Genomic DNA, 55,417 nt, shown 5'->3' with positions numbered 1-55,417 from the left:
CCCTCGACCGCCTCGAACAATTGCGAGCCCAGCCCCTCCAGCCGATAAGAGCCGACGCAGGCCAGCAAGGCCTCGCCTTCCGCCGCCAGATAGGCGTCGAGGAAGGCGTCGGAAAAATCGCGCACCTTCATCTCGACCGTGTCCACGCCGGACCAGACCACCTGGCCGTTGCGGGCCAGGGCGGCGCCGGAATGCAGTTGGTGCGAGCGGCCGCGCATGGCGCTTAAGCGTTCGCGCGCGGCCTGAAGCGTCGGCGCCTTGGACACCAGCCCCCCCTCGAACGACAGGGTCTGATCCGCGCCCAGCACCCAGGCGTCGGCGTCATGGCGCGACACCGCCAGCGCCTTGGCCCGCGCCAGTTCGACCGCCAGCTCGACCGGATCGACGCCCGGCGTCTTCAGGGCGTCCTCATCCACGTCGGCGACCTGGACGGCGAAAGGCACGCCGGCGTCGGTCAGCATGGCGCGGCGCGCGGCGCTCTTGGAGGCCAGGATCAGGCGTTCGCCGTCAGTCGTCGTCACATCGAAGCTCCCAGCTTGCGGCCGCGCCGCTCGCTCAACAGGTTGATGATGGCGGCCGCCGTCTCTTCGACCGAGCGACGGGTCACGTCGATGGTCGGCCAGCCGCGCCGTTCGAAGGCGCGACGCGCCTTGATGGTTTCCTCGCGCACGGCGTCATGGTCGACATAGGCGGAGGCATGGCCGGCGTTCAGCCCGTCCAGCCGGTTGCGGCGGATCTGCACCAGGCGATCAGGCGACACGGTCAGGCCGACGACCAGCGGCTTCTTCAGTCCCGTCAAGCGCTCGCCATCCTCCTGGCCGGGAACCAGAGGCACGTTCGCGGCGCGAATGCCCCGGTGCGCCAGATAGATGCAGGTCGGGGTCTTGGAGGTCCGGCTGACCCCGCACAACACCACGTCGGCCTGCTCCAGCTGCTCCAGCGTGCCCTGACCGTCGTCGTGGGCGATGGCGTAATCGAGCGCGCCCATGCGGTTGAAATAGCCCGTATCCAGGGCGTGCTGCGCCCCGACCCGCGCCGAGACGTCTGCGCCCAGATAGCGCGACAGGGCGCCGACCAGCGGGTCCAGCGCCCCGATCTGCGGCATCTGAAGCTGGCGACAGCCTTCCTCGAGCTGTTCACGCAATTCGCGGTCGACCAGGGTGTGCAACACCACGCCGGGCGCGGCCGCCACCTCTTCCAGCACCCGATCCATCTGCTTGGTCGAACGCACCAGGGCGTAGATGTGCTCGATGGGAATGACGCCGTCGAAACGGGCGACAACGGCCTTGGCCATGGCGTTCAGCGTCTCGCCGGTCGAGTCCGACACCAGATGGACGTGGAAATAGGTGGCCAGGCGCGAAGCGCCGATCGGTCGGGCGGGGCTCATGAGATCGGCGTCTCCTTCCAGGCGGCGGTCGGATCATCCCCGCGCCCTGTTGAAAAGCCGGGGCGCCGTTCGTGAAAGACCGGGCGCCGAATCCTCTAGCAAGCCTGGCCGCCGGTCGCGAGCGGGGATCGCGGGCGCCGTTGTGGTGATCGGCGCCGGAGTCGTCCGCCTGGGCGCCGAAGATTCATCCCGTGCTGGGGGCAGGACATTTTGTCCAACAACGGCGCCCGTGGATTCACCCACAACGGCGCCCAGAGGCAAGCCAGAGTCTGACGGGCGTTTCACGGCTTATCCCCATGACTCACACCCCGCCTTGTAAACGCCTGGGTTTCCACGCCGCGATCAGGGGACAAGCGGGAGTCGAACCGGGACTGCCCGCAGTTATCCCCGCGCTCCCCGGCCCTGCTTCCACCTACCAATTCTTTCAATTCTTAAATCTGAATAGGGATTGAGGCTTGGGGGTGTGCATCCTAAAGCCCGAAGTATGAGCACGCCCCTTCTGATCCAGGCTCTCCAGGGCCGAACCCTTTCCCGCCCGCCCGTGTGGTTCATGCGTCAAGCTGGGCGCTACCTGCCGGAATACCGCGCGCTGCGAGCCAAGGCGCCGGACTTCATCGCCTTCTGCCTAAATCCGGAAATGGCGGCGGAAGCGACCCTGCAGCCGATGCGCCGGTTCGGCTTTGACGCTGCCATCGTCTTCGCCGACATCCTGCTGATCCCGGGCGCCCTGGGCCAGAAGGTATGGTTCGAGGCGGGGGAAGGGCCGCGCCTGGGCGCTCTACCGTCGGTGCAGTCCATGGCCGACAGGGCTCAGCAGGCTGGAGAAGCCCTCAAGGCCGTGGGCCAGACCCTCAGCCTCGTGCGCGCGGAACTGGAGCCTGAACGCGCCCTGATCGGCTTTGCGGGGGCGCCGTGGACGGTCGCAACCTATATGCTGGACGGCGAAGCGCGCACCATCGGCAAGGGCGAGCGCGCCGCCGCCCGCACTTACGCCTATACCAATCCCGAGCTGGTGGCGGGTCTGCTGGACGTGCTGGTGGAATCCACCGCCCACTATCTGAAGATGCAGCAGGACGCCGGCGCCCAGGTGCTGAAGATTTTCGAGAGCTGGGCCGAGGGCCTGCCTGACGATCTGTTCGAGACCCTGGTGCTGAAGCCGCACCAGAAGCTGGTCGCCCGCGCCCGTGAACTGGGCGTCACCGTGCCCCTGATGGGCTTCCCGAGGGGCTCGGCGGCGTTGGCCGAACGCTACGCCCGCGAATGCGACGTGCAGGGCATGGCGCTGGACACCGCCTGTCCGCTGGACGTCGGTCGGCGCGTCCAGGCGATCAAGCCCATTCAGGGCGCGCTGGATCCCTTGCTGCTGCGGGCGGGCGGCGACGCCCTGGATCGCCGCGTCGATCAGCTGATGGAGGCCTGGGGGCAGGGCCCGTGGATATTCAACCTGGGCCACGGCATCCTGCCGGACGTGCCGATCGCCCATGTCGAGCAGGTGCTGAAGCGGATCGGCGCCCAATGACCCGGACCGCTGCAACCCTCGAGGGACGACCCAACCGGCGCGTGGCGGTCGTTCTGACCAATCTGGGCGGTCCTGATCGCCCCGAAGCGGTCAAACCCTTCCTGTTCAACCTGTTCAACGATCCGGCCATCATCGGCCTGCCGGGGGTGTTCCGCACGCCGCTGGCCAAGTTGATCTCCAGCCGTCGCGAGACCTCGGCCCAGGCCAACTACGCCCTGATGGGCGGCGGCTCGCCCCTGCTGCCCGAGACGCAGAAGCAGGCCGAGGCCCTGTCGCGCGCCCTGGCCGACGCCGCGCCGGGCGACGACAGCCGCGTCTTCATCGCCATGCGCTACTGGCATCCGCTGACGGAAGAGACGGCGGCGGCGGTTAAGGCTTTCCAGCCGGACAAGATCGTCCTTCTGCCCCTCTATCCGCAGTTCTCGACGACTACGACGGCCTCGTCGCTGAAGAAGTGGAGCGAGTGCTACGACGGGCCGGGCGAGACCCACGTCATTTGCTGCTATCCGGACGCCGAGGGCCTGATCGAGGCCCAGGCCCGTCTGATCCGGCAAACGCTGGACAAGGCTGAAGGCAGACCGGTGCGCGTGCTGTTTTCGGCGCACGGCATTCCGGAAAAGCTGGTCGCGGCCGGCGATCCCTATCAGGCCCAGGTCGAGGCGACCGTGGCCGCTGTGGTCGAGCACATGGGTCTGACCGACTGGGCCATCTGCTATCAGAGCCGGGTCGGACCGCTGAAATGGCTGGGGCCGGCCACGCCGGACGCCATCGAACAGGCGGCCAAGGACGGCGTGGGCGCCGTCGTCGTGCCCATCGCCTTCGTCTCCGAGCATATCGAGACCCTGGTCGAGCTGGACATGGAATACGGCGAGCTGGCGCATAAGGTCGGTTGCGCGCCCTATCTGCGGGCGCCGACAGTCAGCGCGGATCCGATCTTCATCACCGCCCTGGCCGATGCGGTCGGACGGGCGCTGGAGACGCCGGGGACCGCGCCCCAGGGCGCCTCGCAGGGGGGACCATGCGCCCACTTGAAAGCCTGCCCGTCTGGCTGTTCAAAGAGCTCAAGGGCGGCCTGAGGGGAGCGACATGGATTATTACAACCTGGCCCGAGGGCTTCACATTCTGGCGGTGATCGCCTGGATGGCCGGCATGCTCTTCCTGCCGCGTCTGTTCGCCTATGACGCCGAGCAGAACGCCAAGCCTGAACCCCTGCGCGGCGAGATGCAGGCCTTGCTGCGCGTCTGGCAGACGCGGCTGCTGCGCATCATCATCAACCCGGCCATGATCCTGGCCTTCGTCTTCGGCGGCTGGCTGCTGTGGCTGCGCAGCGGCGACGGCGCCGATTGGTCCTTCGCGCACCAGCCTTGGATGATGACCAAGCTGATCGGCGTCTTCCTGCTGGCGGCCTGGCACGGCTTCCTGGCGGGACAGCGCAAGAAGATCGCGGCGGGCACGTCGAAATATTCGGGTCGCTTCTGGCGCATGACCAATGAGATTCCCTTCGTCCTGGCCATCATCATGGTGCTGTCGGTGACGATGGAATGGAGTTTCTAGAGGCCCTAGCGCGAGCGACGCGGCCGCCCGCTGTTTGAGGGCCCTTGACCGGCACGGGTCTTTCGTGGTTCCGCTGCGATGAACCGTGCGGCCGATCCGTGCAGCGCGGTCCCTCTCTTTTCGCGACGCCTGCCGGTTCGAGCCTGCGGGAGATCGTCGCCCTCCCTCCCAGCCCTTGCGGCTGAAGCCATCGACGACCTTCTGCTCCTGGGCGCCCTGCGGTGTTCGGGTGCGCGAACGAGCACGCCATCATGACCGATACGCCTGAGACGCCGGAAACCGAAGTCACTGAAAACACGGTGGAAACGCCTGTTGAACGGCCGCGCCGCACCCTGAGCCTGGGCGGCAGCCGTGGGGCGGCGCCGGTCGAGGAAGCCGCGCCCGAAGAACCCGTCGCGCCTGTCGCTGAAGACGACGACCACGGCGTCGACACCACGGCCGAGGAGGATGACGAGGACGATGACGGCGAGCCCATCGTCCCTAACGGCCGCATCACCCTGCAGGAACTGAACGAGAAGACGCCGGAAGACCTGGTCGCCTTCGCCGAAGGCCTGGACATCGAGAACGCCGGCAACCTGCGCAAGCAGGATCTGCTGTTCGCCATCCTGAAGACCCTGGCGGACGAAGAGGTCGAAATCATCGCCTCGGGCGTGCTGGAGATCCTGCCGGACGGCTTCGGCTTCCTGCGCAGCCCCGACGCCAACTATCTGCCGGGGCCGGACGACGTCTATGTCTCGCCGTCGCAGATCCGCCGCTTCGGCCTGCGTTCGGGCGACACGGTGCACGGCGCCGTGCGTGGCCCGCGAGAGGGCGAGCGCTACTTCGCCCTGCTCAAGGTCGATACGATTAACTTCGAAGATCCGGAGATGGTCAAGACCAAGGTCCTGTTCGACAACCTGACGCCGCTCTACCCCGAAGAGCGTCTGCACATGGAGATCCAGGACCCGACGCTGAAGGATCGCTCGGGCCGGGTCATCGACATCGTCGCCCCGCTCGGCAAGGGCCAGCGCTGCCTGATCGTGGCTCCGCCGCGCGTCGGTAAGACGGTCATGCTGCAGAACATCGCCAAATCGATCGAGCGCAACCATCCGGAAGTCTTCCTGATCGTCCTGCTGATCGACGAGCGCCCGGAAGAAGTCACCGACATGCAGCGCACGGTGAAGGGCGAGGTCGTGGCCTCGACCTTCGACGAGCCCGCTTCGCGCCACGTCGCCGTGGCCGAAATGGTGATCGAAAAGGCCAAGCGCCTGGTCGAACACAAGAAGGACGTGGTGATCCTGCTGGACTCCATCACGCGTCTGGGCCGCGCCTATAACGCCACCGTCCCGTCGTCGGGCAAGGTGCTGACCGGCGGCGTCGACGCCAACGCCCTGCAACGTCCCAAGCGCTTCTTCGGCGCCGCGCGCAATGTGGAGCAGGGCGGTTCGCTGACCATCATCGCCACGGCCCTGATCGACACCGGCAGCCGCATGGACGAGGTGATCTTCGAAGAGTTCAAGGGCACCGGCAACTCGGAAATCGTGCTGGACCGCAAGGTCGCCGACAAGCGCATCTTCCCGGCGATCGACGTGCTCAAGTCCGGCACCCGCAAGGAAGACCTCATCACGCCGAAGGACCAGCTGGCCAAGACCTATGTCCTGCGCCGCATCCTCAACCCGATGGGTCCGCAGGACGCGATCGAGTTCCTGCTCGACAAGCTGCGCCAGTCGAAGAACAACGCGGACTTCTTCCAGTCGATGAACACCTGATACTGGCCCTAGCGCCGCCCGCGCGGCGAGCGGCTGCTTGAGGGCTGTTTCACGTGAAACACGCGCCGAGCTTGAAAGGCAGATGTCATGAAGCTGAACATCGAGATCGACTGCACCCCGGCCGAGGCCCGGGCCTTTCTGGGCCTGCCGGACGTGACGCCGCTCAACGATCATCTGGTCGCCGAGATGCAGAAACGCATGGACGCCAACATGGCCGCGATGCAGCCCGATGAACTGATGAAGACCTGGACCAGCTTCGGCGTTCAGGCCCAGGACCAGTTCCGCCGCCTGATGGAAGCCGCCGTCACGGGCGCGGCAAAACCTTGAGCCTGACGGCGTGAGCGACACCATCTTCGCCCTCGCCACTCCGCCGGGGCGGGGGGCCATCGCCGTGCTGCGCCTGTCGGGTCCAGCCACCGAAACGACGCTGACGGCGCTGGGGGCAGGGGGGCTGACGCCCCGCCTGGCCTCGGTGCGCAGTTTGCGCCAAGAGGGCCGTCTGATCGACGAGGCTCTGGTGCTGCGCTTCGTGGCTCCGCGCTCCTATACGGGCGAGGACTCGGCCGAACTGCATCTGCATGGCGGTCGCGCCGTGGTCGAAGCGGCCAGCGCCGCCCTCATCGCGCTGGGCCTGCGCCCGGCCGAGCCCGGCGAGTTCACCCGACGGGCTTTCCAGAACGGCCGCATGGATCTGGCCCAGGCCGAGGCCGTCGCCGACCTGATCGACGCGGAAACGGACGCCCAAAAGACCCAGGCTCTGGGCCAGCTCGACGGCGCCCTGTCGGCGGCCTACGCCGGTTTCCGCCGTGATCTGCTGAAGGCCCTGTCCCTGGTTGAGGCCGAGATCGACTTCCCCGACGAGGAAGTGCCCGACAATCTGGCGCGCACCGCCGGGCCGATTCTGGACGCCCTGGCCGCCGATCTGCGCGCGGCCCTGGCCGATTCCGATCGCGGCCGACGGGTGCGCGAGGGCTATCGCATCGTCCTGATCGGCGAGACGAATGCGGGCAAGTCTTCTCTGTTCAACGCGCTGGTGGCGCGCGAGGCGGCCATCGTCACCCCGATCGCCGGGACGACGCGCGACGTGTTGGACGCCGACATCATGATCGGGGGCTACGCCGTCACCCTGTCGGACACGGCGGGTCTGCGCGACAGCGACGATCCGGTCGAGGCGGAGGGCATCCGTCGCGCACGCTTGCGCGCCGAGGGCGCCGACCTGCGTCTATGGGTTCGTTCGCCCTCCACAGAAGGCGATACGGATCCGGCTTTCGGCTTCATCCGTTCCTCGGACCTTCAGGTGTTGAACAAGTCCGACCTGGGCGCAGTGGCGACGGCGCCCGATCTCGAAGCCTTGAGCGTCAGCACGACGACGGGGCAGGGGCTGTCTGAACTGCATGACTGGATCGCGGCTCGCCTGGCCCGCGACCTGTCCGGCGCCGACTTCCCGGCGGTGACGCGTGAGCGCCATCGTCGTCGCTTGGCTGAAGCTCTGGCCGCGGTTGAGGCAGGGCGTCGTGCGCTCGATCTGGCGCCCGAGATGGCGGGTGACGACCTTCGTCGCGCCGCCGAGGCCCTGGCCCGCGTCACCGGGGCCATCGGGGTGGAGGACATTCTGGGCGAGGTCTTCTCCTCCTTCTGCATCGGCAAATAGGCCCGGCTTTCGCCTGTTTCACGTGAAACAACGGTTCTCGAGCCGGTGGCGATTTCGGCTCGAATGGACTATGTGGACGCCATGAGTTCGACCCCCGATCATACCTACGACGTAGTCGTTATTGGCGGCGGCCACGCCGGATGCGAAGCCTCGACGGCCGCCGCGCGCGCGGGCGCCCGCACCCTGCTTCTGACCCAGAAGCTGGAGACCATCGGCGAGATGAGCTGCAACCCGGCCATCGGCGGCCTGGGCAAGGGCCATCTGGTGCGAGAGATCGACGCCTTGGATGGCGTCATGGGGCGTCTGGCGGACGTGTCCGGCATCCAGTTCCGCATGTTGAATCGCTCCAAGGGCGCCGCCGTGCGCGGTCCGCGCAGCCAGATCGACCGTCGCCTGTATCGCGAGGCCATGCAGGCGGAGCTGGCCGACTATCCGAACCTGACCCTGATGGCGGGCACGGCCGAGTGCCTGATCCTGAACGGCGATCGGGTGGTCGGCGTGACGACAGGGGCAGGGGAGACGATCCGCGCCGGCGCCGTGGTGCTGACGACCGGCACCTTCCTCAACGGTGTGATCCATCGCGGCGACCTGCGCATTCCGGCGGGCCGATATGGCGAAGACCCCTCGACGGGGCTGGCCGGTGATCTGCACGCGGCCGACCTGATGATGGGGCGGCTGAAGACCGGCACGCCCGCGCGCCTGGACGGCCGAACCATCGCCTGGGATCGGCTGGAGATGCAGGCGGCCGACGATCAGCCCGCGCCCTTCAGCTTCCTGACGGACCGCATCGAGGTGCCGCAGATCGCCTGCGGCGTCACCCACACGACGGAAGAGACGCATCGCATCATCGCCGAGAATCTGGGCGAGAGCGCCGTCTATGGCGGACGTTTGTCGGGACGCGGTCCGCGCTATTGCCCCTCGATCGAGGACAAGGTGGTGCGTTTCGCGGACAAGACCAGCCACCAGGTCTTCCTGGAGCCGGAAGGTCTGGATGACCCCAGCGTCTATCCGAACGGCATATCCACCTCGGTATCGGATGCGACCCAGCTGGCCTTCCTCCACACCATGCCGGGGCTGGAGAAGGTGGAGGTTTTCCGCTTCGGCTACGCCATCGAGTACGACTATGTCGATCCGCGCGAACTGACCCCGGCGCTGGAGGTCAAGAAGCGGCCCGGCCTCTACCTCGCGGGCCAGATCAACGGCACGACCGGTTATGAAGAGGCGGGAGCCCAAGGGCTGATCGCGGGTCTTAACGCGGCTCGCGCCGCCGCCGGTTCCGACCCGCTGATCCTCGGCCGGGATCAGGCCTATATCGGGGTGATGATCGACGACCTGGTGACGCGCGGCGTCACCGAGCCCTATCGTATGTTCACCAGCCGGGCCGAGTATCGGCTCACCCTGCGTGCAGATAATGCGGATCAACGCCTGACGCCGGTCGGCATCGAGGCCGGGATCGTCAGCGCCGATCGCGCCAAGGTATGGCTGGATAAGGCTGGCCGGTTAGACCGGGCGAACCGTGTTTCACGTGAAACGCAGTTCACGCCCAAGGAGGCGGGGACTCTGGGCATCAACGTCAATGCGGATGGGCAGCGCCGCTCGATCCGCGATTTGCTGGCCTTCCCCAACGTGTCGCTGGATCAGTTTGTTTCGGTCCGGCCCGAGATCGCCGACTGGCCTGTCGCCGTGCGCGAGCAGGTGGAGATCGACGCCGTCTACGCCGGCTATCTGGACCGTCAGGCCCAGGACGCCGAGGCTCTGCGGCGGGAGGAGGGGCTGTCCTTGCCTGCTGATCTCGACTACGCGGCCATCGGCGCCCTGTCGAATGAGGTGCGTGAGAAGCTGGCCATGATCCGACCTCTGACTCTGGGCCAGGCCGGGCGGATCGAAGGGATGACGCCGGGCGCCCTGACGGCGCTGCTGGCGCATGTGAAAAAGGCGAAGGGCGTGGAAGCCGATCTTGCGGCGGTCGTCGCCTGATGTCGGACGCCATTCAGACCTTCCGCGCCCAGACGGGCGCCAGCGACGCCAACATCGCCGATCTGCAAGCCTTTCTCGTCATGCTGACCGAGGCCAATGAGGTAATGAACCTGGTCGGGCCGGACACTATTCCCGACTTTTGGAACCGCCATGCCTGGGACAGCGCGCAGCTGTTGAACTTGGCGCCGGAGGCCAAGACCTGGGCTGATCTGGGGGCGGGGGCGGGCTTTCCCGGCGTGGTCCTGGCCATCCTGCTGAAGGGCCGTCCTGGCGCCCATGTCTGGCTGATCGACAGCCTGGGCAAGCGCTGCCGTTTCCTCCAGACCATTGTGGATGCGCTCGATCTGCCCGCGACCGTCGTCAATGGGCGGGCTGAGGAGCAGACGATTTCCGTCGACGTCGTCACCGCGCGCGCAGTGGCGGCGATGGACAAGCTGCTGGGTTATGCACAGCCCTACTTCCAACGCGGTGCAAAAGGCCTGTTTCTCAAGGGAGAGAAGGCCGAGGCTGAGTTGAAAGAGGCCCGCCGGGTCTGGCAGTTTGAGGCTGAGCTTACGGTCTCGCGCAGCGATCCGCGCGGCCGCATCGTTTCACTGGGGAGCCTTCGCCGTGTCCGTTGAGTCCGTAAAGCAGCCCCGCGTGCATGAAACCCGCGTCCTGGCGGTCTCCAACCAGAAAGGCGGGGTCGGCAAGACCACGACCGCCATCAACCTGGGCACCGCCTTGGCGGCGATCGGGGAGAAGGTGCTGATCGTCGACATGGACCCGCAGGGCAATGCCTCCACGGGTCTGGGTGTTCCACGTGAAACACGGCGGGTGACGATCTATGACGTCATCGTCGACGGCCGCCCGGTGGACGAGGCCGCCATTGAGACCGCGGTGCCGGGGCTGTTCATCGTCGCCGCCGACGCCGACATGTCGGGCGTCGAGATCGAGTTGAGCCAGGCGGATCGTCGGTCCTATCGCCTGCGCGACGCCCTGGCGAAGCAGGGGGGCAATGGTCATGCCCGGTTTGACTATGTGCTGATCGACTGCCCGCCGTCGCTGAATCTTCTGACGCTGAACGCCATGGCGGCGGCCGACGCCGTCCTGGTGCCGCTGCAGTGCGAGTTCTTCGCCCTGGAAGGCTTGACCCAGTTGATGCGGACCATCGACATGGTGCGCCAGAGCCTGAACCCGGCGCTGGAGATTCAGGGGCTGGTCCTGACCATGTATGACCGCCGCAACGCCCTGTCGGGTCAGGTGGCGGCCGATGTGCGCGCCCATTTCGGCGACAAGGTCTATGACAGCGTCATCCCTCGCAACGTCCGGGTGTCCGAGGCGCCGTCCTTCGGCAAGCCGGCGCTCATCTATGATCTGAAATGTGCGGGCAGCCAGGCCTATCTGAAGCTGGCCCGTGAACTGGTGGCGCGTGAGCGTCAGCGTCGTCAGGCCCTGGCCGCCTGATGGGCGGTCTGATCCGATAAACAGTAACGGAATCGATATCTTGTCCGAACGTCAGCGTGGTCTGGGCCGGGGTCTCTCGGCGCTTCTGGGAGAAAACGCGCAGGAGCCAGTCGCCGTCGACGCGACCGGCCCGGCGCCGGCCGGCGTGCAACGCGCGCCGATCGAGGCGCTGAAGCCGAATCCGGACCAGCCGCGCAAGATCTTCGCCAAGACGGATCTGGACGAACTGACGGCCTCGATCCGCGATAAAGGGGTGCTGCAGCCCATTCTGGTGCGGTCGCAACCGGGCGAGCAAGGCGTGTGGCAGATTATCGCTGGCGAGCGCCGCTGGCGCGCCGCCCAGGCCGCCCGCCTGACCCAGGTGCCGATCGTCGTTCGCGAGATGGACGATATCGAGGTGCTTGAGGTCGGCGTCATCGAGAACGTCCAGCGCGCCGACCTGAACCCGATGGAAGAGGCCAACGCCTATGCCGTCCTGATGGAGCGGTTCGGCCGCACCCAGGACGCCCTGGCCGGGGTGGTGGGCAAGAGCCGCAGCCACGTCGCCAACACCCTGCGCCTGCTGCAACTGCCCGAGGCGGTGCGCGAGCATGTGGTGCGGGGCGATCTGTCGGCCGGCCACGCCCGCGCCCTGATCACGGCTCCGAATGCCGAGGAACTGGCGGCGAGGTCATCGCCAAGGGGCTGAACGTGCGTCAGACCGAGGCGCTGGCGCGTCGCGCGGTGGAAGGTCCGAAAACGCCCAAGGCCAGGCCGGTCATGAGCGGCGAGGGCGCGGCCGACATCGCGGCCCTGGAACAGGATCTGTCCGACGCCCTGGGCCTTCAGGTCTCTTTGGCCGACAAGGGCGGCAAGGGCGAGATCACAGTTAAATACGGCACCCTGGAACAGCTCGACGACCTGTGCCGACGCCTGATGCGGGGCTGAGGCTCTTTTCGACGCCATCCATGTTAGGGTGTCGCCATGACTGAAAACTCTGACAAAATCAGCGCAGCCGAAGCGTTGAAACGGGTCTTGGCCGCGAAGAAGGCGGCGCAGCAGGATGGCGGCGGCTTTACCGGCGTTGATGGAGCCCGCAAGGCGGAACAGTCGATGCAGCGTCAGGCGGCGGCCTTGAACAAGCCCGCCTTCCGTCGCGCCTCCAAGCGAGGCTGAGGGACGCCGCCGCCGTCTCGTGCGCGCCTTAAAGCCCCATGCGCTTGGCGCGAGCGGCGATCTCCAGCAGCAGGCGTTCGGCGATCAGAGCTTCGGGCATGCCTGTGGTCTTGGTCATGACGTCGGCGGTGTTGATGCTGTCCTGCACCTCGTCGAGCAGTTCGAGCCGCCAGGCGCGCGATTGGCGCAGCATTTCCGCTTCCTGTTTCCAGAACACGCCGGCGGCCTTGGCGGCCTCCTTGGCGCCTGCGCCGTTGGCTTGCAGGACATTGATCCGGCGTAGTTTTCCGAGATGAAGCGAGGCCATGCGTACGGCCATGACGGCGCTTTCGCCCTCGGCCAGGGCGCGGCGCAGACCCGCCTGGGCGGGGCCGGGGCGGCCGCCGAAGGCCTGCAAGGCGGCGTCTGACAGGGAGGCGTCGGGCTCGACCCCCAGGTGGGCGTCCAGCTCTTCCACATCGATGGTGCGGCCCGATCCGGGGCCGATATAGAGGATCAGCCGCTCGATCTCCTGACGCATCAGGCCGCGTTCGCGGGGCAGGCGGGCGACGAAGCGGTCCAGGGCGTCGGAAGACAGGCCGACCTTGTCCGCGCCCAGGGCCTCGCGCGTCATGCGGGCGACATCGCCGACCTCGTCTTCATAGCAGGCGATGGCGACTGCGCCCTGGGCCTTTTCGGCGGCCTTGCGCAGGGCGGATTCGCGGCCCAGCGCCCCGGCCTCGACCACCAACATGGCGTCGGGATTATAGGCGCCCTCGGCGTGGGCGGTCAGGGCGGCGGCCACGGCCTTGTCCACGCCTGCCTTGCCGTCCGACATCCGGATGCGCACCAGGCGCCGCCCGCCGATCATGCTGAGCGCCGTCAGCGCCTCTTCCAGCCGCACGGCGTCGCCGTCGATGTCGGCCTCGGTCAGCAGGGTGACGTTGAAGGGGTCGTTCAGATCCGAGGTGATCGTGCGGCACAACGTCAGGGCGCGCTCGGTCACGCCCGAACGGTCTTTGCCGTGGATGACGGCGGCGCGGACGCCAGCGTCCGGCGCCTTCAGGAAGCGGTCGACGTCGGGCCGCTTGGACAGGATCATGCGAAGGCCTTCAGAGCCCCGCCAGGACGCGCATCATGTCCAGGCGGATCAGACGGGCCAGGTCGGCGGCGGCCCGGTCCTCGCCGTCCTGCTGGGCGGCGATGGCGGCGTAGGGCTGATCCGCGGCGGCGTAGGTGACGGTCGTCGTCTGCACGCCCTTGATCGTCTCGCCGCCAGCGGCGGGGGTCAGGGCCCAGGCGGCCTTGACCGTCAGCTCATAGCGGCTGGCGGTGTCGTCGATGCGGCGGCCCAGAGGGCGGCGGCTCTGCTCGACCTCGGTCGTCAGGCGATAGAGGGGGGCCTGGCCGCCGCCGTCGCGGCCGAAGGCATCCTCCAGCTGCTCGCGCAGGCGATAGCCCAGCCGGTCGTCCGGCGTGGTCACGGCGATGCGCGACAGGCCGCCGCTGACGCCGGTCTCGCCGTACATGGGCGTGAAGCCGCAGGCCGCCAGCAGGCTTGCGCCCGCCAGGACGCCGAGCAGGGCCAGGCGGCGCATCAGCCGGCCACCAGATTGACGATACGGTCGGGCACCACGATCACCTTGCGAACGCTGAGGTTGTTGGCGGCAAGGTAAGCCTGAACCGTCGGATTGGCGAGGGCGGCGGCCTCGACCGTCGCATTGTCCGATCCGCGCGGCAGGACGACTTCGCCGCGACGTTTGCCGCCGATCTGAACGGGCAGGGTGACCTGGTCGTCGGCGGCCAGGGCGGCGTCATAGACGGGCCAGGGCGCGTCCAGCACCATTCCAGCCTCGCCCAGCCGGGTCCAGCATTCCTCGGCGAGGTGCGGGGTGAAGGGCGCCATCAGCCGCGCCAGGGCGGCCAGGGCGGTCTTCTTCGCCTCGGCGCCCGCCTTGTCGTGTTGGCGGATGGTCGCCAGGAAGGCGTAGAGCTTGGCCACGGCCGAGTTGAAGCGGAAATGCTCGACGCCCTCGCTGACGGCCTTGATGGCCTTGTGCGTCTCGCGGATCAGGGCGGAGTCCGCATCGGGATTCGCGGGCGCGGCGACGTCAAAGCCGTCGAACTCGCCCCAGACGCGCTGGACGAAGCGGGCGGCGCCTTCGACGCCCCCGGTCGACCACTGGATGTCGCGCTCAGGCGGGCTGTCGGACAGGATGAACAGGCGGCCGGCGTCCACGCCATAGGCGGTGATGATGTCCTGGGGCGCGACCACGTTCTTCTTGGACTTCGACATCTTCTCGATGTCGCCGATCGTTACCGGGGCGCCGGTGGACAGGCGGGTGGCGACGCGCTGACCGTCCACCGTCTCGATGCGGACGTCCGACGGCTCGACCCAGCGCGGTTTGCCGCTGTCTTCATGGCCGTCGAAATAGGTCTCGTGAACCACCATGCCTTGCGTGAACAGGCCCGCGAACGGCTCCTTCACGTCCATCAGACCGGCGTCCGACAGGGCGCGGGTGATGAAGCGGGCGTAGAGCAGGTGCAGGACGGCGTGCTCGACCCCGCCGATATACTGATCGACCGGCAGCCATTTGGCGGCGGCGGCCTTGTTGATCGGCTCGGCCGCCTTGGGGTCGGCGAAGCGGGCGAAATACCAGGAGCTGTCGACGAAGGTGTCCAGCGTGTCCGTCTCGCGTCGGGCGGCGGCGCCGCACGAGGGACAGTCGACGTGCTTCCAGGTCGGATGGCGGTCCAGCGGGTTGCCGGGCACGTCGAAGGTGACGTCCTTGGGCAGTTCGACCGGCAGTTGGTCGCCTGGCACCGGCACGACGCCGCAGGCCTCGCAGTGGATGACCGGGATGGGGCAGCCCCAGTAGCGCTGGCGGCTGACGCCCCAGTCGCGCAGGCGATAGATGGTCGCGCCTTCGCCCGTTCCGGCGGCCTCGATGCGGCGGATGGCCTCGGCCTTGGCGGCCTCGATGTCCAGACCGTTCAGGAAGTCGGAATGGAAGATGGAGCCGGGGCCGGTATAGGCCTCGTCCGCCACGGCGAAGTCGTCGCCCGCGCCCTCGGGGCGGACGACCGGGATCACCGGCAGATCGTATTTGCGGGCGAAGTCCAGATCGCGCTGGTCATGCGCCGGGCAGGCGAAGATGGCGCCCGTGCCGTAGTCGGACAGGATGAAGTTGGCGATCCACACCGAGACCTCGGCCCCGGTGAAGGGATGGACGACCTTCAGCCCGGTGTCCCAGCCGATCTTCTCGGCCTGTTCGATGTCGGCCTGACTGGCGCCGCCCTTGCGGCATTCGGCGACGAAGGCGGCGACCTTGGGGTCGGCCTCGGCCAGTTGCTTCGAGATCGGATGATCGGGGGCCAGACCCATGAAGCTGGCGCCGAACAGGGGTGTCGGGGCGGGTGGTGTAGATCTCCAACCCGTCGTCGAATCCGGCCGGAGAGGCGCCCGCCCAAGCCCACTTCATCTGCAGACCTTTGGACCGGCCGATCCAGTTTTCCTGCATCAGGCGGACCTTCTCGGGCCAGCGGCCTTCCAGCTCGGCCAGGCCGTCAATTAGATCATCCGCATACTGAGTAATGCGCAGGAACCACTGGTTCAGCTTGCGTTTCTCGACCACGGCGCCCGAACGCCAGCCGCGCCCGTCGATGACCTGTTCATTGGCCAGGACGGTGTTATCGACGGGATCCCAGTTGACCACGCCGTCCTTGCGATAGACCAGGCCGCGCTTGAACAGCTCCAGGAACCAGGCTTGCTGCTTGCCGTAGTAGTCGGGGTCGCAGGTGGCGAACTCACGCGACCAGTCCAGCGACAGGCCCAGCAGCTTCAGCTGGTCGCGCATGGCGGCGATGTTGGACCAGGTCCAGTCGCCAGGGTGGACGCCGCGCTCCATGGCCGCGTTCTCGGCCGGCATGCCGAAGGCGTCCCAGCCCATCGGATGCAGGACGTCGAAACCCTGCGCCCGCTTGTGACGCGCCACCACGTCGCCCATCACATAGTTGCGGGCGTGGCCCATGTGGATGTTGCCCGACGGATAGGGGAACATCTCCAGGACGTAGTATTTCGGACGGCCGGTGTCGGCGTTGGACACCGAGAAGGCGTCGGCCGCAGCCCATCGGGCCTGCTGGCGGGGTTCGGCGGTCTTGGGCTCGTAGCGGGCCACGGCGTATCCTGAGGCGGCGCCTCAGGCGCGAAGCTTGAGGCGGGCCTGAGGACGCGTTGAAGACGAAAGGTGAGGGGCGGCCGGTCTTTAGCGACGGGCCGCGTTGGCGAGGTTGAGCTGGCGCGCCTTGGTCAGGATGGCGTTCTCCAGATCGGTTTCGGTCTGGGCCGCGACCGGAGCGGAGACCCAGGCGCCGGCGGCGTCCTTGACTTCCTTGGTTACGGCGACGTTCAGGGCGTCGGCGCGCAGGCGGCGATCCAGGATGAAGACGGTCGCCTTGAAGCGCTCGTTCGGCGCCTGCGGATTGACGTACCAGTCATAGTTGACCACGCCGCCCCACGGATCGGCGCTGGTCAGGGGCATGAAGGACAGGGTGTCCAGGGTGGCGCGCCACAGATAGGCGTTCACGCCGATGCCCAGCTGGGCCTCCATGGTGGGCGCCTTGGCCTTAGAGCCGCCGAACGGCAGGCTGGAGCAGCCCCCGAGCAGCAGGCCCGAGGCGATCAGGGCGACCGCAGCGCCGCGAACAAGAGCCATTCCGTGATCTCCGTGAAAGGGTTTGACGGCGCGTGAGGGAACGTCGCCTGGCGACGCCCACGCACGTTCGCGTCAGCAACGCTCTATAACACGGCGAAAAGGGGCGATGACAAGGCGATCTGGCATCAGACTCGACCGATAGAGGCCTCGGTCTCGCCCTTCTGCGTGACAAGGGCGCCACAGCCCGCGCCGGAGTCGCCTGGAACCTGTACCATAGGGCCACGTTCCGTTGACCGTAGGAATGCAGTCCATATCTTATCCCCAGATCAGACGCGGCTCGTTCAGGCGTTCTGAGGTCGTCAACGAGGATCGCCGCAGAAAACGAGCGGTCCATAGGGTGGGTGAAATGCGTTTCGTCGCCGTCATCGCTGCAAGCGTGGGCGCCCTGGCCTTGGCCGGGGCGGCGACCGACGCCGCTGCGCAGACGCGCGGCCGCGCCCCTGCCGTCAGCCTGACCGACATCGCCGCCCAGTCGCCCAGCACCCCGACCGCCGCCCAGCGCCGCGGCCTGCGCTGGAACGAGAACGGCCGCTGGGGCCTGAACTTCAACCTGAACCAGCCCGTCGGCCGCGAAGCCGACTGGGGCGACGTCGAGGCCGGGGCCTATTACCGCCTCAGCCCGCGCCTGCGCGTCGGCGCCGCCGCCAACTTGGCCTCGCCGGAAGTCGATCCGGCCCGTGCGCCCGAAAGCGCCGCTGATCGCCGCGCCGCCCCGCGCGTGCGCCTCGAGACCATCTTCAAGTTCTGATCCTGGGCGCTCTCTCAGCGAGAGGTGAACGCCGCTTGGATCGCCTCCACGCCCGCTAGACCGCACGCGCCTGATTCGCTGAGGGCTTGCGTGTTGCGCGCCGTGACGCCGCCCAGGGCGTAGACCGGGCAGGGGGCCATGGTGACCAAGGCGGAGAACCGCTCCACGCCCAGCGCGGGCTTGGCCGCTGAAGCGCCGCCGGCCGGGAAGACCGGCGACAGCACCAGGGCGTGCAGGTCGCGCGCGCCGCGCACCGCCGCTTCCGAATGCGCCGCGCCGGTCAGCAGCCAGTCTGGCCGCCGTCCCGACAGGGCGTAGGCCGACGAGAGGGCGCGTTCGGGCAGGTGTACGCCGTCAGCCTCCACCCGCTCGGCCAGGGCGGCGTCCAGCCCGACCAGCAGCAATGCGCCTGCCGCCCGCGTCGCCTCGCGCAGACGAAGCCCGGTCTCGACGGCGTCGGCGGCGCCGAAGGCGCGGTACACGACCCCAGCGCCCGCAGGCAGCCGCGCCGCCGTCTCCCACGGCCGGGGCGTCCGCTCTGGATCGGTGAAGAACAGCAGGGGCGGCAGGGGGCGCGGGCTGACAGGCGCCGCCGCGAGGGCTACAGACTGCGACAGGGTCTGGGCCGCCGCCCAAAGGGTGCGCGCGTCCTCGGCCATGAGTTCGGACAGGGTCATGACCGCCACTACGCCCGCTTTCGCCGTTTCGTCCATCGCCGACCGCTTCGCCGAGGTGCGTCGCCGCATCCATGACGCGGCCCTGGCGGCGGGCCGCGACCCTGCTTCCGTGGTGCTGACGGCTGTGTCCAAGACGCAGGGCGACGCCGCCCTCGACGCCGCCCTGGCGGCCGGCCAGCGGGTGTTCGGCGAGAACCGGGTGCAGGAGGCCAAGGCCCACTGGGATGAGCGTCGCGCCGCCCTGCCGGATCTGGAGCTGCGCCTGATCGGCCCCCTGCAGACCAATAAGGCGCAAGACGCGGTCGAACTGTTCGACGTCATCGAGACTCTGGATCGCGAACGCCTCGCCGCCGCCCTGGCCGCCGCCGCGCGCAAGACGGGCCGTCGTCCCCGCGTCCTGGTTCAGATCAACACGGGCGCCGAGCCGCAGAAGGCGGGCGTGCTGCCGGACGACGCCGACGCCCTGATCGCCGCCGCGCGCGACATTCACGGCCTGACGGTCGAGGGGCTGATGTGCATTCCTCCGGCCGACGAAGACCCCGCGCCGCACTTCGCCCTGCTGGCTGCGATCGCCGCGCGCAATAGCCTCTCGGTCCTGTCGATGGGCATGAGCGGCGACTATCTGACGGCGATCGAGGCGGGCGCGACCCATGTTCGAGTGGGTTCGGCCCTGTTCGGGGAACGAAATATGGTCCCTGCGACCTCTTAGGACGCAATATCGCGCCCGGCGCCCTTGGCGTTCGGCTCAAGCCTCGCCATTCTAAAGAGACCATGCGCACGCCCAAGACCATTCTGATCATCGATGACGACAACGACCTGCGCGAGGCCTTGGCCGAGCAGTTGGCGCTTCATGAGGAATTCCGCCCGGCCCAGGCCGCGACGGCGACCGACGGCGTGCGCCAGGCCAAGGAGGCGCGGGCCGATCTGATCCTGCTCGACGTCGACCTGCCCGACATGGACGGCCGCGAGGCCTGTCGCCTGATCCGCAAGGCGGGCGTCTCCACCCCGGTCATCATGCTGACGGCGCAGTCGTCAGATTCGGACGCCATCCTCGGTCTCGACTCCGGCGCCAATGACTACGTCACCAAGCCCTTCCGCTTCGCGGTTCTCTTGGCGCGCATCCGCGCCCATCTGCGCAGCCACGAACAGTCCGAGGACGCCGTCTTCCAGGTCGGCCCCTATGAGTTCCGTCCGGCCTCCAAGCTGATGGTCGACGACAAGGGCAAGAAGGTCCGGCTGACCGAGAAGGAAACCAACATCCTCAAGTACCTCTATCGCGCCGGGGCCAAGCCGGTGTCGCGCGAAGAGCTGCTGACCGAGGTCTGGGGCTACAACGCCGGGGTCACCACCCACACCCTGGAAACGCACATCTATCGCCTGCGTCAGAAGATCGAGGTCGAGCCGGGCCAGGCCCGTCTGCTGCTGACCGACGCCGGCGGCTACCGCCTCCAGCCCTGACCCTCAGATGAGCGAGCGTCGCCCGACCCCGCCGCTGGTGGCGCTTCGGGCGTTCGACGCAGCGGCCCGCCTCGGCAGCTTCCGCGAGGCGGCCGAGGAGTTGGGCGTCACCCCCGGCGCCGTCAGCCGCCATGTGAAGGCGCTGGAGATGCGGCTGGGCCTGCGCCTGTTCGATCGCTTCAACCGTTCGGTGCGCCTGACCGCCGACGGCAAGCGCCTGGCCCAGGGCGTGGCCGACGCCTTCGAGCGGCTGGAAAGCGCGCTGGAGGCCGTGCGGCCGGGCCGCTCGCGTCAGCTGCGCATCACCGCCCTGCCGTCGCTGGCCAGCAAATGGCTGTCGCCGCGCCTGCATCGCTTCAGCGAGGAAAATCCGGATCTCGACCTGATCGTCTTCGCCGAGGACCGCATCGCCGACCTGTCGAACGGCGAGGCCGACGTGGCCCTGCGCTACGGAGAAGGCCCCTATCCGGGGCAGGTGGCGCGGCGGCTGGTCAATGAGCGGCTGATCCCGGTCTGCGCCCCGTCCTTCGCCGCCGCGCGGCGGTTGAACCAGCCGTCCGACCTGCTGGACGTGGTGCTGATCCATGAGACCTGGCACGACATGCCCTACGCCGACCGCATGGGCTGGAAGGCCTGGTTCGAGAGCGCCGGGGTTGATGATCCGCGCGTGAACCACTTGCGCGGCCCCCATTTCAGCCACAGCCATCTGGCGCTGGAGGCGGCTTTATCAGGACGCGGCGTGGCCCTGACCTCGGCGCCCCTGGCGGCGGACGACCTGCGCGAGGGGCGGCTGATCCAGCCGGTCGATCACGCCCTGACCAATGACCTGGCCTATTGGGCGGTGGTCCTGCCCGAACGGGCGGACGAACCCAAGCTGCGGCGCTTCCTCAACTGGATCGTGGCCGAATCGCGGCTGGATGAGGACGCAGATGCGGATCGGATGACCTGAGATCATCCGACGCGGCCTAACCGTGGTTTGTCCCGTACAGTCGCGCCGCCTATCTTGAGACCGTTCGGAACTCCCCCGCCGAAAGGAACCAAGTCATGAAACTCGTGCATCCCCGCGCTTCGAGCTTCTCGTTCGAAGGCATCGTCGTCTTCACCGGCAGCGTCACCCTGATCCTGATGGGCGTGCTGGCCGGGGCCAAGCTGCTGGGCGCAGCCTGAGCTTAAATCAACGCGGGCGCCATTCGCTGAGAAGGGCGCCCGTGGCCCCATCCTCGAAGGCCAGCCGGTCCAGCCGCAAAGCGGCGATGCAGACCGGCCGGTTTTCGGCGTCCTGCTGGACGCAATGGACGGCCTTGCCGTCCGCGAAGGCGGTCAGCCGTCCTTCCAGCCGCAGCGCATAGCCGCCCGGCGCCGGCGTCGGCGCGACGCCCTTTTCTCCCCGAATGACATGGATATAGGCCTGGCCCTGACGACGGCCCAGGCGCGAGCCGCCCGTTTCAAACACGGCGGCCAGCCCGGCGCTGCGCTCAAGCTGGACGATTGGCGGCGCCGCGACGTCGTCAACGGTCTTGGTCTCAGTCGTCTTGCCCTCGGCGGGTGTCTTGATCGCCGTTTGAGCCGGCGAAGGCGCGAGTTCCGGGGCGGGGGCGGTCAGAGCTGCTGACGCCGGACAGGCGTCCAGGCCGCTCCATGGCCGGGCGATCCAGAAGCCTTCGACCGCCTCCCACTTGTCGACCGCCCCTTCGCGGGTCGCGGGGACCAGGGCCGACGCGCCCAGGTCTTCCGGCGTGACCGTCAGGGTCAGGCTTCCGTCGGCATTGCGAACGAGGCGGGGTAGGCCGCCGGCTTCGCTGGCGACGGCCGCCTCGCCGCCGCAGCCGAAAGGCAGGCGCACCGACACCGTTCGGCCGGTCAGGGCGGCGTCGCGCGTCTGGCCGTCGGCCAGGGCTGTTCCGGCCTCGGTCAGGGCGGCCAGCAGGGCGGCGCGGTTCAGGGTGGAGTCCAGCACGACCGTCGGTGGCGGGGCCGGATCCGCAGGGGGGGCAGGTTCCGGCGGCCGCTGGCACCAGGTCAGAAGCGGCAGGGCCGCCGCCAGGGCGAGCGGCGCGGCCAGACGGGTCGTTGTGATCGACATGGAACCAGCCTAACACGAGAAACGCTGATTGGCGCCCCGGCCCGTGATCGCGGTCGAGGCTGGGCTGAAAAAAGGGGGTCTTGCGCGGGTGACGCTGGACCAGATCATCGCTCTCATCGTTCTGATCGCCGTGGTCGGGGTGATGATTCACGGGCGGATGCGTTCGGACGTGGTGGCGCTCAGCGGGGCGGCGACCTTGCTGCTGTTCGGCGTGGTTCGCCCGGTCGAGGTGCAGAGCGCCTTTGCCAGTCCGGCGGTCATCGCCCTGGCCGGGCTGTTCGTCATCGCCTACGCCATCGAACTGTCGGGTCTGCTGGGCCTGATAATCCGCAAGGCGACGTCCTTGTGTCAGCGTTTCGGCGCGACGGGCATCTGGGTGGTGATCGGCCTGTGCGGCTCGGTCGGCGGCTTTCTGAACAATACGCCGGTGGTGGTGCTGGCCGCGCCGGTCGTGCGCGACATGGCCAAGTCGCTGAAGCTGTCGCCCAAGCGGTTCCTGATGCCGCTCAGCCATGTGACGGTCATGGGCGGCCTGCTGACCCTGATCGGCACCTCGACCAATCTGCTGGTCAACGACATGGCGCGCAACGCGGGCCAGCCGGTGTTCAGCCTGTTCGAGATCACGCCTGTGGGTCTGATCATCGCCCTGGTCGGCGGGCTGTGGCTCTATGTCTTCGGCGCGCGCCAATTGGGCCGCTCGGCCACGGCTGAGGAAGAAGCTGAAGCTGAACGGGAGCGCCTTGCTGCGGAAGCGCAGGCGGCCAAGACGTCGCGTCGGTGGCGTCTGCCCTTCTCCCTGCCGTCGCTGGCTCGGCTCGGCGAAAGCCGCAACCAGCGCGACGGCACCGGCGACGCCCACCTGGGCGACGTTGATCTCTATTCTTCAGCAGACCGCCCGTTGCAGTGGAAGCGGGCGCTGATCGCCCTGGCGGTCTTCGTCCTCGTGGTGGCGGCGGCGGGCCTGGGAATCGCGCCCATAGCGGCGGCGGCCTTCGCCGGGGCGGTGGCCCTGATCCTGCTGGGCGTGCTGACGCCGGAAGAGGCCTATTCGGGCCTGAAGCCGGACATCCTGCTGTTGATCGCCGGCATGGTTGTGGTCGGCACCGCCATCGAAGTGACGGGACTGGCGGCGCAAGGCGCGGGCCTGCTGATCGAGGTGATCCGTCCGTTCGGGCCGCTGGGCGCCCTGATCGTGCTCTACGGCGTGACCCTGTTCGCGACCGAGCTTCTGTCCAACGCCACGGTGGCGGTGCTCGTGACGCCGATCGCGGTCGCCCTGGCCGAGAGCCTGGGGGTCGATCCGCGCCCCTTCCTGGTGGCGGTGATGATGGCCGCCTCGGCCGCCTTCGCCACCCCCTTCGGCTATCAGACCAACGTCCTCGTCTATCAGATGGGCGGCTACAGCTACATGGACTTCGTCCGTGTCGGCACGCCGCTGAACCTGATCACCTGGGCGGCGGCCATGGTCGCCATCCCGATCTTCTTCCCCTTCTGAGGCGGCCTCAGACGTCCAGGTCCATCACGACCGGGGCGTGGTCGCTGGGCCGCTCCCACTCGCGCACCGTGTCCATGATGCGGGCGCTGCCCTTGACCACGGCGGGCGTCAGGCCGGGCGAGGTCCACAGATGGTCCAGGCGCAGGCCCCGGTTCGATTTGCGGAAATCCTTGGCGCGATAGCTCCACCAGCTGGCCAGCTTTGTCGGGTCGGGGATCTGGTCGCGCAAAACGTCGGCGAAACCGCCTGCGTCCTGAAGCCGGTACAGGGTCTCGACCTCGCCGGGGGTGTGGCTGACCACCTTGGACATGAAGCGGTGGTTCCAGACGTCGTTCTCGCCCGGCGCGATATTGAAATCTCCGGCCAGGACCAGAGGCCGCTGGCGGTCGCGGGTCTTCATCTCGGCGGTCAGCCGCTCATAGAAGTCCATCTTGTGATCGAACTTGGGGTTCAACGCCCGGTCGGGCAGGTCGCCGCCCGCCGGGATGTAGAAGTTCTGCACCTCCACGCCCTCGACCACGGCCGAGACGCAGCGGGCGTGGCCCTCGCGGCAGACGTCTAGTTTCGGGCTGTCGACGATGGGCAGGCGGCTGGCGATCGCCACCCCGTGCCAGCCCTTTTGGCCGCCGATCCGCAGGTAGGGCAGGCCCATGTCGATGAAGGCCTGACGCGGGAACTGGTCCTCGGTGCATTTGATCTCCTGCAGGCACAGGACGTCCGGGGCGTTCTCGGCGACGAAACGGGCGACCTGATCAATGCGCAGGCGGACCGAGTTGATGTTCCAGGTGACGATGCGAAGGCTCATGCCAGCGGGCTTAGCAGCTTGGCGGGGCGGGGTCTAAGCCGGTTGTCGCGCGCATTAAAAAAGCGCCCGGAGCGAAGTCCGGGCGCATGAAGTTCGTCTCTCTCGCCGCCAGGCGGGGATGAATCCGTGGCGGGCGGGACGGCCGCCGCCGTCCTGTGCCCAAAGTGTCACGCCCGGCGAAAAAGGTCAAACCGTCACAAATTCGCCCTGCTTTTTTTCTGGGCGCGGATCAGTTGCGGCGATTGCGACGCGTCGGGTCGCGCAGCTGGAACAGGCTGGCGGCCAGGCCCGGCGCCGGTTGCAGCGTGGTCAGCTGGACCCGCGTGCGCGAGCCTTGCGCGTCGGTGATGGTCCATTCCTGCAGCCGCACGGGCGAACCGGCGAAAGCCAGGATGACCGAGCCTTCGTTGGGGCGGCGCGCGTCGCGGGCGGTGATGGCGAAGGCGCCGGAGTCCATGCGCGTGATCCGGTCGATCTTCACGCCCTGATCCAGCCGGACCTCGCGCGCCAGGAAGGTGGACAGCGGCGTCTGGCCCAGCGGCGCCTGACGGAAGACGTTCAGGCGCGGATCCCAACGGCTGACGTTATTGCCGTCGGCGACGACCAGCAGGCCCGCAGGCTCGGTGTATTCGAACCGCATCTTGCCGGGCCGCTGCAGATAATAGCGGCCGGTGCGGCGCTGATTGTTCGGCCCGGTCTCGACGAACGTCCCCTGGGCCGTGGTCATGGCGGTCAGATAGGTCTGGGCCTGGCGCAGGACGGCTTGGTCGTCGGCCGACAGCCCGGCCTGCGCCAGGACGGCGGCGGGGGCGGCGGCGAGGGCGACCAGGGCGGCGGAGCCGAGGCCGAAGGCGCGGCGGGAAATGCTCATGTCTTTTCTTCTCCCGTTCTGAACGGTTTTCGACCCGGTGAGGGTGGGGGCTTCATCCGGCAGGCTGATGACGCCAGCCTGACCATATTCCGGCGCTCCGATGAAGCGGCGTTCATTGTTTTAGTGTCCTAGCGCTCGCGACGCGGTCGCTCGCTGCTTGAGGACGTGAGGCGTTTAAGCGTCGACTGAACCGCGGGGTTCCCCAGGCGTGCGCGCGATTGGCGCTCAAGCAGCGAGCGACCGCGTCGCAAGCGATAGCGCCCGGCGGCAAAGCCGCCGTCTCGGCGCAGCCGAAACTACATAGGCGGCGGTCCGGCCAGCACCTCGCGCTTGCCGGCGTGGTTGGCGGGGCTGACGACGCCTTCCTGCTCCATGCGTTCGATCAGGGTGGCGGCGCGGTTGTAGCCGATCTGCAGGCGGCGCTGGACGTAGGAGGTCGAGGCCTTGCGGTCGCGCGTGACCACGGCCACGGCGCGGTCATAGAGGTCGTCGCCTGTGCCGCCGCCTTCATCGCCATAGGCGCCGTCGCCATCTCCGTCCGGCTCGTCGGTGATCAGGTCGAGGTATTCCGGCTCAGCCTGAGCCTTCAGGTGTTTGCAGACGTCCTCGACCTCCTGGTCGCCGACGAAGGGGCCGTGCAGGCGGGTGATGCGTCCGCCGCCCGCCATGTAGAGCATGTCGCCCTGACCCAGCAGCTGCTCGCCGCCCTGTTCGCCCAGGATGGTGCGGCTGTCGATCTTCGACGTGACCTGGAAAGAAATCCGGGTCGGGAAGTTGGCCTTGATGGTGCCGGTGATGACGTCCACCGACGGGCGCTGGGTGGCCATGATCAGGTGGATGCCCGCCGCGCGCGCCATCTGGGCCAGACGCTGGACGGCGCCTTCCACGTCCTTGCCCGCGACCAGCATCAGGTCGGCCATCTCGTCCATGACCACGACCAGATAGGGCATGGGCTCGGGCCGGATCTTCTCGCTCTCGTAAACCGGGCGGCCCTGCTCGTCGAAGCCGGTCTGGACGGTGCGTTCGAAATGCTCGCCCTTTTCCTGGGCCTCGCGGGCGCGTTCGTTGTAGCTGGCGACGTTGCGGACGCCGAGCTTGGACATCCGGCGATAGCGGTCCTCCATCTCGCGCACGGTCCACTTCAGGGCCACGACCGCCTTCTTGGGATCGGTCACGACCGGCGCCAGCAGGTGCGGAATGCCGTCATAGACCGACAGCTCCAGCATCTTGGGGTCGATCATGATGAAGCGGCACTCGGCGGGCGAGTGGCGATACAGGATCGACAGGATCATGGCGTTGACCCCGACCGACTTGCCCGAGCCGGTGGTGCCAGCGATCAGCAGGTGAGGCATCCGCGCCAGATCGGCGACATAGGGCTCGCCGCCGATGGTTTCGCCCAGCGCCAGCGGCAGCAGATGGCTCTTCTTGTCGTATTCGCCGGACGCCAGCAGGTCGCGCAGGAAGACCGTCTCGCGCTTGGCGTTGGGCAGTTCGATGCCGATGGCGTTGCGGCCCTGAACCACGCTGATGCGGCAGGCGCGGGCCGACATGGAGCGGGCGATGTCGTCCGCCAGGGCGACGACGCGGCCGTGCTTCACGCCGGGCGCGGGCACCAGTTCATACAGGGTGACGACGGGGCCGGGGCGGATCTGGTCGATCTGGCCGCGCACGCCGAACTCCTGAAGCACGCCCTCCAGCATCTTGGCGTTGGCCTTCAGCGATTCCTCGTCGACGGCGCCGCCGCGCTGGCCGGGCTTGGCCAGAATGCCCAGCGGCGGCAGTTCGAAGCCGCCTTCGCCCGCGAAGTCGAAGGCCTGTTGGTCGGCGTCGCTGCGCACGGGCTTGGGCGCCTTGACGGCCGCCACCTTGGGCTCGGCCGGGCGGTTGGCGCGGGCCGAGGGCGGGGCGATGGGGGCGGGGGCCGCATCCTCCCACGGCGGGGTGTAGGCGTCGGCCTCGTCGGCATAGGCGTCCGCATCGTCGGATGCGTCTGCGGCGGGGGCAAAGGCGGCCTGGGGCTGCATGGGCGCCGCGAGGGGGCCGTCCGCCTCCATCTCTTCGGCGTCGGGCAGGCGATGGCGCGGCTTGCGGGCCGGGGCGGCGGGCTCGGCGGCGGCGCGCGGGGCCTTGCCCGATTTGGCGGTCTTGGCCGGTCTTGCGGCGCGGGCCTCGGCGCCCTTCTGGGCGGCCCAGCCGGCGGTGTCGGTGAAGTCGCGCAGGCGCAGGCCTACGGTATAGGCCAGGCTCCACAGCGCCAGGATCACGAACAGCACGCCCAGGATGATGCGCGCGCCGGGGATTTTCAGGGCGCCCAGACCGTTGGCGGCCAGGCCGGTGACGGCGTCGCCCCACAGCCCGCCCATGCCCGCCGCCAGCGGCCATTTCGCGGGCGCCGCCGGGGCCGACAGGGCGGCCGACAGCAGCAGCACGCCCGCGACGGCGCAGAAGATCTTGAACGGCGTCGGCTGCAAGCGGTGCTGCAGGGCGTCGCCGATGGCCACGGCCAGCCCGAAGGCGATCAGCAGCAGGACGGCGGGCCAGGCCGCCAGCCCCAGCGACTGCATGATCAGGTCGGCGAAGGTCGCGCCCGCGCCGCCCAGCCAGTTGGTCGGCGCCTGGCTTGATGCGGCGTTCCAGCTGGGATCGGCCGGGTTCCACGAGATGAGGGCCACCAGCAGAAGGGCGGCCAGCATCGCCTGCAGCACCCCCCTGAACCGCACGGCGAAGGGCGCCGCCCAGACGATGCGGACGGTGCTCCAGACGCGTTGGCCGAGCGCGAGGGCGGCGGACATGAAGGCAAACCCCTGAAGGGACTGAAAGCGAGACTCCGACCTTTAGTGCCCCGCATAAGGTTAAAGCGGCATTTACCAGCCCGGTCTTTGCTGGCGGGGATGAGCCCTTATGTCCCATCAGGCAGGCGGGCTTGTGGTGGCGTGAAGTGCGATAGGGGCCTAGAACGACAGCATGAGCGGATCGGACGACTACGACATCATCATCGCCGGCGCTGGGCTGGTCGGGGCGACCTTTGCGCTCGCGGCGGCGCAAGGGGGCCTGCGCCCCGTCATGGTGGACCCTCAGCCCTTCGACGCTCAGCTGGCGCCGACCTTCGACGGGCGGGCGACGGCCATCTCCTACGCCAACTTCCGCATGTTGAAGGCTCTGGGCCTGGGCGAGGCGCTGGAGCCGCACGCCTGCCGCATGGACCGCATCCTGGTGACGGACGGCCGCCGTCCCGGCGCCGCCAGCCGCAAGCCTTCGGCCGCCTATATCCGCTTCGACGCGGACGAGATCGGCGATCGCAACGGCGGCGAACCGCTGGGCTATATGGTCGAGAACCGCCGCCTGCGCGTCGCCCTGGCTGAGGCCGTCGAGGCGCGCGGCCTGGAAGTCCGCGCCCCCGCCGCCGTGGCCGATGTGGCCGTCGGGCCGGGCCGGGCGACGGTGACGCTGAAGGACGGTTCGACCCTGTCGGCGCCGTTGGTCATCGGGGCCGAGGGCCGCAACTCAACCGTGCGCCGCGCGGCGGGCATCGACGTCTTCGGCTGGACCTATCAGCAGAGCGGCGTGGTCTGCACCGTCCGCATGGAGAAGCCGCACGGCAACGTCGCCCATGAGTATTTTCTGCCGGACGGCCCCTTCGCCATCCTGCCGCTGACAGAGAACCGGGCCAATCTGGTCTGGACCGAAAGCACCCGCCGGGGCGAGGCGCTGCGTTCGGCCTCGGACGAGGCTTTCCACGCCCATCTGACGCGGCGGTTCGGCGACTTCCTGGGCGGACTGACGATTGAAGGGCCGCGCTTCGTCTATCCGCTGTCGCTGCAGCTGGCCGAGGGGCTGACGGCGCCGCGCATGGCCATCATCGGCGATGCGGCCCATGGCGTTCACCCGGTGGCGGGGCAGGGGCTCAACATGGGCCTGAAGGACGTCGCCGCCCTGTCCGAGGTGCTGGCCGAGGCTGCGCGCATCGGCGAGGACATCGGTTCGGAGCTGGTGCTGGAGCGCTACGCCCGCTGGCGCCGATTCGACAATGCGGCGCTGGCGGCGGGCTTCGACGGCTTCGTGCGCCTGTTCTCCAACGACATCGCCCCGGTGCGGCTGGCCCGCGATCTGGGCATGGCGGCGGTCAACCGCATCGCCCCCCTGCGCCGCGCCTTCATGCATGAAGCCGGCGGGGCGACGGGGGATCTGCCCCGCCTGCTGCGCGGCGAGAGTTTGTAAGAGGGCCCGCTCGGCCTAGTCGTGGGCGTGCAGCAGCATGTCGGCGTCGTCGCGGCGGTCGGCCTCTTCCACCGCGCAGCGCAGGGCCGAGGCCCGGTTCTGGAACAGGCCGAAGAAGAGCCCGTCCGAAGAGGTCAGCCGCCAGACGCGGCCCAGGCGGCGAATCTCGAACAGGACGGGCCGGGCCTTGGCGCGGGCGGCGGTCATGAGCGCGGCTCGGTCTGGAGCAGGCCGTCAGCCTGACGCTGCAGCTGGCGGGCGATGCGCGCGGCGGCTTCGCGGTCCTTGAAGGGGCGGGTGGCGCAGCCGTCCAGGGTGACGCACCAGCCGCCGTCGCGGGCGACGACGCCATAGGCGCGCGGGCGGTGAGGGGCGGCGGGGCGCCCGTCGGGATAGCCGCTCATCATCGCGGGCGGCTCCCGTTGCGGGGCGTGCAGCCGAGATAGAGGGCCAGCACGGTCTGGGCCATGCGCCAGACGCTGGGTGCGGCGGGCTCGGGCGGGGCTGGGCGGCTCAGCGACTGGTTCAGCAGGGCGCGGCGGCTCATGGGGGGCTCCTTCATGAGACGAAGAAACACCCGACGGCCATAAGGGCGCGATGAGGAAAGCGGGACGTCGCCTAAGCGCGACGTAAGGTTCAGTCCAGCGGGCGGGCGTCTTCGGCCAGCATGATCGGCACGCCGTCGCGGATGGGGAAAGCCAGCTTGGCGCCCGCCGAAATCAGCTCGTTGCGCTCGCGGTCATAGGTCAGGCGGCCGCGCGTGACCGGGCAGACCAGCACCTCCAGCAGGCGGGGATCGACCGAGACGGGGGTGTTGAAGGCGTCGCTCATGATCTTTTTCAGTTTCCTATCGTTCGCGCCGCGGGCGCTCACTGTTTGAGGAAGTTTGCGCCCTATCGCTCGCGCCGCGGGCGCTCGCTGCTTGAGGGCGTCGGGCGCCCTGTTCTGTTGGTCGTGTGTTTATCGCGTTGGGCGCGCTCAGACTACTGCATCGCCGGGCCGGGCTCGTCGTCGTCGGGGGCAACGGCTTCGATGCGCAGGAGGGCGGTCAGGGCCGCTTCGCGCTCGGTCAGGGTCAGGGCCTCCAGCAGGGCTTGTTTCTCGGGCGGATCAAAGGGCAGGGCCATGGCCAGGCTGTTGACCAGGGCCTCCTGAGGCGCGGCGCGGGCGGTGTCCCAGTCGATGTCCATGCCGCGTCCCGCCAGATAGGGCGCCAGGGCCGAGAGGAAGGGCTCGCGGTTGAAATCCTCGGCCGGGTCCGGGGCGCGCAGATCCGCCTCATAGGGCAGGAAGTCGACCCGCGCCTGGCGATAGGGGGTGCGGACCTGCATCTCGGTCGCCACGGCGAAGCGGCACACCCCGGTCAGGGTGATCAGATAGCGCCCGTCCGAGGTCTCGGCGAAGCTGGTGATCCGCCCGGCGCAGCCGACGCGGGTCAGGGGCGGGCGCAGGCCCGCGGGGCCGACCGGCTGGATCAGGCCGATCATCCGGTCGCCCGCCATGGCGTCGTCCACCATGTTCAGATAGCGCGGCTCAAAGATGTTCAGCGGCAGCTGGCCCCGCGCCAGGAGGATGGAGCCCGGCAGGGGAAACACCGGGATCACCTGGGGAAGTTCGCTGGCCTTGACGTAGCCCTGAGCCATGATCGCGCCGTTAGGAGAACAGGATGGAGGACAGGCGCCGTCGTCCGTCGCGGGCGACTTCGCTGTTGGGGCCGGCGGCCTCGAACACCGTCAGCAGCTGCTTGCGCGCCGCCTGGTCGTTCCACTCGCGTTCGGCCTGGACGATGGTCAGCAGGTGGTCGACCGCCCCCTTCAGATCGCCCGCCGAGGCCAGGGCCTGGGCCAGGTCGAAGCGGGCCTCGTGGTCGTTCTTGTTCGCCGCCAGCCGGGCCTCCAGCTCGGCGGTCGCGCCGGTCGGGGCGGCCGAGGCCAGAGACAGCTGGGCGCGTACGGCCTGAACCGTCGGCTCGGTGGAATCGGCCGGGGCCATGGCGATGGTCTGGGCCGCCTGTTCGGCGTCGCCCTCGACCAGATAGACGCGGGCCATGCCGGCGATGGCCTTCTGGTTGTCGGGCTCCATCGTCAGGACGTGGGCGAAGGCCTGGGCGGCGCCGCCCAGATCGTTGAGACCCAGCGACTCCTCGCCCAGCGACAGCAGTTGCTCGACATCGGTGTTGACGCCTTCTCCGCCGGTCAGCTTGTCGATGAAGGCCTTGATCTGGCTGTCGGGAATGGCGCCCTGGAAGCCGTCGACCGGCTGGCCGTTGACGAAGGCGTAGACGGTCGGGATCGACTGCACCCGCAGCTGGCCCGCATAGGCCGGGTTGGCGTCGACGTCGATCTTGACCATCTTCACCGCCCCCTTGGCGGCGCGCACGGCCTTCTCCAGCGCGGGGCCGAGCGTCCGGCATGGGCCGCACCAGGTGGCCCAGAAGTCGACGATGACCGGCTGATGCTTCGAGGCCTCGATCACGTCGGTCATGAAGGAGGCGTCCGTGCCGTCCTTGATCAGGTCGGGCGGGGTGGTCAGGGACGGGTCGGCGAAGGTCATGGTCGGGTCCGCATGGGAGTCGAAGGAAGGTAACGGATCAGATGGCGTCGGGATGCCTCGCCATCAAGCCGAAAGCGCGCCTTGCCGCAGGCGAAGGCGAGGAGAGCGGAAAAAACAGAGTCCAATTCGTCTGAATCGTCTGAAATCTCTTCCTTCGACCAGAGTGGATGGCGCTCCCGCATCCTTCTCCCCTTGTGGGAGAAGGTGGCTCGCGAAGCGAGACGGATGAGGGGTTTCTGACGTTTTGCCTCATCGCTCTAATCTACTGGCGCAAGACCCCTCATCCGGCCCTGACGGGCCACCTTCTCCCACAAGGGGAGAAGGAAGAAAGAGAGGCGGCTTCGTCATGATGTAGCGGATCGTTGCGCCAGAATAGGGCGTAGCGCGCTCTACAGCCGGTCCATCCGCAGCCAGCGGGCGTCGCCCAGCCAGGCGGTCTTGAGGGCTTGATCCGCGGCGGCGGCTTCGGCGGCGCGGCCCTGGGCGGATTCGGCGCGGGCCAGGCCGTAGAGGGCCCAGCCGTTGTTTGGCGTCTGGGCCAGGGCCAGGCGGAAGGCGTCGGCGGCCAGGTCCGGGCGCCCGGCCTGATAGAGGGCCGCGCCCAGCGACTGGTGCACCGGATAGTACCAGAAGGCGGGCTCCATATAGGGCAGGGCGGCCTCCAGATCGGCGGCGCGGCGATAATGCTCGGTCGCCTCGGCGGGGCGGCCGCGCGCCATGGCCATGCGCCCGTAGGCCACGGCCTCGGCCAGGACCAGAAGATCGAGCGCGGGCACGCCCTGGGCGACCATGTCGGCCAAGGCGGGCGAGGCCTTCAGCGCGTTCAGCGCCGCCATTTCGCGGTCGAAGCTTCTCTGGTCGTGCAACCGGGCGTGGGCGACGGCGCGGGCGTAGTGGCGCATGGCGGCGGCGTAGGGCAGGCGGGCGTCGGGCGCGGGCGCGGCCAGGACGGCGCGCGGTTCGGCGAACTGGGCCAGAGCCTGATAGGGGGCGGCGTCGATGACCTGGACCCAGGCGATCCGCGCTGAGGTCGCCGGATCCAGCACCGTGCGCAGGCGTCGCGCTTCGCGCAGGGCGGTGTCCATGTCGCCGGCCATCTGGGCCGAGGCGACGATGAAGTGGATGTTGTGCGGATAGTAGCCGTAGCGGACCAGGCTCTCATCGTTGGTGTCGCGGATGAAGGCCTCGTCCGCGCGCGCCGCCGCGACGTTCAGGCGCATGGCCTCGGCGTAGCGGCCGCGCCGCAGATAGATGTGGCCGGGCATGTGCACCAGATGGCCCGCGCTGGCGGGACGCGCGACGGCCAGGCGGTCGGCCGCCTTCTCGGCCCGCGCGGGATCGGCGGCCTCCATCAGGTGAATATAGAGATGGGCCGCCTGCGGATGGTCGGGGCTGCGGTCCAGAACCGTCTCGATCAGGCGGATCGCGTCGCCGATGCGGCCGACGGGGGTGCGCTGGTCGGCCTCCCAATAGTTCCACGGCGTGGTGTCCATCGCCGCCTCGGCGGCTAGGACGGCGACGTCGTCGTTGTCGGGAAAGCGGCGCGCGGCGACCAGCATGGCGTCGGCGTAGGCGGCGTCCAGGGCGGCGCGGTCGGCCGCCGGGTCGTCGGAGTAGCGCAGGCCCAGGGCGTCGATCAGCGCCTGCTCGTGCGGCGCGGCCCCGGCGCTCAGGACCAGGGCGCGGTTCAGGGCCTTGAGCGCCGCCGCCCGGTCGCGTTCATCCATCGGCGCGTTGATGTTGGGGCCCAGGGCCATGGCCTCGCCCCACCAGCAGGCGGCGCATGCGGGATCAAGGCTCTGCGCCTCGCGGAAGGAGCGCACCGCCCCGGCGTGGTTGAAGCCGTAGGCCAGCGTCAGCCCCTGGCTGAAATAGGCCTGGGCGCCGGCGTCGTCGGTGGTCGCCTTGAACGGCGAGGTCGTCAGGTCGGGATAGAGGGGAATGGGCTGGGCCTGGCTGGCGGGCGCGGCGACGGCCGAGGCGACCAGCAGGCTGCGGGCCAGGGCGCCGCCGCTGGAACCCGGCCCGCAGACGCCGCCGAACAGGCGCTCGAGGCGCAGCGCCGTGGCGGCGTCGGACGCGGGGAGGGCGGTCATCGGCCCGGCCAGAACCAGACCCGCTCCGCCCACGGCGAAGGCTTTCCAGAACAGTCTCATGCACCGTCCCCTTTCAGGGCCTGACGCGATGAACGTCCGCCGCATAGGCGCGCGTGATGAAGTCGAGAACGGCGATATTACGCTTTGGCGCGCCCCTTAGACAGGGCGATTCCGGGAAACGGGACTTTCCTGGGCGGGCGGCTCACAGACGGAAGCGGTTAGGGTCTGCAGAGGGTGGCTAGCAGGCATTGGCTCAGGCATTGTGTGTCCATGTCCCTGCGGCTTGCCCAAACTGCACTCGTGTCGCTTTTCCTCATGGTAGGGGCGTGCTCGGAGCGTCCGGCCGGCACAGCCAATGATATTGGGCCGGAGATCGTAGCGTGGGCAAAGTTGAATACCCAAGCTTTTAGCCCAACTGCCATCAAGTTGCGCGATGGAACGTGCCTAGACGGCAAGCGTGTGCCGCGTCCGTGGGCGATTGCGACGCCCGATCCTGTAGACCCATTGAATCCTGCTCTTCTCATTGCTGCGGACGGCGACGCGGTGAGAATTTCACCCTACGAGGTGCCGGGTCGCAAGGAGGATTGGTACGGACGTCCACAGGACGGGCGAGTCTGGGTTTCTGTGGTCGGCTGGTCAAATCCCGAGAAAGACTATCTGGAATCGTGGCTCGTTGGACCTCCTGCAACAGTGGACGCCTCAATACGCAAAACGCCGACGCCAGCCGCTAATGGGACGCCGACGCTTTGGACAGTGAAGATCAGTTCAGAATCCTATCCCTATGGCTATGTAGATAGTCGGAGGCTGACGCAATGTCGGGATTATGGCCCTGACATTCCACTGATCTTGTGCGAGATGGTCTCGCAAGATGAACAGTATAAGTTTGCAGTACAGCTCGACGCCAGCAATCTGCCACGGCTCCCTCAGGTGCTGAACTCGATAAGCGAAGCGATCGAGAAAGCTCGTGGACCGTGTCAACTGGCATAGTTTATGGATTACCGCCCAAGGTCGGTGGTGATGCGGCGCCGTCTTTCAACGTCCGCAACGGGTCGATTTCAGACAGAGCCTACAGTCTGCGAAGTCGCCGTTCAGTCCAGCGCGTCGAAGTCCACTACGATCGGCTCGCGGTCCAGCAGTGCTAGGACGCGGCGGAAGTTGTCCTGGCTCAGGGCGGTGGTCGCCGTATTGGCCAGGGGGTGGAAGTTGACGACAGCGGCCTCCCACAGGCGGCGGTCCAGCACGAAGGTCACGCGGCGGTCCGCATCGTTGATCAGGCCCAGCGCCGTGACCGAGCCGGGGCGCACGCCCAGCGTCTCCCACAGCAGGGTCTCATTGCCGAAGGACAGGCGGTCCGAGCCCATGGCGCGGTGGGCGCGCTTCAGGTCGATGACCGTGTCCTGGGCCGCCGAGATCAGCCACAGACGACCCTTCTTGTCCTTGAGGAACAGGTTCTTGGTGTGCAGGCCCGGCAGGTCGGCCTTGAGGTCCAGCCCTTCCTCGACGCGGAAGACGGCGGGGTGGTCGTGGGTGGTTTGTTCGATTCCGTGCTCGGCCATCCAGGTCAGCAGGCGGGCGCGGTCATACGCGGGCTCGTGCAGGACGTCGGAGGCGGGATCGGCGGCGATGGCGGTCATCTCGGTCTTGTCGGGCGGGCGGCGAGGGCGATAGGGGAGGAAGCCGACCCTCAGGGTCGCCGCCTTATTCGTCAAGCTTGGGAGCCGCGTCTTGGAACTGGAATGCTATCCGATGAATGCGCGTCCGTGCGACCTGGTGCCGGGCCGCCAGTCGCGCAACTGGATGGACGCCTTCGCCAGCCGTCACCCCTATCGCTGTCTGCCGCTGACCATGGCCAACACCACGGGGTGGGAGATCCTGTGCCCCTTCGGCTTCACGGCCGAGTGGAACGGCGGGCCGTCTCAGACCGACATCAAGATCACGCCGGACCGGCCGCAGCCGGAGCTGGACCACTTCGTCACCTCGCACTTTTCGCGCGGGGTGCTGACCATGCACCCGCAGTATCTGTTCCGCACGCCGCCGGGCTGGGGGCTGATCGCCCAGGGCTCGCCCAACCACGTCAAGGACGGCATCCAGCCGCTGAGCGGCCTGATCGAGACGGACTGGCTGCCCTTCCCCTTCACCATGAACTGGATCTTCACGCGGCCGGGGCGGATCAAGTTCGAGAAGGGCGAGCCCTTCTGCTTCATCCTGCCGGTCGAGCATCGCAAGGTGGAGCAGTTCGAGCCGGTGATCCGCTCGCTAGAGTCCAACCCCGGCATGAAGGGGCAGTTCGAAGCCTGGAACCGTTCGCGCACCGACTTCAACACCCGCCTGGCCTCGGGCGATCCGGACGCGGCCAAGGAGGCGTGGCAGCGCTTCTACTTCAAGGGCGAGGTGCCCGAGGCCCTGGGCACGGCCCCGGCGACCCACGCGAACAAGCGCCGCCTGAAGAACCCGCGCATCGGCTGAAGCCAAGCGCCTGATGCAGCAACGCCCGCCTCCGTCGCCGGAAGCGGGCGTTGTCATGTCTGGCGCCTCTCGCTGCTTGAGCGACGCAGCTGGCAGCAAGGGCCGCTCAAGCAGCGAGCCGCCGCGCGGCGAGCGTTAGCGGCCTGCTTAATACGTGGGACGCATCACGCGCGGGCCGAGGTTGTTGATGACCTCGCGGGCGTCGAAGGCGTTGACGTCGCCGGCGGGCTTGGGACCGCGGCCCATGACGATCTCGGCCGTGGCCTCATAGCGGTCGACCTGGCGGATGTCGCGGTCCCGGCCCCAGTAGGGATCCCAGGTGCTCCAGTAGCCGCGCTGGTAGAAGCGCCAGGACGGACCCCAATAGGGGCCGTAGCGGTCGTAGTAGAAGGGATCCGGCGTCGTGTAGAATCGGGTGTCGCGGTCCGTGGCGCGGGTGACGGTGGCGAACCAGTCGTAGCCGTTCTCGACCGTCAGTTCGGCCGAGCGCAGCAGCAGCGACATCTCGACCTGATCGCGCGAGGTGACCGAGTTGCCCGAGAAGCTGACGGCGTAGCGGTTGGACTCCAGGCGCTGCTCGGCATAGCCGCCCTGACCCTTCGAGCCGACCGGCTGATAGGGGGTGGCCGTCGCACAGGCGCCCAGGGCGAGCGCGCCCGCCAGGGCGATCAGCACCGGGGTTTTGCGAAGCTTCATCATGGAAAATTCTCCTTGAGCGTTCATTGAACGCCCGTCGGTCTGAACGAGGGGTGAATGGTCAAGTTCCCGATCGCCCATTCCCGGCGCATCACAGACGCGAGACGATGAGAACGGCGGCGAGGAGCAGAAGGCATCCGACCACAATGCCGAAACCCTTGCGGAAGCGCGGCGCGGTCATCTGTCGCGCCAGGGCCGCCCCGCCCAGGCCGTAGGCGCACATCGACAGGCCGTCCATGCCGACGGTGGTCACGGCGAACAGGGCCAGCTGCGGCGCCAGCGGACGGTTGATGTCCAGGAAGGGCGGCAGGACGGCGGTGAAGAAGAGGATGGCCTTGGGGTTGGCGATCTGGACCATGAAGCCGTCGACCAGGGCGCTGCGCCCGCGCTTGACCTCGATGTGCGAAGGCTCGGCGGCGGTGGCGAAGGCCCCTCTCAGGGCCTTGATCCCCAGCCAGGCGACATAGAGGGCGCCTAGGACGGCGATGACGCGGAAGACCTGGGGGAAGGCGATCACCAGGGCGCCCAGGCCCAGGGCGGCGGCCCCGAACCACACCAGAGTGGCGGCGTTCATGCCCAGGACGGCGGTCAGGGCGGCGGCCTTGCCCTTCTCCATGCCCGTGGCGACGGCGAAGATGTTGGCCGGGCCGGGCGTCACCGCCATCACGGCCATGACGCCGAGAAAAGCCAGGTACAGATGCGGATCGACAGGAAGCGCGGCCATAAGGCCCTTTCGGGCGCAAGCGAGCTCAGGTCAAGCCGGGTCTGAACCCAGGCCGTTCAACCCAGACCGTTCAACTCAGGCGGGGCAGGGGACCGGGCCGTCGGAGTCCAGCGGCTGCGGCGCCAGGGTGGTCTCGGCCAGGGCGTCCAGGGCCAGGTCGAAGCCGTATTGAGCGATCAGGCCGTAGGTGACCATCTGTTCGGGGTCGATCTGCGCCCAGGCCCCGTTGGTCGTCAGGCCGTGAATCGCGGGCTCGGCCTCGGCCATGGCTTCGCGGACGATGGCCTCGACATCGACTTCGGCCAGGGCCGCTTCGGCGATCTGACCGGCCTGGCGCGTGGCCTCGGCGGTGAAGTCGACGACGTGGGGCTGATAGTCGGACCACAGGGCGGCGACGCGCAGGCCCTTCTGGGTTTCGGTCAGGTCGGGGTCGGCCTGGATGCGCTCGGCGCGGGCGCCGAACTCCTGCATCTTGGCCTCGAAGACGGCGGCGGCGGCTTCCAGACGGGTCTCGGCGGGGGTCTTCCGCTCTTCGGCTACGGCGGTCGAGACCGGCAGCAGGGCCAGGGCGGCGGCCAGGGAGAGCGAGGCGAGGGGGAGGGCGCGGGTCATGACGAAGCTCCTTCGGCGGACGCCGCGCAGGGTCCGCCGAAGGAGGGATCGGCTCAAGTGAAATCGCGGTAAGGCGCGATCTCGCGATCAGGCGTCTTAGTCGACGGCGGGCGGAGCCGGCGGGGCGGCCAGGGCGGCCTCGATCGCCGTGCGGATCTGGGCGGGCACGCCGCGCAGTTGAGCCGAGGCGCCGTCAGCGGCGGCCAGGATGTCGGCCTTGTTTTCGGCGTTCTCGGGCTTTTCGGCCATCAGGCGCAGGAAGGCGCCGTATTCATCGGCGAAGGCGGCGAACTTGGGCTCGTATTGGGTCAGGACCGCGTCGGTGCGGGCCTTCTTGGTTGCGGCGTCCAGGCTGGCGTCGTCCATGATGGTTTCCAGCTCGGCGCCCATGCGCTCGGCCTCGACCTGGAAGGCGTCACCCTTGATCTGGAAGGCGGCTTCCTCGGGCGAGGGGGCGGGCTGGGCGGTGATCGCCGGTGCGGGCGGCGGCGGATCCTGAACGGCGGCGAAGGCGGGGGCGGCGAACAGGGTCAGCGCCGCGGCGGCGGCGAGGGGAAGACGGTTCAACGGAAAGCTCCGGCTGGCGACGGCCAAGGCCGTCAATAAGGATACGCCGGACGATCGACCGGAGATGGTTGCAAGTTGGCCTTGCCACCGGGCGAGCGCAAGCGTCAGCATGGAGGAATGAAACCGACCCTGCGCGCCGCCTCCGTCTTCTCCGCCGCCTTCGCCTCAGCCCTGGCGTTGACGGCTTGCCTAGCGCCGGGCGACGCCCGCGCTCAGGCGGGGGCGCGGACCTATGCGGTCCAGGACGACTGCGACGGACGCCCGGCGACCGGGGTGCGGACGGCGCCCGGCTATTGCCTCGGGCTGGTGTGGCAGGGGGCGGGCCAGGACGGGCCGCGGATGCCGCGCGGCCTGATGCCGCTGGAGGGCGGCGACTGGCTGGTCACGGACCTGGGCGCCTGGGAGGCGGGCAAGGGGGCGGTGTGGCGGCTGTCCTTTGCGGCCGACGGCGCGGCGCGCTGGCGACGGCTGGCGAGCGGCCTGTCCATGCCGCACACGGTCAAGCGCGGACCGGACGGGCGCATCTATGTGTCCGAGATGAACCGCATCCTGACGCTGGACCCCGATGCGGCCGATGCGCAGGCCAGCGTCCGCACCGTCATCGGCGACCTGCCGGACAACCGGCTGCACGACAACCGCCACCCCCTGTCCAGCTTCGTCTTCGACGGGAACGGCGACCTGCTGGTCAATGTCGGGGCGCCCAGCGACCGCTGCCTCGACGCGGCGGGCAAGCCGAAGACGGATGCGCGCGGGGCCTGCGTCGAGGATGCGGCGACGGCGCAGGTGCGGCGCCACGCCTATCTGGGGAACGGCCGCTGGGCGGAAGACAGCACCGTCTTCGCCAGCGGCCTGAGGAACTCCATCGCCCTGGTGCGCCATGCGTCGGGAACGGTGCTTCAGGCCGAGAACTCGGTCGATCTGGACACGCCGAACCACCCCTATGACGAGGTGAACGTCCTGACCCAGGGGCGCCATTACGGCTGGCCCTATTGCGTCGATCTGGCCACGCCCCTACCGGGCTGGCCCGCGCGTCAGGCGCGCTGCAATGAGCGCGAACGGCCGATCGCCCTGCTGCCGCCGCACGCCGCGCCGCTGGACCTGATCTATTACGAGGGGGCGATGTTCCCCGAGCTGCAGGGGCGGCTGCTGATGACCTGGCACGGCTTCCGCCGCGCGGCCGGGCGTATCGTGGCGGTCGAGACGGACGGGCAGGGGCGGCCCCTGACCGACATCGGCGGGCGCTACGCCGTCTATCCGCGCGGGGCGTTGCCCTATCCGGCCGGGGCGCCCAGCGTGAACGGCAAGGTGCTGACGCCGGGCTGGGACAAGGTCGCCGGGCGCCATCCGCGCGGCTCGCCGGTGACGATGGCGACGGCGCCGGACGGCTCCATCTGGGTCACGGATGACAGAAGCCGGGCGATCCTGAGAATCGCCCGGCCCCGGTAGGCTTGGGTTTTCGGAAGGGCGATTAACCCTCGCGGCCGTCCCGCTTGGCCAGGACGCGCAGGCGCAGGGCGTTCAGCTTGATGAAGCCCTCGGCGTCCTTGTGGTCATAGGCCTGGACGCCTTCTTCGAAGGTCACCAGATCCTGGTCGTACAGGCTGTTGGGGCTTTCGCGGCCGATGATGGTGACGTTGCCCTTGTAGAGCTTGACGCGGACGGTCCCCGACACCTTCTGCTGGCTGTGGTCGATGGCGGCCTGCAGCATCTCGCGCTCGGGGCTGAACCAGAAGCCGTTGTAGATGAGCGAGGCGTATTTCGGCATCAGCTCGTCCTTCAGGTGCATGGCGCCGCGATCGAGGGTGATCGACTCCATGCCGCGGTGGGCGGCCAGCAGGATGGTCCCGCCGGGGGTCTCATAGACGCCGCGCGACTTCATGCCGATGAAGCGGTTCTCGACCAGGTCCAGACGGCCGATCCCGTTGTCGTGGCCCAGCTGGTTCAGCTTGGTCAGCAGGGCGGCGGGCGACAGGGCCTCGCCGTCGATGGCGACCGGATCGCCCTTTTCATAGGCGATGGTGATGACGGTCGGCGTGTCCGGAGCGGCTTCCGGCGAGATGGTGCGCTGGTGCACGAACTCGGGCGCCTCGACGGCCGGATCTTCCAGCACCTTGCCCTCGGACGAGGAGTGCAGAAGGTTGGCGTCGACCGAGAAGGGGGCCTCGCCGCGCTTGTCCTTGGAGATCGGGATCTGGTGCTTCTCGGCGAAGTCCAGCAGGGTCTCGCGGGACTTGAAGTCCCACTCGCGCCAGGGGGCGATGACGCGGATGTCGGGCTCCAGGGCGTAGTAGCCCAGCTCGAAGCGCACCTGGTCGTTGCCCTTGCCGGTGGCGCCGTGACAGACGGCGTCGGCGCCGACCTGACGCGCGATCTCGATCTGGCGCTTGGAGATCAGCGGGCGGGCGATCGAGGTGCCCAGCAGATACTGGCCCTCATAGACGGTGTTGGCGCGGAACATCGGGAAGACGAAGTCGCGCACGAATTCCTCGCGCAGGTCGTCGATGAAGATGTTCTCGGGCTTGATGCCCAGCTTCAGCGCCTTCTCCTTGGCGAGGGCGAGCTCTTCGCCCTGGCCCAGGTCGGCGGTGAAGGTCACGACTTCGGCGCCGTACTCCTCCTGGAGCCATTTCAGGATGATCGACGTGTCCAGCCCGCCCGAATAGGCGAGGACGACTTTCTTGGGGGCGGGCTTGCTCATCGGTCGGGGAATCCTTTCAGGAGACGCAAGGGTCAGGGGACGCTTGGGGGAGGCGTTCGGCGCGCTTAAAGGACCAGACGCGCCGCGATGCAAGCGCGGGATTGCGGCGCCGGTCCGCCAATGCGTCGAGGGCGCCGCGAACCGATCCGCGACGCCCCCGTTTCAGGCTGGATTTTCAGCCGTTTAGAAGGGTCAGGCGGCCAGGGCCTTGAGGGCGTCGACCAGGTCGGTCTTTTCCCAGGAGAAGCCGCCGTCGGCGTCCGGCGTGCGGCCGAAATGGCCGTAGGCGGCGGTGCGGCGATAGATGGGCTTGTTCAGGCCCAGGTGCTCGCGGATGGCGCGCGGCGAGGCGCCGCCGATCAGTTTGGGCAGTTCGCGCTCCAGCACCGCCTCGGCGATCTTGCCCGTGCCGTGCAGGTCGACGTGGACCGACAGGGGCTTGGACACGCCGATGGCGTAGCTGATCTGGATGGTGCAGCGGTCCGCCAGGCCCGCCGCGACCACATTCTTGGCCAGGTAGCGGCAGGCGTAGGCGGCCGAGCGGTCGACCTTGGTCGGATCCTTGCCCGAGAAGGCGCCGCCGCCGTGCGGGGCCGCGCCGCCGTAGGTGTCGACGATGATCTTGCGGCCGGTCAGGCCGGCGTCGCCGTCCGGGCCGCCGATGACGAAGGTGCCGGTCGGGTTGATGTGCCACTCGGTGTCGGCGGTGATGAAGCCCTGCGGCAGCACCTTCTCGACATAGGGCTTCACGATGGCCGCGACCTGGCTCTGGCTCAGGTTGGCCTTGTGCTGGGTCGAGACGACGATCGAGGTCGCGCGCACCGGGCGGCCGTCTTCGTAGTGCAGCGTCACCTGGCTCTTGGCGTCGGGCTCCAGGCCCGGCTCGGTCCCGGCGTGACGGGCGTCGGCCAGGGCTTTCAGGATGTTGTGGCTGTATTGCAGGGTGGCCGGCATCAGCTCCGGCGTCTCGTTCGAGGCGTAGCCGAACATGATGCCCTGGTCGCCCGCGCCCTCGTCCTTGTCTTCGCCGGCGTCGACGCCCTGGGCGATGTGGGCCGACTGCGGGTGCAGGTTGTTCTCGAAGCGGAAGGTCTTCCAGTGGAAGCCGTCCTGCTCATAGCCGATGTCGCGCACCACGCCGCGCACCGTATCCTCGATTTCCTGTTCGACGCCGGGAGCCCAGTTGCCTTCCGTGTCCATGATGCCCTTGCCGCGGATTTCGCCGGCCAGAACCACCAGATTGGTCGTCGTCAGGGTTTCACAGGCCACCCGCGCTTCGGGATCCTTGGACAGGAACAGGTCGACGACGGCGTCGGAAATCTGATCCGCAACCTTGTCGGGATGGCCTTCCGAGACGCTCTCGGAGGTGAAGAGGAACGACGAACGGGCCAAGGCAGGCTCCTGCGAGACGATGAAGCCGCCAGACATATAAAGATATGCTTATACGTGCAAGACGGCTTCTGCGGTCGGGATTCTGATCATGCGCGGCGCGCTGCTGCTCATCGTATTTCGCAAGTGCGTTCTGAATTCTTGCGTTGCAGCATTCGATGTGGCAGCAAAATCCCCCTTCGCTACGAATTTGTATGAGTTTCGTTCTTTGGCGCTGTCTTTAGTCTAGTCATTTGGAAAATTAATGCCCAGCCCGAACATCCTTGACGCGGCCCTGACCCGTCTCGACGAAGCCGCACGGCATGTGCAGATCGACAGCGACGTGCTGGAGAAGCTGAAGTATCCGCGCGAGACGATGAAGGTTCGGCTGCTGATCCGCATGGACGACGGGTCGCGCAAATCCTTCCTGGCCTGGCGCTGCCGCTACGACGACACGCGCGGCCCGACCAAGGGCGGCATCCGCTTCCACCCCGACTCCACCGTCGAGGAGGTCGAGACCCTGGCCTTCTGGATGACGGTGAAGTGCGCCGTGACCAATCTGCCCTACGGCGGCGGCAAGGGGGCGGTGCAGGTCGACCCCAAGGCCCTGTCCAAGGCCGAACTGGAGCGGCTGTCGCGCGCCTATGTCCAGGCCTTCGCGGGCATCATCGGCCCGGACCGCGACATCCCGGCGCCGGACGTCTACACCAACGCCATGATCATGGGCTGGATGGCCGATGAATACGCCTCCATCCAGGGCGAGGCGGCGCCCGCCGTCATCACCGGCAAGCCGATCGCCCTGGGCGGTTCGGTCGGGCGCGAGGACGCGACGGCGCGCGGCGGCTTCTACCTGACCTGTCACCTGACCGAACGGCTGGGCCTGCCGACCGAGGGGCTGCGCGTGGCGGTCCAGGGTTTCGGCAATGCGGGCCAGCATGTGGCGCGTCTGTTCCGCAGCATCGGGGCGAAGATCGTCGCCGTGTCGGACTCGGGCGGCGCGGTCCATGCGGCTTCCGGTCTCGATCTGGACGCTCTGCTGGCGGCCAAGGCGGCGGGCCAGTCGGTGGTTCAGGCCGAACACGGCGGCGAGGTCATTGCGGCGGACGACCTGATCGGCGTCGACTGCGACGTCCTGGCCCCCTCGGCCATGGAGGACATGATCCACGACGGAAACGCCGCCTCGGTGCGGGCGAAGGTCGTTCTGGAGCTGGCCAACGGCCCGATCACGCCCGAGGGCGACCGCATCCTGGCCGACAAGGGCGTCGTGGTCCTGCCTGACATCCTGGCCAATGCGGGCGGGGTGACGGTGTCCTATTTTGAATGGGTCCAGAACCGTCAGGGCTATTACTGGACGCTGGACGAGGTGCAGTCGCGCCTCAAGACCATCATCGAGACCGAGGGCGACGCCGTCTGGTCCATCGCCGAGGACAAGGGCGTCACCCTGCGCACGGCCGCCTATATCCACGCGCTGGGTCGCCTGGCCGCCGCAATCGAGGCCCACGGCACCCAGCAGTTCTTCGCCAGCTAGGCCGTCTCGGCTCTTCTTCCGACTTCTCCAAAGCGTCGCAATTCCAACCGCTTCTCTGTCATCAACCTTGGGCAAAGGGGCGGCGACCGAGGTCGGGAGCGCGCCCATGGACGTCTTCTATTGTCTGATCCACACGCCCGAGGCGATCACGCCCGAGCTATGCGTCCTGCCGGGCGTCACCGAGGTCGAGGCCGTGCGCGGCCTGACGGCGGTCGCGCGCGACTGGCCGCGCCTGGAGCGCATCGACCTCTATCGCGGCAACCACGAGGTCCGCAGCTTCGCCCCGTCCGATCTCGCCCTGGCCCGACCTCTCCGCGCCCTGGCCGCCTGAAGTTCAATCGTGCGGATGCGCCGCCCGGGGCGTGGGTGCGATTCTGACGGGCGAAGAGAAAAGGTGGTGCCGCTTAGGTGACTCGAACACCTGACCCCCTCATTACGAACTCGTTTAAAGCCCGACGGTCAAATCCAGCGCTGGTATGGCTTTGGATGCCATTTCGTACCCTGGAAGGCGGGGCCACCCAAACACTTCCCATTCTGGCCTGATCCCGTGGTTCACTCGTTTCCTAGTTAGCGAGCGCTAACTCAGACCAAGTTCAAATTTCGACCTGCACCATACCTGCGGAGGCACTTCGGTCTGGCCGCTCAAGACGGCGCGCTTAGCCCCGATTTAAGGCTTGGTGCGCTCATCTTGGACGGTCGCCCATGGCAAGCTTTTCGCCGAGGTAGTGTGCGATGAAGAACAGCGCGCCGAGCACGAGCATAAGGGCGCTGAAGTTGGACCACAGCATCTGCGCTTGCATCAGCCCGATGTTGTGAGTTCCCTCAGGGGCAGTGTCGAAGAAGGTGGCGCGCAGCAGGCTCATCATTCCGATGGCTAGACAGCCGATCGACGCCAGTTTCAGGTTCATTTTTTGCACAAGTCACCCATCGTTTCAGATTGATATACGCAGTCGGGATCACCGACAGGCTCGATGCCGAGGCTCGCATGTGCCGCATCGAAATCGCACGACTCGATCGACGACACTGTCGATGTCTCCATCTCGGAACGGACTTGGGACTTGACCCGGTAGAGTTCGCTCTTGGCGTCCTCCACAGCTTGCGGAACGACCCAACCCCGCGCCAAGCCTTCTTCAGCTGTTTCCAGCACCTTTTCCGAGGCCTCGATCCATCGATTGCCGGTTAGGGCCAAGGCGTAGGCACGGCCAGCTAATTCCAGAGCATCAGATCTTGCCTTCGCGCGAGATGTGGCCGTGACATAATGGGTGTCACCGTACCTCTCGATTAAAGTTATGATGCACGCATCAGGAACAGTTCCGCCATGGAAAGCTAACCATGCGTCTGCTCCTGCGTTTGAGGCGAAATCGGGCTCCGACGCACTGCATGCCGCAAGGCTGACGAGCAGAATGACGCATGGCGTGAACCGGGCAAAAGCAGCCGTACCTCGTCGCCATGCACGCTTATCGTAAGCCAACACTGTCCGCCCTCACGAAACTATGATTGCATAACGAAGTTGTTGGAACGTCGCAACTCAAGCTTCGCTGGGTAAAAAATACCCACGCGCACCCCGACGTGACGCCAGGATCGTACAACGAAGATCGGCCCCATGGGGCCATTTGCAACAAGACGCCGATCACGCTGATGAATCCGGGTGGCATAGCCAGCCTGTCACCCTGACTCGGGCCGGAAAACTCCAGCCTCGGGTGCTCCAGAAAACGGGGGCGGATCACTAGCTTCCGTCACTTCATCGATCCAGCGCAATCGCTTTTCCTAAGCTAAAGCCTCGCCGCCCATGGCTGTCAGCGTTAGCATGACTGTATGTTTCGGGTGGAGGCGAGTGCCTGGGCCGTCGCCAAGTCCAAGGCGTGCCAATGCCAGCTTCCGCTGGCCGCTTGAGTCAAACAAAGTCAGATAATCTGGACAGACCTTTTTCAGGACCGTCCAATGCGAGCCGCCGCCCTGGCGTTTCGGCCAATCCACAAAGACGATGAAGACTGAGAAGCTTTTATTGAGTTCATGCTCGACGGCATCGAGGTAGTCGTCTCGCGACTTGAAGCGTCGCCTGCTGAAAGGCGTCGCGACCTTAATGTCGAAGTCGATCTCGTCCTTGAGAGTTGCAGCCGCCCGCTTTGCGATCCGCGTCAGCAGGTCTACATCCATGCCGTCCCACAGCACGTCCGGATAAAATTTCGACGGAATGGCGCGAGCCACCGTTTCGAACATGTGCTGGCTGAATCCGGGTGCGGGCCGGATCGCGAAAAGGTGGTTCAGTGCATTAACGACCGAATAGATGCCGCAAAGACCGTCAAGATCTCCTTGGCGATAGGGAGCCACCCTCATCGGTAGCAGCGCTGCGTATCATGATGCCGACGCAATCTCATGCATACCTTCGCAGCACGAAATCCCAGACTTGGTCGACCTTGCTGTCCCACAACGCCTGAGGATAGGGATTCTCAGGCAGTTCATTGAGGCGCTTGTTCGGCGTCAGCGCCTTTGGCACAGATCTGGGGTTGCGGATAATGGAGGGATTGGGTCTCGTCGCAGTGACGTAAGGAACGCAGATGAGACCCAATCCCTCCAGCCCAAAATTGGCTGCCAAGCCCACCAAGAAGCCCGCCGAGGTGGTGGTGAAAGATATTCGCCGTGCCACACGCCGGCATTTCTCGGCCGAGGATAAAATCCGCATCGCGCTCGAAGGCCTGCGCGGCGAGGAGAGCATCGCTGAACTGTGCCGCCGCGAAGGCATCGCCCAGAGCGTGTATTATTCCTGGTCAAAAGAATTCCTTGAGGCTGGCAAACGCCGTCTGGCCGGGGACACGGCCCGTGCCGCCACCAGTGACGAGGTCAAGGATCTGCGCCGTGAAGCACTGGCTCTCAAGGAATGCGTGGCCGACCTGACGCTCGAGAACCGCCTGCTTAAAAAAAGCATGATCGCGGATGGGGGCGACCAAGAATGAGGTATCCCGCCGCAGAAAAGCTCGAGATCATCCGCCTCGTCGAGCAATCCCATCTGCCCACCCGACAGACGCTGGAGAAACTGGGCATCCCACGCCGCACCTTTGCCCGCTGGTATGCCCGCTACCTTGATGGTGGGCCTGAGGCGCTGGAAGACCGCCCCTCGGCGCCAAGCCGGGTATGGAACCGGCTGCCCGAGAATGTGCGCAAACAGATCATCGACATGGCGCTGGAGGAAAGCGAACTCTCGCCCCGCGAGTTGGCCACCAAATTTACCGATGAGAAGCAGTACTTTGTCTGCGAGGCCACGGTTTATCGCCTGCTCAAGGCACAGGATCTGATCGCCAGCCCAGCCTATATCGTCATCAAGGCCCGCGACGAGTTCCACACCAAGACGATGCGACCAAACGAGATGTGGCAGACCGACTTCACCTATTTCAAGCTGATCGGTTGGGGCTGGGTTTACCTCTCAACCGTGCTCGACGACTATTCCCGCTACATCATCTCGTGGAAGCTGTGCACCACCATGACGGCGGGCGATGTCACCGACACGCTGGACTTGGCGCTGGCCGCATCAGGTTGTGACAGCGCCACCGTGCTGCACATGCCGCGCCTGCTCTCGGACAATGGCCCGAGCTATGTCGCGGGCGAACTGGCCGCCTATATCGAGGCCCAGTCCATGAGCCACGTGCGCGGCGCCCCCTTTCACCCCCAGACACAGGGCAAGATCGAGCGCTGGCACCAGACCTTGAAAAACCGCATCCTACTGGAGAATTATTACCTGCCCGGCGATCTCGAAGCCCAGATCGAAGCCTTCATCGAGCACTACAACCACCAGCGCTATCACGAAAGCCTGGGCAATGTGACGCCCGCAGATGCCTACTTTGGCCGCGATCGGCAGATCCACGCCCAGCGCGCCGCCATCAAGAAACAGACCATCGAACATCGCCGCTTGCAGCACCGCAAGCTCGCCGCCTAAAAGCCAACCCCTGACGAGGCCCGCTCTCCGTTAACGCCACGCCAAACCTGCGCCAAATGTTTCGACGACGGACAGCCAGGAGAGGTTCACCCTTCGAGTTCAGCGTTTCGAAGATCACCTGTGCGTCGTCATTCTCGCCGAGTGTGATCACCACCAACTTGAGTCGTTCGAGAACGGCCTTGAGCAAGGCTTCCAAACGCTCGCCTGCGACGCCTTTGGAGTCCTCTTCCTCAAGGGATTGCGCCTCGCCTTCGGTATCTTCGGCCGGCTGCTCGTCGCTTGGACCGTTCAGGGTGAAGTCGCTTATCCAGCGGTGGAACAGGTGGTAGGCGCGGAATGCCGGGAAGGGTGTGTTCTTGGGAACCGTCGCACCCCAGAATAGGCCTCGGTATTTGACGACCGCAGCATCGTAGGTCAGCTCCATCAGGTCGTGGAACAGGGCCCGGTCGCTCGGTGTCGGCGTCAGCTTGAAGCGCGTGAGGGGGTCTGTGTCTTTGCTCTTAAGCGGATTGCGGAGATAGCCGTCGATGTGAGGCGCAAAGTCCTCCAACCCATGCTTTCGGGCAACTTCGCGGAGAGCCGCGAGAAATAGCTGGAAGGTGGTCAGGCGCTGCTGGCCATCCACTACCTGCACCACCGGCGTCTTTCCGATTTGAGAGCCGGCATCGACAGGGGCGAGGATGAGGGCACCCATGTAGTGGTCGAACTTGTCCTCGCCTCTCAGGACCTCCGCCGCCTTGGCGACGACGTCTTCCCAGAACGGATGCAGGCGGTGCTCCGCCCACTGGTACTTGCGTTGATAGAGCGGCACCATGAAGCGCCGATCCTCCTTCAGGACGATTTCTACTTTGTGATCGTCAGCATCCATTGTCGTCGCTGTCCTATCTGTCCTTCAAATAAGATGCCGAGAAATGCGCGGTCTTTAGGTATCGATGCCTCTCGCCTGCCCTTCCGGCGAGAGCGACCGATATCTGGCGGGTATTCGGCTCTCAGCAGTCGACGGACTCAACGGGCGTGGAAGCCTGCACGGCTCCGCATAAGCACCTGTGCGAAAATCGCTGCCGCCTTCATGTCCACCTCTTCCGGCAGATAGCTGGGCGGAAGTCCGGTGCTATCGTCATAAAGGAAATCAGCGATCGCAACGCGGATGGCGTCTCGTGTCGCCTGCTTTCCGGCAAAACCTTGGATCACCTGCAGTTGCGTTTTCAGCATGGCGTACAATTCTACGGCGACCTTCTTCAGTCGAGCAATGTCACCCTTGTTCAGATCAGGCTTTATCAGGAGGTCAAACAGCGCCAGCGAGTCATCATCCAGCCCTTCGCGCATGGCTCGACGCTCTTCATTATCGAGTTCTTCGATTAGCACCAGAAGGGCCGCAAACGTCCGCTCAATGGTCGCCGCATCCTTCTCACGGTTGTAGTCCGCGACAAGCGCTTCGTAGTGTTTCTGGAAGTCGGTGCGCATCGGGTTCTGTCGCAGCATCATCTCCAGCTTCTTCTGGATTGCGTCCTTCAGGCTCTGAACGGTGGTGTGCTTTCTGGGGCTTCTTTCAAACTCCTTCTTGAGCTTTTCGAAGTCGATCTGGCTGATGTCGTAGAGCCGGCCGGGATCCGCCATGCCATCAGCGTGCGTCTCGATGCTGTCGTCGACCAGCCCCTGCAAGACCCTCATGATGTCGGAAATGTCCGCCTTTTGGACGTCATCTTCTAAGCTGTTGTAGATGACCTTAATCGCCTGATATCGCTGACGTGAGGCATTTACGGCGGGGAAGTTCACACAGGCCTTGAACTTCTTGAACACCTCTCGCGCCATGATTTGGAAGCGCTTGCGGCTCTCGTCGTTCTCATTGACGGCTTCCTTCGCGTCGATGATGGCCTTGTTTCGTGCGAAGCCACTCTTTTCCAGAATGTCGAGCAGGCGGAAATCGCGGGCGGACAAGAACCCTTCGGCTGCCGCGATCGCTTCTTGCAGGTCGGCCAGTAGCTCCTCAGGCGGCCGAACGGGGTCCGTCTCAGGTGGCGGCGCATCCGGATTGCCCGGCCCCACACCGGTTGTTCCAGCGTAGGTCGCCAGCGCCTTGCGAAGGTTCTTGAGGATGCCGCAGTAGTCGACAATCAGACCGTTATTCTTTCCCGCACTGACCCGGTTGGCGCGGGCGATAGCCTGCATCAACGTGTGCGCCTTCAGGGGCTTGTCCAGGTAGAGTGTCGCCAGACTGGGCACGTCAAAGCCGGTCAGCCACATGGCGCAGACGATGGCGATCCTGAAGGGGTGGTCTTCCTTCTTGAACGCAGATTCGAGATCGATGCGCTTGCCGTCGTCGGTTTCGAATCCGTTCTTGATCAGCGCCCGGTGCGGCTTGATGTCCAGATCCCACTTTCGGAATCGCTCGACCTCGCCCTGCTCTTCGGACACGACTACCGCCGCCTTGGTGGCCTTTACCCAGGCCAGTTGCCGCTGCCGATCGGCAAGATTCTGTTCGTTGGTCGCCTTGGCTAAGTCTGCCTCCAGCGCCGCGATACGCGCTTCCCAGTGCTTGGCGAGCAGCGCGTGCATCCGGACGCACGTCACCTTGTCGATGCACACCAGCATCGCCTTCCCGGTCTCCCAACCGGTCGTGTAATGCTCGACAAAATCAGCGGCGACGGTGTCTAGGCGCGTCTCTGCAGTGATGATGTGGTACTCGCGCTTCAGCTCCTTTTCGAGGCGCTCGGTCACATTGGGATCGTCCAGCTCGAGCTCTTCCAGCTTCGCGGCGATCTTCTCATTCAGGTCATTCGTCGCCACGCCCAGCTTGTCGCCGCGCGCGTCGTAGTACAGCGGAACCGTGGCGTTATCTTCTACGGCACGCTGGAAGTCATAGGTCGAGATGTACCCGCCGAACGTTTGTCTTGTGATCTCATCACCAGTCATCAGCGGCGTGCCGGTGAAGCCCATGAAGCTGGCGTTGGGCAGTGCATTACGCATGTTGAGCGACAGCAGGCCGTTCTGCGTCCGGTGCGCCTCATCCGCGATGACGATTATGTCGTCGCGGTCCGAATAGGGGTCGCCTTGGCTGACGTCCTGATTGAAGCGATGGATCAGGGTGAAAACGTAGGGCTTGTGCACACCCAGCAGAGCCTTCAGTTCCTCGCCGGTGCCGGCCCGCACCTGAGACTTGTCGTTGTTGACGAGGCCGCAGCCAGCGAAGGTGCCGTAAATCTGGTCGTCCAGATCAACGCGGTCGGTGCAGATCAGGAAGGTGAAGTTCGCCCCGATCTTGCGGTGGACCTTCTGGGTCAGGAAGGCTATCGAATAGCTCTTGCCCGATCCTTGGGTGTGCCAGAAGACACCCAGCTTGCCGGCGCGCGCCTCCCGTTCCCGGACAGCGGCGATAGCCCTGTTGACGCCCAGGAACTGGTGATTGCGCGCAACGATCTTGACCATCCGCTCGCCGCCGTCGTCGAACAGGATGAAGTTCTCAAGCAGGTCGAGGAAATTGGCCTTGGTGCACACGCCTTTTAGCATGGTGTCCAGATCGACCACACCGGGATCATCCTCGTCGAGGCGCTTCCAGTCGTTAAAATGCTCGTACTTGCTGGACAGCGACCCGATCTTCGCCTCGTGGCCGTTGGTCAGGATGATGAAGGCGTTGTGGTGGAACAGGTGCGGGATGGTGTCCTTGTAGTCGGACAGGTTCTGCTCGTAGGCGTGGCGGACATCCTTGTGGATCGCCTTGCACTCGACGAACAGCAGCGGCAGGCCGTTGACGAAGCCGATGATGTCGGCGCGCCGGCGATACAGGTCGCCCTTCACCCAGAGTTCGCGCACGCACAGGAAGTGATTGTTCTTCACCGGATCGTCGGTGAAATCGATCAGGCGCAGCCGCTGCTTGACGAGATCGCCCTTGGCGTCGCGAAAGCTGGCTAGAACACCGTCCTTGATCAGGCCGTAGGTGTCGCGGTTGATGGTCAGCAGGCTAGAGGCCAGCGGCGCGTCGGTGATCTGGCGCAGGGCATCGGCATAGGCGGCCGGCGGCAGGCCGGGGTTGAGCCGGATCAGCGCCTCGCCCAGATGACGAGTCAGGATGACGTCGGCTTCGGAGGCGCGCCCCAGCGTCCCCTCCGGCCCCAAAACTTCGCTGTTGAACGCATAGACACTTTCCCAGCCCAGCGCGTCGGCCAAGTAGTCGGCCATAGTGGCCTGGACCAGGGTGTCTTCGTTCAGCGCCGTCATACAGTGATAGCCCCGCTCATCAGTCTGGGGAGGAGGAGGTCGCGGGCTTGAGTGAGGTGCTCGCTCTGCTTCACAAGATTGGCAATCTGATCGAAAATTGGATTAACAAGCTCGTCAAAGGCTTCGGCCACTCCGGCATCAGGACTTGTCACCACTATGCGATCAAACGTCGCTACAACAATGGCATCAAAGACAGCCCCTGACGCCTGACTGCGCAACTGCTGAAGACTGGCATCCATGGTCAGATAAAGCAGCCTCTGGCTCATGCCAGATTTGCTGACTAGCGCGTAACACGATTGGTTCATAGCCATAGGCACCATTGCCAGATTCATGTTGCCGACTGTTCCACGCGCAGTAATGAACAGTGTGTCCTTTGGGTAGAGCCTGCTGTTGCATTTGGCCAACCCTTCCTCTGTGATCTTCTTTTCAGTGTTCGAGACATAACATCCCCGCACCGCGTCTTTCGGGGTGAAGAAAGGGATTTCTCCATCCCAAAATTGTGGTGTCGTTGTTTTCGGCGTGCCGCCTGAGCAGATATCAATCACGCTGGACGCCGCGGTGCGCGCCCACCCCTCTGGTACGCCCTCGAGGATTCTTGCATGCTCGTGGCCCGGGAAGCGGAAGCGGACGAACCATTCCTTGTAGAGCTGCCGAGCCGCCTCTTCCAGCAAGGCTATCCGACGTCGATTGTTATTGATCAGGTCGTCATAGGCGGAGAGTATCCGCACCACGGCCTGCTGGATTTGCGGATCCGGACATCGAGCAGCCAGCTTGTGCAAAACCTTGCGATCCACGCCGGGGACGGCCGCTTTTTCGCTCTTATAGTTCTTCAGCTGATGGCGCAGAAAATAGGCAATGAACCTAGGATCATTCCCCTTGAAGTCGATCACATAGAGCGCGGTATTCAGCGGCCAGTACGGTTGATCTACATAAAAGACTTCACCGATCGTTCCATATCGGCCGGTGACTACGCCGGGCGGCTCTGCCTTGGCTTCGTCATGCCAGCCCGTGAAGCCCGACGAAGAAACTACCGGGATATCACCGAGCCGACGGCTTCCATTGGGAAGATCATGACCTCTCTTTAGGGTCAGGAAGTCTCCCAGCTCCCCATCGGTCCAAGTCACAGGCCAAGACCTTTGAAGTTGCCTTGAATCTGCGCCGCGAGCCCCGCCGCTTCTTCGTTCAGCCCGGCCAGCTCGACGTGAATGTCGCGCATCACTCCTTCGAAATCGAAATCCTCGTCTTCCTCTTCCGGGGCCACGCCGACATAGCGGCCCGGGGTCAGCGACCAATCGTTGGCTGCCAGTTCAGCCCGGTCCACCAGTTTGACGAGGCCGGGCACGGCCGCGAGCCGAGCTTCCGGGAAACGGCTGAGCAGCCAGTGCGCCTGTTTGTGGAAGTAGCGAACCAATTTGAGCTGTTCGATCAGCTGCAGCCGCGCGGCTTCGAGTACGTTGATCGGGTTGGCCCTGCCACGTTTTCCGCCTCGGTCACGGTGCGCCTTCTCCGCCAGTTTGAACAGCTGGTCGATCTGCTTGATTAAGTCGCGGGACTGTTCGGCCAAGGGTTCAAGCGCGTCGTGTCGGGCGTGCAGGGCGGCGATGTCTGTGCCGTCTGCGACCTGCCCCTTCGCCCGCGTGGTGAAGGCGCTCCAGTCGGTTCTGAAGAGCGCGGCGGGCTCGGTCAGACCGGTGTCATCTTCCAAACCCTCCAGGATCGCCTCTAGCGCATCGCCAAATGCGGGCTCAATCGGCAGAGTGCCGAGCGCCTCGATTGTTGACCTGTTGAGGTAGCTATCTACCAAGCTTCGGAACCGGTCGTCCTGCTCGCGATAGAGCCAGAAGATCGAGGTCAGGTTCTGAAGCTGCTCGGGCGAGAAGTCGAAGACCTTGCGCGTGACCTTGCGAAACACCTGCCGCGCGTCGAGCATCAGCACCTTGTCGGCGTGCTCGGCAGCCTTGCCCTTGTCGAACATCCAAAGTTCGCAGGGGACGGTGCGAGTGTAGAAGAAATTGCCCCGGATCGCGATCATCGCGTCGACGTGACCGGTCTCGATCAGCTTCTGCCGGACCTTCGCCTCCTCGCCGCCCGCGCTGGAGGCCTGAGACGACATGACAAAGCCGGCGCGGCCTGCGTCGGACAGATAGCTATAGAAATACGAGATCCACAGATAGTTTCCGTTGGAAACCTTCTTCGCCTTGTTCACACCGGGCAAACCGAAGGGCAGTCGCGGGTCCTTGCGTATCTTTTCGGCGTCGACCTCGTCCACGTTGAACGGCGGATTGGCCATGACGAAATCGGCCTTGCCCACCAGCTCGTGGGCGTCGGTGTAGTAGGTGATGCCCGGCTCGATACGCCCTTCCAGCCCGTGAACGGCCAGGTTCATTTTGGCCAGGCGGATTGTGGTGGCGTTCTTCTCCTGTCCGTAGAAGGTCGCGACCTTGGTGGGGTCCTGCTGCATCCTCTCGATGAAGTGC

At 66.6% G+C, this 55,417-nt stretch carries 54 protein-coding genes and 2 pseudogenes (2 of these 56 running past the window's edge); 24 read left to right on the top strand and 32 right to left on the bottom strand.

Annotation, left to right across the window (positions count from 1 at the left end):
- Positions 1-521, bottom strand: partial view of a Maf family protein gene (locus FGL25_RS15845; RefSeq protein WP_003166548.1) — the 5' portion only. Its footprint begins 79 nt before the window's first position; the window shows 521 of its 600 coding nt (coding positions 1-521); it begins with the start codon at positions 519-521; the stop codon falls past the left edge of the window.
- A complete protein-coding gene (locus FGL25_RS15840) occupies positions 518-1,387 on the bottom strand; it encodes a pyruvate, water dikinase regulatory protein (RefSeq protein WP_003166549.1) in 870 nt (289 codons plus the stop codon). Before FGL25_RS15840 ends, FGL25_RS15845 begins: the two co-directional genes overlap by 4 nt.
- Positions 1,388-1,871: 484 nt before the next feature.
- Between FGL25_RS15840 and hemE the strand changes: the two genes are divergently transcribed.
- From hemE to FGL25_RS15785, 11 genes and pseudogenes are all read left to right on the top strand, one after another.
- Positions 1,872-2,906 carry a uroporphyrinogen decarboxylase gene (gene hemE / locus FGL25_RS15835; protein ID WP_138142240.1) on the top strand — a complete coding sequence of 345 codons (1,035 nt, stop codon included), beginning with the start codon at positions 1,872-1,874 and terminating at the stop codon, positions 2,904-2,906.
- The gene (hemH, locus tag FGL25_RS15830; RefSeq protein WP_138142239.1) at positions 2,903-3,982 is read left to right on the top strand and encodes a ferrochelatase; all 1,080 of its coding nucleotides are present in this window, start codon (positions 2,903-2,905) and stop codon (positions 3,980-3,982) included. Before hemE ends, hemH begins: the two co-directional genes overlap by 4 nt.
- Positions 3,983-3,992: 10 nt before the next feature.
- A complete protein-coding gene (locus tag FGL25_RS15825) occupies positions 3,993-4,460 on the top strand; it encodes a CopD family protein (RefSeq protein ID WP_003166551.1) in 468 nt (155 codons plus the stop codon).
- 251 nt (positions 4,461-4,711) lie between these two features.
- Positions 4,712-6,208: a transcription termination factor Rho gene (gene rho, locus FGL25_RS15820; protein ID WP_223850637.1), complete on the top strand. Its 1,497-nt coding sequence runs from the start codon at positions 4,712-4,714 to the stop codon at positions 6,206-6,208.
- Between the two features lie 87 nt (positions 6,209-6,295).
- Positions 6,296-6,535 (top strand): DUF6489 family protein, encoded by a 240-nt coding sequence (locus FGL25_RS15815; protein WP_003166554.1) that lies wholly within the window; start codon positions 6,296-6,298, stop codon positions 6,533-6,535.
- Positions 6,536-6,545: 10 nt separating this feature from the next.
- On the top strand, positions 6,546-7,859 hold the full coding sequence (gene mnmE / locus FGL25_RS15810; RefSeq protein WP_138142238.1) for a tRNA uridine-5-carboxymethylaminomethyl(34) synthesis GTPase MnmE: 1,314 nt from the start codon (positions 6,546-6,548) through the stop codon (positions 7,857-7,859).
- 63 nt (positions 7,860-7,922) lie between these two features.
- The gene (gene mnmG, locus FGL25_RS15805) at positions 7,923-9,836 is read left to right on the top strand and encodes a tRNA uridine-5-carboxymethylaminomethyl(34) synthesis enzyme MnmG (RefSeq protein ID WP_138142475.1); all 1,914 of its coding nucleotides are present in this window, start codon (positions 7,923-7,925) and stop codon (positions 9,834-9,836) included.
- Positions 9,836-10,456 carry a 16S rRNA (guanine(527)-N(7))-methyltransferase RsmG gene (rsmG, locus tag FGL25_RS15800; RefSeq protein WP_088410776.1) on the top strand — a complete coding sequence of 207 codons (621 nt, stop codon included), beginning with the start codon at positions 9,836-9,838 and terminating at the stop codon, positions 10,454-10,456. Before mnmG ends, rsmG begins: the two co-directional genes overlap by 1 nt.
- A gap of 19 nt (positions 10,457-10,475) precedes the next feature.
- Positions 10,476-11,282: a ParA family protein gene (locus FGL25_RS15795; protein ID WP_046652686.1), complete on the top strand. Its 807-nt coding sequence runs from the start codon at positions 10,476-10,478 to the stop codon at positions 11,280-11,282.
- Between the two features lie 40 nt (positions 11,283-11,322).
- Positions 11,323-12,209: pseudogene (locus FGL25_RS15790) on the top strand (ParB/RepB/Spo0J family partition protein).
- 87 nt (positions 12,210-12,296) lie between these two features.
- The gene (locus FGL25_RS15785) at positions 12,297-12,437 is read left to right on the top strand and encodes a hypothetical protein (protein WP_252970227.1); all 141 of its coding nucleotides are present in this window, start codon (positions 12,297-12,299) and stop codon (positions 12,435-12,437) included.
- A gap of 28 nt (positions 12,438-12,465) precedes the next feature.
- Here the strand turns inward: FGL25_RS15785 and holA are convergent, their stop codons facing one another.
- From holA to FGL25_RS15765, 4 genes and pseudogenes are all read right to left on the bottom strand, one after another.
- Positions 12,466-13,518, bottom strand: coding sequence for a DNA polymerase III subunit delta (holA, locus tag FGL25_RS15780; RefSeq protein ID WP_088410779.1), 1,053 nt, complete (start codon positions 13,516-13,518; stop codon positions 12,466-12,468).
- Positions 13,519-13,528: 10 nt separating this feature from the next.
- Positions 13,529-14,014 (bottom strand): LPS assembly lipoprotein LptE, encoded by a 486-nt coding sequence (gene lptE / locus FGL25_RS15775; RefSeq protein ID WP_138142236.1) that lies wholly within the window; start codon positions 14,012-14,014, stop codon positions 13,529-13,531.
- Positions 14,014-16,594: pseudogene (gene leuS, locus FGL25_RS15770) on the bottom strand (leucine--tRNA ligase). Before leuS ends, lptE begins: the two are co-directional and overlap by 1 nt.
- Before the next feature lie 87 nt (positions 16,595-16,681).
- Positions 16,682-17,131, bottom strand: a complete 450-nt coding sequence (locus FGL25_RS15765) for a DUF3576 domain-containing protein (RefSeq protein WP_003166564.1) — start codon at positions 17,129-17,131, stop codon at positions 16,682-16,684.
- 346 nt (positions 17,132-17,477) lie between these two features.
- Between FGL25_RS15765 and FGL25_RS15760 the strand changes: the two genes are divergently transcribed.
- On the top strand, positions 17,478-17,879 hold the full coding sequence (locus FGL25_RS15760) for an NtrZ family periplasmic regulatory protein (RefSeq protein WP_046652691.1): 402 nt from the start codon (positions 17,478-17,480) through the stop codon (positions 17,877-17,879).
- 14 nt (positions 17,880-17,893) lie between these two features.
- Here FGL25_RS15760 and FGL25_RS15755 read toward each other — a convergent pair whose 3' ends face one another.
- Positions 17,894-18,556: a thiamine phosphate synthase gene (locus tag FGL25_RS15755; protein ID WP_252970226.1), complete on the bottom strand. Its 663-nt coding sequence runs from the start codon at positions 18,554-18,556 to the stop codon at positions 17,894-17,896.
- Between FGL25_RS15755 and FGL25_RS15750 the strand changes: the two genes are divergently transcribed.
- The 4 genes from FGL25_RS15750 to FGL25_RS17835 all read left to right on the top strand — a co-directional run bounded on the left by FGL25_RS15750 (position 18,555) and on the right by FGL25_RS17835 (position 21,181).
- Positions 18,555-19,265: a YggS family pyridoxal phosphate-dependent enzyme gene (locus FGL25_RS15750; RefSeq protein WP_138142234.1), complete on the top strand. Its 711-nt coding sequence runs from the start codon at positions 18,555-18,557 to the stop codon at positions 19,263-19,265. The genes FGL25_RS15755 and FGL25_RS15750 overlap by 2 nt on opposite strands.
- Positions 19,266-19,327: 62 nt before the next feature.
- On the top strand, positions 19,328-20,014 hold the full coding sequence (locus FGL25_RS15745) for a response regulator transcription factor (protein ID WP_003166566.1): 687 nt from the start codon (positions 19,328-19,330) through the stop codon (positions 20,012-20,014).
- 7 nt (positions 20,015-20,021) lie between these two features.
- Positions 20,022-20,963 (top strand): transcriptional regulator GcvA, encoded by a 942-nt coding sequence (gene gcvA / locus FGL25_RS15740; RefSeq protein ID WP_003166567.1) that lies wholly within the window; start codon positions 20,022-20,024, stop codon positions 20,961-20,963.
- A gap of 95 nt (positions 20,964-21,058) precedes the next feature.
- On the top strand, positions 21,059-21,181 hold the full coding sequence (locus tag FGL25_RS17835; protein ID WP_003166568.1) for a hypothetical protein: 123 nt from the start codon (positions 21,059-21,061) through the stop codon (positions 21,179-21,181).
- A gap of 7 nt (positions 21,182-21,188) precedes the next feature.
- Here FGL25_RS17835 and FGL25_RS15735 read toward each other — a convergent pair whose 3' ends face one another.
- Positions 21,189-22,097 (bottom strand): hypothetical protein, encoded by a 909-nt coding sequence (locus tag FGL25_RS15735; RefSeq protein ID WP_138142233.1) that lies wholly within the window; start codon positions 22,095-22,097, stop codon positions 21,189-21,191.
- 88 nt (positions 22,098-22,185) lie between these two features.
- Here FGL25_RS15735 and FGL25_RS15730 point away from each other — a divergent pair, with 88 nt between their 5' ends.
- Positions 22,186-23,592 carry an SLC13 family permease gene (locus tag FGL25_RS15730; RefSeq protein WP_138142474.1) on the top strand — a complete coding sequence of 469 codons (1,407 nt, stop codon included), beginning with the start codon at positions 22,186-22,188 and terminating at the stop codon, positions 23,590-23,592.
- Positions 23,593-23,599: 7 nt separating this feature from the next.
- On the opposite strand, the gene xth is transcribed toward FGL25_RS15730, so the two are convergent.
- The 3 genes from xth to FGL25_RS15715 all read right to left on the bottom strand — a co-directional run bounded on the left by xth (position 23,600) and on the right by FGL25_RS15715 (position 28,060).
- The gene (xth, locus tag FGL25_RS15725) at positions 23,600-24,397 is read right to left on the bottom strand and encodes an exodeoxyribonuclease III (RefSeq protein WP_138142232.1); all 798 of its coding nucleotides are present in this window, start codon (positions 24,395-24,397) and stop codon (positions 23,600-23,602) included.
- Positions 24,398-24,626: 229 nt separating this feature from the next.
- Positions 24,627-25,268: a LolA family protein gene (locus FGL25_RS15720; protein WP_046652698.1), complete on the bottom strand. Its 642-nt coding sequence runs from the start codon at positions 25,266-25,268 to the stop codon at positions 24,627-24,629.
- 296 nt (positions 25,269-25,564) lie between these two features.
- Positions 25,565-28,060: an FtsK/SpoIIIE family DNA translocase gene (locus FGL25_RS15715; protein WP_138142231.1), complete on the bottom strand. Its 2,496-nt coding sequence runs from the start codon at positions 28,058-28,060 to the stop codon at positions 25,565-25,567.
- 172 nt (positions 28,061-28,232) lie between these two features.
- Here FGL25_RS15715 and FGL25_RS15710 point away from each other — a divergent pair, with 172 nt between their 5' ends.
- Positions 28,233-29,486, top strand: coding sequence for a UbiH/UbiF/VisC/COQ6 family ubiquinone biosynthesis hydroxylase (locus FGL25_RS15710; protein ID WP_138142230.1), 1,254 nt, complete (start codon positions 28,233-28,235; stop codon positions 29,484-29,486).
- A gap of 15 nt (positions 29,487-29,501) precedes the next feature.
- On the opposite strand, the gene FGL25_RS15705 is transcribed toward FGL25_RS15710, so the two are convergent.
- From FGL25_RS15705 to FGL25_RS15680, 7 genes are all read right to left on the bottom strand, one after another.
- The gene (locus FGL25_RS15705) at positions 29,502-29,693 is read right to left on the bottom strand and encodes a hypothetical protein (RefSeq protein WP_138142229.1); all 192 of its coding nucleotides are present in this window, start codon (positions 29,691-29,693) and stop codon (positions 29,502-29,504) included.
- A complete protein-coding gene (locus FGL25_RS15700) occupies positions 29,690-29,890 on the bottom strand; it encodes a hypothetical protein (protein WP_128719211.1) in 201 nt (66 codons plus the stop codon). Before FGL25_RS15700 ends, FGL25_RS15705 begins: the two co-directional genes overlap by 4 nt.
- Positions 29,890-30,033 (bottom strand): hypothetical protein, encoded by a 144-nt coding sequence (locus FGL25_RS16915; RefSeq protein WP_157677998.1) that lies wholly within the window; start codon positions 30,031-30,033, stop codon positions 29,890-29,892. The genes FGL25_RS15700 and FGL25_RS16915 overlap by 1 nt, the downstream gene beginning before the upstream one ends.
- Before the next feature lie 89 nt (positions 30,034-30,122).
- Entirely contained in the window at positions 30,123-30,317 is a 195-nt protein-coding gene (locus tag FGL25_RS15695) for a Trm112 family protein (RefSeq protein ID WP_046652703.1), read from the bottom strand.
- Positions 30,318-30,469: 152 nt separating this feature from the next.
- The gene (locus tag FGL25_RS15690) at positions 30,470-31,129 is read right to left on the bottom strand and encodes an LON peptidase substrate-binding domain-containing protein (RefSeq protein WP_138142228.1); all 660 of its coding nucleotides are present in this window, start codon (positions 31,127-31,129) and stop codon (positions 30,470-30,472) included.
- 10 nt (positions 31,130-31,139) lie between these two features.
- Entirely contained in the window at positions 31,140-32,039 is a 900-nt protein-coding gene (gene trxA, locus FGL25_RS15685; protein WP_003166579.1) for a thioredoxin, read from the bottom strand.
- 389 nt (positions 32,040-32,428) lie between these two features.
- Positions 32,429-34,195: a hypothetical protein gene (locus tag FGL25_RS15680; RefSeq protein WP_138142227.1), complete on the bottom strand. Its 1,767-nt coding sequence runs from the start codon at positions 34,193-34,195 to the stop codon at positions 32,429-32,431.
- Positions 34,196-34,405: 210 nt separating this feature from the next.
- Here FGL25_RS15680 and FGL25_RS15675 point away from each other — a divergent pair, with 210 nt between their 5' ends.
- A complete protein-coding gene (locus tag FGL25_RS15675) occupies positions 34,406-35,122 on the top strand; it encodes a hypothetical protein (protein WP_138142226.1) in 717 nt (238 codons plus the stop codon).
- Between the two features lie 101 nt (positions 35,123-35,223).
- On the opposite strand, the gene FGL25_RS15670 is transcribed toward FGL25_RS15675, so the two are convergent.
- Positions 35,224-35,769, bottom strand: a complete 546-nt coding sequence (locus tag FGL25_RS15670) for a prolyl-tRNA synthetase associated domain-containing protein (protein ID WP_396488271.1) — start codon at positions 35,767-35,769, stop codon at positions 35,224-35,226.
- Positions 35,770-35,860: 91 nt separating this feature from the next.
- Here FGL25_RS15670 and FGL25_RS15665 point away from each other — a divergent pair, with 91 nt between their 5' ends.
- A complete protein-coding gene (locus FGL25_RS15665; RefSeq protein WP_087141461.1) occupies positions 35,861-36,601 on the top strand; it encodes a DUF6065 family protein in 741 nt (246 codons plus the stop codon).
- Between the two features lie 147 nt (positions 36,602-36,748).
- On the opposite strand, the gene FGL25_RS15660 is transcribed toward FGL25_RS15665, so the two are convergent.
- The 4 genes from FGL25_RS15660 to FGL25_RS15645 all read right to left on the bottom strand — a co-directional run bounded on the left by FGL25_RS15660 (position 36,749) and on the right by FGL25_RS15645 (position 39,200).
- Complete coding sequence (locus FGL25_RS15660; RefSeq protein WP_376782532.1) at positions 36,749-37,300, bottom strand: CC0125/CC1285 family lipoprotein; 552 nt, start codon at positions 37,298-37,300, stop codon at positions 36,749-36,751.
- 88 nt (positions 37,301-37,388) lie between these two features.
- A complete protein-coding gene (locus tag FGL25_RS15655; RefSeq protein WP_088410792.1) occupies positions 37,389-38,021 on the bottom strand; it encodes a LysE family translocator in 633 nt (210 codons plus the stop codon).
- Positions 38,022-38,096: 75 nt separating this feature from the next.
- The gene (locus tag FGL25_RS15650) at positions 38,097-38,633 is read right to left on the bottom strand and encodes a hypothetical protein (protein WP_088410793.1); all 537 of its coding nucleotides are present in this window, start codon (positions 38,631-38,633) and stop codon (positions 38,097-38,099) included.
- 96 nt (positions 38,634-38,729) lie between these two features.
- On the bottom strand, positions 38,730-39,200 hold the full coding sequence (locus FGL25_RS15645; protein WP_223850639.1) for a translation initiation factor IF-2: 471 nt from the start codon (positions 39,198-39,200) through the stop codon (positions 38,730-38,732).
- A 117-nt stretch (positions 39,201-39,317) separates the two neighbouring features.
- Here FGL25_RS15645 and FGL25_RS15640 point away from each other — a divergent pair, with 117 nt between their 5' ends.
- Positions 39,318-40,646, top strand: a complete 1,329-nt coding sequence (locus FGL25_RS15640) for a PQQ-dependent sugar dehydrogenase (protein ID WP_138142224.1) — start codon at positions 39,318-39,320, stop codon at positions 40,644-40,646.
- 22 nt (positions 40,647-40,668) lie between these two features.
- On the opposite strand, the gene FGL25_RS15635 is transcribed toward FGL25_RS15640, so the two are convergent.
- Positions 40,669-41,898 (bottom strand): argininosuccinate synthase, encoded by a 1,230-nt coding sequence (locus FGL25_RS15635; RefSeq protein WP_138142223.1) that lies wholly within the window; start codon positions 41,896-41,898, stop codon positions 40,669-40,671.
- A gap of 192 nt (positions 41,899-42,090) precedes the next feature.
- Positions 42,091-43,290: a methionine adenosyltransferase gene (gene metK / locus FGL25_RS15630; RefSeq protein WP_138142222.1), complete on the bottom strand. Its 1,200-nt coding sequence runs from the start codon at positions 43,288-43,290 to the stop codon at positions 42,091-42,093.
- A gap of 241 nt (positions 43,291-43,531) precedes the next feature.
- On the opposite strand from metK, the gene FGL25_RS15625 reads away from it, so the two are divergent.
- Positions 43,532-44,794: a Glu/Leu/Phe/Val family dehydrogenase gene (locus FGL25_RS15625; protein WP_138142221.1), complete on the top strand. Its 1,263-nt coding sequence runs from the start codon at positions 43,532-43,534 to the stop codon at positions 44,792-44,794.
- A 106-nt stretch (positions 44,795-44,900) separates the two neighbouring features.
- Entirely contained in the window at positions 44,901-45,125 is a 225-nt protein-coding gene (locus tag FGL25_RS15620) for an oxidoreductase (RefSeq protein WP_138142220.1), read from the top strand.
- A 352-nt stretch (positions 45,126-45,477) separates the two neighbouring features.
- On the opposite strand, the gene FGL25_RS15615 is transcribed toward FGL25_RS15620, so the two are convergent.
- The 3 genes from FGL25_RS15615 to FGL25_RS15600 form a co-directional block, all read right to left on the bottom strand.
- Entirely contained in the window at positions 45,478-45,702 is a 225-nt protein-coding gene (locus tag FGL25_RS15615; RefSeq protein WP_138142219.1) for a hypothetical protein, read from the bottom strand.
- Positions 45,699-46,268, bottom strand: a complete 570-nt coding sequence (locus FGL25_RS15610; RefSeq protein WP_138142218.1) for a hypothetical protein — start codon at positions 46,266-46,268, stop codon at positions 45,699-45,701. The genes FGL25_RS15615 and FGL25_RS15610 overlap by 4 nt, the downstream gene beginning before the upstream one ends.
- Positions 46,269-46,561: 293 nt before the next feature.
- Positions 46,562-47,125, bottom strand: coding sequence for a hypothetical protein (locus FGL25_RS15600; protein ID WP_252970225.1), 564 nt, complete (start codon positions 47,123-47,125; stop codon positions 46,562-46,564).
- A 227-nt stretch (positions 47,126-47,352) separates the two neighbouring features.
- Between FGL25_RS15600 and FGL25_RS15595 the strand changes: the two genes are divergently transcribed.
- A protein-coding gene (locus FGL25_RS15595) for an IS3 family transposase (RefSeq protein WP_138140760.1) occupies positions 47,353-48,725 on the top strand; the annotation gives its coding sequence in 2 pieces (ribosomal slippage) (positions 47,353-47,710 and positions 47,710-48,725; 1,374 coding nt in all).
- On the opposite strand, the gene FGL25_RS15590 is transcribed toward FGL25_RS15595, so the two are convergent.
- From FGL25_RS15590 to FGL25_RS15575, 4 genes are all read right to left on the bottom strand, one after another.
- Complete coding sequence (locus tag FGL25_RS15590) at positions 48,670-49,593, bottom strand: DUF262 domain-containing protein (RefSeq protein WP_138142215.1); 924 nt, start codon at positions 49,591-49,593, stop codon at positions 48,670-48,672. The two genes, FGL25_RS15595 and FGL25_RS15590, sit on opposite strands and share 56 nt — an antisense overlap.
- A 137-nt stretch (positions 49,594-49,730) precedes the next feature.
- Positions 49,731-52,940 (bottom strand): type I restriction endonuclease subunit R, encoded by a 3,210-nt coding sequence (locus FGL25_RS15585; protein ID WP_138142214.1) that lies wholly within the window; start codon positions 52,938-52,940, stop codon positions 49,731-49,733.
- On the bottom strand, positions 52,937-54,064 hold the full coding sequence (locus FGL25_RS15580; RefSeq protein ID WP_138142213.1) for a restriction endonuclease subunit S: 1,128 nt from the start codon (positions 54,062-54,064) through the stop codon (positions 52,937-52,939). The genes FGL25_RS15585 and FGL25_RS15580 overlap by 4 nt, the downstream gene beginning before the upstream one ends.
- Positions 54,061-55,417, bottom strand: the 3' portion of a protein-coding gene (locus tag FGL25_RS15575) for a class I SAM-dependent DNA methyltransferase (RefSeq protein WP_138142212.1). It continues 635 nt past the right edge of the window; the window shows 1,357 of its 1,992 coding nt (coding positions 636-1,992); its start codon lies beyond the right edge, outside the window; it ends in the stop codon at positions 54,061-54,063. The genes FGL25_RS15580 and FGL25_RS15575 overlap by 4 nt, the downstream gene beginning before the upstream one ends.

This window comes from Brevundimonas vancanneytii, from assembly GCF_901421975.1.
GTDB lineage: Bacteria > Pseudomonadota > Alphaproteobacteria > Caulobacterales > Caulobacteraceae > Brevundimonas > Brevundimonas diminuta.
This window is presented reverse-complemented; position numbering and strand designations above follow the sequence as displayed.

Coding starts and splice junctions, on each gene's coding strand:
- FGL25_RS15840 (WP_003166549.1), bottom strand. CDS start 1,387: ATGAGCCCCGCCCGACCGATCGGCGCTTCGCGCCTGGCCACCTATTTC.
- hemE (WP_138142240.1), top strand. CDS start 1,872: ATGAGCACGCCCCTTCTGATCCAGGCTCTCCAGGGCCGAACCCTTTCC.
- hemH (WP_138142239.1), top strand. CDS start 2,903: ATGACCCGGACCGCTGCAACCCTCGAGGGACGACCCAACCGGCGCGTG.
- FGL25_RS15825 (WP_003166551.1), top strand. CDS start 3,993: ATGGATTATTACAACCTGGCCCGAGGGCTTCACATTCTGGCGGTGATC.
- rho (WP_223850637.1), top strand. CDS start 4,712: ATGACCGATACGCCTGAGACGCCGGAAACCGAAGTCACTGAAAACACG.
- FGL25_RS15815 (WP_003166554.1), top strand. CDS start 6,296: ATGAAGCTGAACATCGAGATCGACTGCACCCCGGCCGAGGCCCGGGCC.
- mnmG (WP_138142475.1), top strand. CDS start 7,923: ATGGACTATGTGGACGCCATGAGTTCGACCCCCGATCATACCTACGAC.
- rsmG (WP_088410776.1), top strand. CDS start 9,836: ATGTCGGACGCCATTCAGACCTTCCGCGCCCAGACGGGCGCCAGCGAC.
- holA (WP_088410779.1), bottom strand. CDS start 13,518: ATGATCCTGTCCAAGCGGCCCGACGTCGACCGCTTCCTGAAGGCGCCG.
- lptE (WP_138142236.1), bottom strand. CDS start 14,014: ATGCGCCGCCTGGCCCTGCTCGGCGTCCTGGCGGGCGCAAGCCTGCTG.
- FGL25_RS15765 (WP_003166564.1), bottom strand. CDS start 17,131: ATGGCTCTTGTTCGCGGCGCTGCGGTCGCCCTGATCGCCTCGGGCCTG.
- FGL25_RS15760 (WP_046652691.1), top strand. CDS start 17,478: ATGCGTTTCGTCGCCGTCATCGCTGCAAGCGTGGGCGCCCTGGCCTTG.
- FGL25_RS15750 (WP_138142234.1), top strand. CDS start 18,555: ATGACCGCCACTACGCCCGCTTTCGCCGTTTCGTCCATCGCCGACCGC.
- FGL25_RS15755 (WP_252970226.1), bottom strand. CDS start 18,556: ATGACCCTGTCCGAACTCATGGCCGAGGACGCGCGCACCCTTTGGGCG.
- FGL25_RS15745 (WP_003166566.1), top strand. CDS start 19,328: ATGCGCACGCCCAAGACCATTCTGATCATCGATGACGACAACGACCTG.
- gcvA (WP_003166567.1), top strand. CDS start 20,022: ATGAGCGAGCGTCGCCCGACCCCGCCGCTGGTGGCGCTTCGGGCGTTC.
- FGL25_RS17835 (WP_003166568.1), top strand. CDS start 21,059: ATGAAACTCGTGCATCCCCGCGCTTCGAGCTTCTCGTTCGAAGGCATC.
- FGL25_RS15735 (WP_138142233.1), bottom strand. CDS start 22,097: ATGTCGATCACAACGACCCGTCTGGCCGCGCCGCTCGCCCTGGCGGCG.
- xth (WP_138142232.1), bottom strand. CDS start 24,397: ATGAGCCTTCGCATCGTCACCTGGAACATCAACTCGGTCCGCCTGCGC.
- FGL25_RS15720 (WP_046652698.1), bottom strand. CDS start 25,268: ATGAGCATTTCCCGCCGCGCCTTCGGCCTCGGCTCCGCCGCCCTGGTC.
- FGL25_RS15715 (WP_138142231.1), bottom strand. CDS start 28,060: ATGTCCGCCGCCCTCGCGCTCGGCCAACGCGTCTGGAGCACCGTCCGC.
- FGL25_RS15710 (WP_138142230.1), top strand. CDS start 28,233: ATGAGCGGATCGGACGACTACGACATCATCATCGCCGGCGCTGGGCTG.
- FGL25_RS15705 (WP_138142229.1), bottom strand. CDS start 29,693: ATGACCGCCGCCCGCGCCAAGGCCCGGCCCGTCCTGTTCGAGATTCGC.
- FGL25_RS15700 (WP_128719211.1), bottom strand. CDS start 29,890: ATGAGCGGCTATCCCGACGGGCGCCCCGCCGCCCCTCACCGCCCGCGC.
- FGL25_RS16915 (WP_157677998.1), bottom strand. CDS start 30,033: ATGAGCCGCCGCGCCCTGCTGAACCAGTCGCTGAGCCGCCCAGCCCCG.
- FGL25_RS15695 (WP_046652703.1), bottom strand. CDS start 30,317: ATGAGCGACGCCTTCAACACCCCCGTCTCGGTCGATCCCCGCCTGCTG.
- FGL25_RS15690 (WP_138142228.1), bottom strand. CDS start 31,129: ATGGCTCAGGGCTACGTCAAGGCCAGCGAACTTCCCCAGGTGATCCCG.
- trxA (WP_003166579.1), bottom strand. CDS start 32,039: ATGACCTTCGCCGACCCGTCCCTGACCACCCCGCCCGACCTGATCAAG.
- FGL25_RS15680 (WP_138142227.1), bottom strand. CDS start 34,195: ATGAGACTGTTCTGGAAAGCCTTCGCCGTGGGCGGAGCGGGTCTGGTT.
- FGL25_RS15675 (WP_138142226.1), top strand. CDS start 34,406: ATGTCCCTGCGGCTTGCCCAAACTGCACTCGTGTCGCTTTTCCTCATG.
- FGL25_RS15670 (WP_396488271.1), bottom strand. CDS start 35,769: ATGACCGCCATCGCCGCCGATCCCGCCTCCGACGTCCTGCACGAGCCC.
- FGL25_RS15660 (WP_376782532.1), bottom strand. CDS start 37,300: ATGATGAAGCTTCGCAAAACCCCGGTGCTGATCGCCCTGGCGGGCGCG.
- FGL25_RS15655 (WP_088410792.1), bottom strand. CDS start 38,021: ATGGCCGCGCTTCCTGTCGATCCGCATCTGTACCTGGCTTTTCTCGGC.
- FGL25_RS15650 (WP_088410793.1), bottom strand. CDS start 38,633: ATGACCCGCGCCCTCCCCCTCGCCTCGCTCTCCCTGGCCGCCGCCCTG.
- FGL25_RS15640 (WP_138142224.1), top strand. CDS start 39,318: ATGAAACCGACCCTGCGCGCCGCCTCCGTCTTCTCCGCCGCCTTCGCC.
- FGL25_RS15635 (WP_138142223.1), bottom strand. CDS start 41,898: ATGAGCAAGCCCGCCCCCAAGAAAGTCGTCCTCGCCTATTCGGGCGGG.
- FGL25_RS15625 (WP_138142221.1), top strand. CDS start 43,532: ATGCCCAGCCCGAACATCCTTGACGCGGCCCTGACCCGTCTCGACGAA.
- FGL25_RS15620 (WP_138142220.1), top strand. CDS start 44,901: ATGGACGTCTTCTATTGTCTGATCCACACGCCCGAGGCGATCACGCCC.
- FGL25_RS15615 (WP_138142219.1), bottom strand. CDS start 45,702: ATGAACCTGAAACTGGCGTCGATCGGCTGTCTAGCCATCGGAATGATG.
- FGL25_RS15590 (WP_138142215.1), bottom strand. CDS start 49,593: ATGGATGCTGACGATCACAAAGTAGAAATCGTCCTGAAGGAGGATCGG.
- FGL25_RS15585 (WP_138142214.1), bottom strand. CDS start 52,940: ATGACGGCGCTGAACGAAGACACCCTGGTCCAGGCCACTATGGCCGAC.